General features: G+C 53.7%; 51 protein-coding genes, 7 tRNA genes and 1 riboswitch (1 of these 59 running past the window's edge). Of the genes, 20 read left to right on the top strand and 38 right to left on the bottom strand.

Translation table 11 applies throughout. The features are described from left to right. Positions 1 to 190, bottom strand: the 5' portion of a protein-coding gene (locus JUF11_RS06205) for a putative RNA methyltransferase (RefSeq protein WP_373305858.1). It extends 641 nt beyond the left edge of the window; only the first 190 of its 831 coding nucleotides appear in the window; it begins with the start codon at positions 188 to 190; the stop codon falls past the left edge of the window. Between the two features lie 71 nt (positions 191 to 261). Between JUF11_RS06205 and JUF11_RS06200 the strand changes: the two genes are divergently transcribed. The 5 genes from JUF11_RS06200 (at position 262) to JUF11_RS06180 (ending at position 5,657) form a co-directional block, all read left to right on the top strand. Continuing rightward, entirely contained in the window at positions 262 to 1,209 is a 948-nt protein-coding gene (locus JUF11_RS06200; protein WP_204118822.1) for a magnesium transporter CorA family protein, read from the top strand. A 223-nt stretch (positions 1,210 to 1,432) separates the two neighbouring features. Then, positions 1,433 to 2,410 (top strand): GMP reductase, encoded by a 978-nt coding sequence (locus JUF11_RS06195; RefSeq protein ID WP_204118821.1) that lies wholly within the window; start codon positions 1,433 to 1,435, stop codon positions 2,408 to 2,410. Positions 2,411 to 3,026: 616 nt separating this feature from the next. Beyond that, the gene (locus JUF11_RS06190) at positions 3,027 to 4,061 is read left to right on the top strand and encodes a lactonase family protein (protein ID WP_125581235.1); all 1,035 of its coding nucleotides are present in this window, start codon (positions 3,027 to 3,029) and stop codon (positions 4,059 to 4,061) included. Positions 4,062 to 4,181: 120 nt separating this feature from the next. After that, positions 4,182 to 5,003 (top strand): undecaprenyl-diphosphate phosphatase, encoded by an 822-nt coding sequence (locus tag JUF11_RS06185; protein ID WP_125581237.1) that lies wholly within the window; start codon positions 4,182 to 4,184, stop codon positions 5,001 to 5,003. Between the two features lie 12 nt (positions 5,004 to 5,015). Then, entirely contained in the window at positions 5,016 to 5,657 is a 642-nt protein-coding gene (locus tag JUF11_RS06180; protein ID WP_204118820.1) for a copper homeostasis protein CutC, read from the top strand. Positions 5,658 to 5,724: 67 nt separating this feature from the next. Here the strand turns inward: JUF11_RS06180 and JUF11_RS06175 are convergent, their stop codons facing one another. The 4 genes from JUF11_RS06175 to yjbM are packed head-to-tail and all read right to left on the bottom strand — an operon-like array spanning position 5,725 to position 8,971. Further along, positions 5,725 to 6,594 carry a DegV family protein gene (locus JUF11_RS06175; protein WP_204118819.1) on the bottom strand — a complete coding sequence of 290 codons (870 nt, stop codon included), beginning with the start codon at positions 6,592 to 6,594 and terminating at the stop codon, positions 5,725 to 5,727. Positions 6,595 to 6,607: 13 nt separating this feature from the next. Further along, entirely contained in the window at positions 6,608 to 7,504 is an 897-nt protein-coding gene (locus JUF11_RS06170; RefSeq protein ID WP_204118818.1) for an RluA family pseudouridine synthase, read from the bottom strand. Then, complete coding sequence (locus tag JUF11_RS06165; RefSeq protein WP_204118817.1) at positions 7,494 to 8,303, bottom strand: NAD kinase; 810 nt, start codon at positions 8,301 to 8,303, stop codon at positions 7,494 to 7,496. Before JUF11_RS06165 ends, JUF11_RS06170 begins: the two co-directional genes overlap by 11 nt. A 2-nt stretch (positions 8,304 to 8,305) precedes the next feature. Next, on the bottom strand, positions 8,306 to 8,971 hold the full coding sequence (yjbM, locus tag JUF11_RS06160) for a GTP diphosphokinase (RefSeq protein ID WP_125581247.1): 666 nt from the start codon (positions 8,969 to 8,971) through the stop codon (positions 8,306 to 8,308). A 104-nt stretch (positions 8,972 to 9,075) separates the two neighbouring features. Here yjbM and JUF11_RS06155 point away from each other — a divergent pair, with 104 nt between their 5' ends. The 3 genes from JUF11_RS06155 to ald all read left to right on the top strand — a co-directional run bounded on the left by JUF11_RS06155 (position 9,076) and on the right by ald (position 11,616). After that, a complete protein-coding gene (locus JUF11_RS06155) occupies positions 9,076 to 9,663 on the top strand; it encodes a CYTH domain-containing protein (RefSeq protein WP_204118816.1) in 588 nt (195 codons plus the stop codon). 103 nt (positions 9,664 to 9,766) lie between these two features. Next, on the top strand, positions 9,767 to 10,375 hold the full coding sequence (locus JUF11_RS06150; RefSeq protein ID WP_204118815.1) for a DsbA family protein: 609 nt from the start codon (positions 9,767 to 9,769) through the stop codon (positions 10,373 to 10,375). 131 nt (positions 10,376 to 10,506) lie between these two features. Continuing rightward, entirely contained in the window at positions 10,507 to 11,616 is a 1,110-nt protein-coding gene (ald, locus tag JUF11_RS06145) for an alanine dehydrogenase (protein WP_204118814.1), read from the top strand. Here ald and JUF11_RS06140 read toward each other — a convergent pair. Next, positions 11,599 to 12,636, bottom strand: coding sequence for a competence protein CoiA (locus JUF11_RS06140; RefSeq protein WP_204118813.1), 1,038 nt, complete (start codon positions 12,634 to 12,636; stop codon positions 11,599 to 11,601). The genes ald and JUF11_RS06140 overlap by 18 nt on opposite strands. A gap of 179 nt (positions 12,637 to 12,815) precedes the next feature. Continuing rightward, complete coding sequence (recA, locus tag JUF11_RS06135; protein ID WP_125581257.1) at positions 12,816 to 13,907, bottom strand: recombinase RecA; 1,092 nt, start codon at positions 13,905 to 13,907, stop codon at positions 12,816 to 12,818. A gap of 197 nt (positions 13,908 to 14,104) precedes the next feature. Between recA and JUF11_RS06130 the strand changes: the two genes are divergently transcribed. Further along, positions 14,105 to 14,419 (top strand): SemiSWEET family transporter, encoded by a 315-nt coding sequence (locus JUF11_RS06130; protein ID WP_204118812.1) that lies wholly within the window; start codon positions 14,105 to 14,107, stop codon positions 14,417 to 14,419. A 44-nt stretch (positions 14,420 to 14,463) separates the two neighbouring features. Here JUF11_RS06130 and JUF11_RS06125 read toward each other — a convergent pair whose 3' ends face one another. After that, positions 14,464 to 15,396: a diacylglycerol/lipid kinase family protein gene (locus JUF11_RS06125; RefSeq protein ID WP_204118811.1), complete on the bottom strand. Its 933-nt coding sequence runs from the start codon at positions 15,394 to 15,396 to the stop codon at positions 14,464 to 14,466. 149 nt (positions 15,397 to 15,545) lie between these two features. On the opposite strand from JUF11_RS06125, the gene JUF11_RS06120 reads away from it, so the two are divergent. The 4 genes from JUF11_RS06120 (at position 15,546) to asnA (ending at position 18,991) form a co-directional block, all read left to right on the top strand. Beyond that, on the top strand, positions 15,546 to 16,103 hold the full coding sequence (locus JUF11_RS06120) for a TetR/AcrR family transcriptional regulator C-terminal domain-containing protein (RefSeq protein ID WP_204118810.1): 558 nt from the start codon (positions 15,546 to 15,548) through the stop codon (positions 16,101 to 16,103). Positions 16,104 to 16,199: 96 nt separating this feature from the next. After that, positions 16,200 to 16,841 carry an SDR family oxidoreductase gene (locus JUF11_RS06115; RefSeq protein WP_204118809.1) on the top strand — a complete coding sequence of 214 codons (642 nt, stop codon included), beginning with the start codon at positions 16,200 to 16,202 and terminating at the stop codon, positions 16,839 to 16,841. Between the two features lie 117 nt (positions 16,842 to 16,958). Then, complete coding sequence (locus JUF11_RS06110; RefSeq protein WP_204118808.1) at positions 16,959 to 17,615, top strand: YoaK family protein; 657 nt, start codon at positions 16,959 to 16,961, stop codon at positions 17,613 to 17,615. Positions 17,616 to 17,983: 368 nt separating this feature from the next. Beyond that, on the top strand, positions 17,984 to 18,991 hold the full coding sequence (gene asnA / locus JUF11_RS06105; protein WP_204118807.1) for an aspartate--ammonia ligase: 1,008 nt from the start codon (positions 17,984 to 17,986) through the stop codon (positions 18,989 to 18,991). Positions 18,992 to 19,067: 76 nt separating this feature from the next. On the opposite strand, the gene JUF11_RS06100 is transcribed toward asnA, so the two are convergent. From JUF11_RS06100 to JUF11_RS06090, 3 genes are all read right to left on the bottom strand, one after another. Then, positions 19,068 to 19,679: a histidine phosphatase family protein gene (locus tag JUF11_RS06100; RefSeq protein WP_204118806.1), complete on the bottom strand. Its 612-nt coding sequence runs from the start codon at positions 19,677 to 19,679 to the stop codon at positions 19,068 to 19,070. Between the two features lie 62 nt (positions 19,680 to 19,741). Next, complete coding sequence (locus JUF11_RS06095) at positions 19,742 to 20,050, bottom strand: hypothetical protein (protein WP_204118805.1); 309 nt, start codon at positions 20,048 to 20,050, stop codon at positions 19,742 to 19,744. A gap of 9 nt (positions 20,051 to 20,059) precedes the next feature. Continuing rightward, entirely contained in the window at positions 20,060 to 20,842 is a 783-nt protein-coding gene (locus JUF11_RS06090; protein ID WP_204118804.1) for a tyrosine-protein phosphatase, read from the bottom strand. 267 nt (positions 20,843 to 21,109) lie between these two features. Here JUF11_RS06090 and JUF11_RS06085 point away from each other — a divergent pair, with 267 nt between their 5' ends. From JUF11_RS06085 to JUF11_RS06075, 3 genes are read left to right on the top strand one after another with little or no spacing between them, the layout of a single operon-like run. Then, positions 21,110 to 22,459, top strand: a complete 1,350-nt coding sequence (locus JUF11_RS06085) for an MFS transporter (RefSeq protein WP_204118867.1) — start codon at positions 21,110 to 21,112, stop codon at positions 22,457 to 22,459. Positions 22,460 to 22,519: 60 nt separating this feature from the next. After that, positions 22,520 to 23,140 (top strand): hypothetical protein, encoded by a 621-nt coding sequence (locus JUF11_RS06080; RefSeq protein WP_204118803.1) that lies wholly within the window; start codon positions 22,520 to 22,522, stop codon positions 23,138 to 23,140. Between the two features lie 12 nt (positions 23,141 to 23,152). After that, positions 23,153 to 23,761: a GNAT family N-acetyltransferase gene (locus JUF11_RS06075; protein WP_204118802.1), complete on the top strand. Its 609-nt coding sequence runs from the start codon at positions 23,153 to 23,155 to the stop codon at positions 23,759 to 23,761. Positions 23,762 to 23,986: 225 nt separating this feature from the next. Here JUF11_RS06075 and JUF11_RS06070 read toward each other — a convergent pair whose 3' ends face one another. The 6 genes from JUF11_RS06070 to JUF11_RS06045 form a co-directional block, all read right to left on the bottom strand. After that, positions 23,987 to 26,506 (bottom strand): M1 family metallopeptidase, encoded by a 2,520-nt coding sequence (locus tag JUF11_RS06070; protein WP_204118801.1) that lies wholly within the window; start codon positions 26,504 to 26,506, stop codon positions 23,987 to 23,989. Positions 26,507 to 26,610: 104 nt separating this feature from the next. Further along, positions 26,611 to 27,150, bottom strand: coding sequence for an RNA polymerase sigma factor (locus tag JUF11_RS06065; RefSeq protein ID WP_204118800.1), 540 nt, complete (start codon positions 27,148 to 27,150; stop codon positions 26,611 to 26,613). A gap of 209 nt (positions 27,151 to 27,359) precedes the next feature. Next, complete coding sequence (locus JUF11_RS06060; RefSeq protein WP_204118799.1) at positions 27,360 to 27,644, bottom strand: hypothetical protein; 285 nt, start codon at positions 27,642 to 27,644, stop codon at positions 27,360 to 27,362. Positions 27,645 to 27,780: 136 nt separating this feature from the next. Further along, positions 27,781 to 28,164: a hypothetical protein gene (locus JUF11_RS06055; protein ID WP_204118798.1), complete on the bottom strand. Its 384-nt coding sequence runs from the start codon at positions 28,162 to 28,164 to the stop codon at positions 27,781 to 27,783. A gap of 59 nt (positions 28,165 to 28,223) precedes the next feature. Further along, positions 28,224 to 30,008: an ABC transporter ATP-binding protein gene (locus JUF11_RS06050; RefSeq protein ID WP_204118866.1), complete on the bottom strand. Its 1,785-nt coding sequence runs from the start codon at positions 30,006 to 30,008 to the stop codon at positions 28,224 to 28,226. Further along, positions 30,001 to 31,725, bottom strand: coding sequence for an ABC transporter ATP-binding protein (locus JUF11_RS06045; protein ID WP_204118797.1), 1,725 nt, complete (start codon positions 31,723 to 31,725; stop codon positions 30,001 to 30,003). Before JUF11_RS06045 ends, JUF11_RS06050 begins: the two co-directional genes overlap by 8 nt. 192 nt (positions 31,726 to 31,917) lie before the next feature. On the opposite strand from JUF11_RS06045, the gene JUF11_RS06040 reads away from it, so the two are divergent. Continuing rightward, positions 31,918 to 32,001 (top strand) — tRNA-Leu (locus tag JUF11_RS06040). A gap of 329 nt (positions 32,002 to 32,330) precedes the next feature. Here the strand turns inward: JUF11_RS06040 and JUF11_RS06035 are convergent. From JUF11_RS06035 to JUF11_RS06005, 7 genes are all read right to left on the bottom strand, one after another. Next, the gene (locus JUF11_RS06035) at positions 32,331 to 33,281 is read right to left on the bottom strand and encodes an ATP-binding cassette domain-containing protein (protein ID WP_125581293.1); all 951 of its coding nucleotides are present in this window, start codon (positions 33,279 to 33,281) and stop codon (positions 32,331 to 32,333) included. Further along, positions 33,271 to 34,371 carry an ABC transporter ATP-binding protein gene (locus JUF11_RS06030; protein ID WP_125581295.1) on the bottom strand — a complete coding sequence of 367 codons (1,101 nt, stop codon included), beginning with the start codon at positions 34,369 to 34,371 and terminating at the stop codon, positions 33,271 to 33,273. The genes JUF11_RS06035 and JUF11_RS06030 overlap by 11 nt, the downstream gene beginning before the upstream one ends. A gap of 15 nt (positions 34,372 to 34,386) precedes the next feature. After that, entirely contained in the window at positions 34,387 to 35,334 is a 948-nt protein-coding gene (gene oppC / locus JUF11_RS06025; RefSeq protein ID WP_125581297.1) for an oligopeptide ABC transporter permease OppC, read from the bottom strand. 3 nt (positions 35,335 to 35,337) lie between these two features. Then, the gene (locus JUF11_RS06020; protein WP_204118796.1) at positions 35,338 to 36,846 is read right to left on the bottom strand and encodes an ABC transporter permease; all 1,509 of its coding nucleotides are present in this window, start codon (positions 36,844 to 36,846) and stop codon (positions 35,338 to 35,340) included. 111 nt (positions 36,847 to 36,957) lie between these two features. Next, the gene (locus JUF11_RS06015; RefSeq protein ID WP_373305857.1) at positions 36,958 to 38,928 is read right to left on the bottom strand and encodes a peptide ABC transporter substrate-binding protein; all 1,971 of its coding nucleotides are present in this window, start codon (positions 38,926 to 38,928) and stop codon (positions 36,958 to 36,960) included. Between the two features lie 527 nt (positions 38,929 to 39,455). Then, positions 39,456 to 40,979, bottom strand: a complete 1,524-nt coding sequence (locus JUF11_RS06010; RefSeq protein WP_204118795.1) for a hypothetical protein — start codon at positions 40,977 to 40,979, stop codon at positions 39,456 to 39,458. A 221-nt stretch (positions 40,980 to 41,200) separates the two neighbouring features. Continuing rightward, positions 41,201 to 41,284 (bottom strand) — tRNA-Leu (locus JUF11_RS06005). A gap of 129 nt (positions 41,285 to 41,413) precedes the next feature. Here JUF11_RS06005 and JUF11_RS06000 point away from each other — a divergent pair. Continuing rightward, positions 41,414 to 42,238 carry an NAD(P)H-hydrate dehydratase gene (locus JUF11_RS06000; protein ID WP_204118794.1) on the top strand — a complete coding sequence of 275 codons (825 nt, stop codon included), beginning with the start codon at positions 41,414 to 41,416 and terminating at the stop codon, positions 42,236 to 42,238. A gap of 28 nt (positions 42,239 to 42,266) precedes the next feature. On the opposite strand, the gene JUF11_RS05995 is transcribed toward JUF11_RS06000, so the two are convergent. The 3 genes from JUF11_RS05995 to leuS all read right to left on the bottom strand — a co-directional run bounded on the left by JUF11_RS05995 (position 42,267) and on the right by leuS (position 47,285). Further along, positions 42,267 to 42,968, bottom strand: a complete 702-nt coding sequence (locus JUF11_RS05995) for a pseudouridine synthase (RefSeq protein WP_204118793.1) — start codon at positions 42,966 to 42,968, stop codon at positions 42,267 to 42,269. 4 nt (positions 42,969 to 42,972) lie between these two features. Next, complete coding sequence (locus tag JUF11_RS05990) at positions 42,973 to 44,601, bottom strand: putative polysaccharide biosynthesis protein (protein WP_204118792.1); 1,629 nt, start codon at positions 44,599 to 44,601, stop codon at positions 42,973 to 42,975. A 275-nt stretch (positions 44,602 to 44,876) separates the two neighbouring features. Continuing rightward, the gene (leuS, locus tag JUF11_RS05985) at positions 44,877 to 47,285 is read right to left on the bottom strand and encodes a leucine--tRNA ligase (protein WP_204118791.1); all 2,409 of its coding nucleotides are present in this window, start codon (positions 47,283 to 47,285) and stop codon (positions 44,877 to 44,879) included. Between the two features lie 521 nt (positions 47,286 to 47,806). On the opposite strand from leuS, the gene JUF11_RS05980 reads away from it, so the two are divergent. After that, entirely contained in the window at positions 47,807 to 48,481 is a 675-nt protein-coding gene (locus JUF11_RS05980) for a phosphatase PAP2 family protein (protein WP_204118790.1), read from the top strand. 53 nt (positions 48,482 to 48,534) lie between these two features. Here the strand turns inward: JUF11_RS05980 and JUF11_RS05975 are convergent, their stop codons facing one another. From JUF11_RS05975 to metK, 6 genes are all read right to left on the bottom strand, one after another. Then, a complete protein-coding gene (locus tag JUF11_RS05975; RefSeq protein WP_204118789.1) occupies positions 48,535 to 49,458 on the bottom strand; it encodes an ROK family protein in 924 nt (307 codons plus the stop codon). Positions 49,459 to 49,470: 12 nt separating this feature from the next. After that, entirely contained in the window at positions 49,471 to 50,901 is a 1,431-nt protein-coding gene (locus JUF11_RS05970; protein WP_204118788.1) for a 6-phospho-beta-glucosidase, read from the bottom strand. Positions 50,902 to 50,983: 82 nt separating this feature from the next. Then, complete coding sequence (locus JUF11_RS05965; protein ID WP_204118864.1) at positions 50,984 to 52,330, bottom strand: PTS sugar transporter subunit IIC; 1,347 nt, start codon at positions 52,328 to 52,330, stop codon at positions 50,984 to 50,986. Positions 52,331 to 52,572: 242 nt separating this feature from the next. Further along, the gene (locus JUF11_RS05960) at positions 52,573 to 53,322 is read right to left on the bottom strand and encodes a MurR/RpiR family transcriptional regulator (protein WP_125581319.1); all 750 of its coding nucleotides are present in this window, start codon (positions 53,320 to 53,322) and stop codon (positions 52,573 to 52,575) included. 76 nt (positions 53,323 to 53,398) lie between these two features. Further along, positions 53,399 to 54,856 (bottom strand): MDR family MFS transporter, encoded by a 1,458-nt coding sequence (locus tag JUF11_RS05955; RefSeq protein ID WP_204118787.1) that lies wholly within the window; start codon positions 54,854 to 54,856, stop codon positions 53,399 to 53,401. Positions 54,857 to 54,928: 72 nt separating this feature from the next. Then, positions 54,929 to 56,113 (bottom strand): methionine adenosyltransferase, encoded by a 1,185-nt coding sequence (gene metK, locus JUF11_RS05950; RefSeq protein ID WP_204118786.1) that lies wholly within the window; start codon positions 56,111 to 56,113, stop codon positions 54,929 to 54,931. Beyond that, a riboswitch (SMK box riboswitch) is annotated at positions 56,111 to 56,196 on the bottom strand. Its footprint overlaps the gene before it by 3 nt. 94 nt (positions 56,197 to 56,290) lie before the next feature. Between metK and JUF11_RS05945 the strand changes: the two genes are divergently transcribed. Further along, a complete protein-coding gene (locus JUF11_RS05945; RefSeq protein WP_204118785.1) occupies positions 56,291 to 56,926 on the top strand; it encodes a hypothetical protein in 636 nt (211 codons plus the stop codon). 47 nt (positions 56,927 to 56,973) lie between these two features. Here JUF11_RS05945 and JUF11_RS05940 read toward each other — a convergent pair. The 5 genes from JUF11_RS05940 to JUF11_RS05920 all read right to left on the bottom strand — a co-directional run bounded on the left by JUF11_RS05940 (position 56,974) and on the right by JUF11_RS05920 (position 57,397). Then, a tRNA-Asp gene (locus JUF11_RS05940) sits at positions 56,974 to 57,047 on the bottom strand. An 18-nt stretch (positions 57,048 to 57,065) separates the two neighbouring features. Beyond that, positions 57,066 to 57,138, bottom strand: a tRNA-Val gene (locus JUF11_RS05935). Positions 57,139 to 57,145: 7 nt separating this feature from the next. Beyond that, a tRNA-Glu gene (locus JUF11_RS05930) sits at positions 57,146 to 57,217 on the bottom strand. 10 nt (positions 57,218 to 57,227) lie between these two features. After that, positions 57,228 to 57,316, bottom strand: a tRNA-Ser gene (locus JUF11_RS05925). A gap of 8 nt (positions 57,317 to 57,324) precedes the next feature. Continuing rightward, positions 57,325 to 57,397: transfer RNA gene (locus JUF11_RS05920), tRNA-Asn, on the bottom strand. Positions 57,398 to 57,482 lie beyond the last annotated feature (85 nt).

The raw sequence follows: 57,482 nt of genomic DNA, 5'->3' as shown, positions 1-57,482 counted from the left end.
GCGCATCGTATTCCGTCGGCACTGGCTTGTTCAGAAAGTTCACCGTGCCTTTTTTGGCCAAATCAAAGCGATGGCCATTTTCGCAAACCAGACTCGTTGCTTCCACCTGCAGCGGCTGCTGACACACTGGACAAGCAAATAACGGTTCTAACGCTGCCATCGCCTGGGCTTTGGCTAATATTTTGCGCAACTGCTTCGTCTCCTCTGTATTCTGAGCGCGTTTTCCAGTACACTTAACCTAAAGCGTTAAAGGAGGTTCACATGCTCTCGATTTATAAATACGATGATACCGTGGGAAAAATAAAGTCACAAGACAAAATCGAAGCCGGTGTGTGGATCAACGCCGTGGCGCCCACCACGGCGGAATTGACCAAGCTGATCAAAAAAGCGCGCGTGCCGGAAGACTTTTTGCTCTATGGCCTTGATCCTGACGAAGGGGCCCGCTATGAATATGATGAAGACGTTGATGCCCACCTGCTGATTTTTGACATGCCGGTGGCCTCAATCAATGATAAAAAGCGCGTCGTCTACAAAACTGTGCCGCTAGCCATCATTATCACTGCCACGGCGCTGATTACCATTGACCGCGAACCTCAGCCCTTGCTGGCGCTGTTTGCGGAAGGTAAAGTGGCCAACTTCAACCCCAAGATGAAGAACAAAGCGGCACTAATCATGATGTACCGCGCCACGGCCGCTTACCTCACCTACTTGCGCGACATTAACAAAAATCGCGAAAATTTGGAAAACAAACTGCAATCTAACCTGCGCAACGAAGATCTTTATGCGTTAATGGGCGTGCAGCGAGGGTTGGTGTACTTCATGATGAGTCTGCGGACTGACCGCAACGTGCTGGAACAACTGCAGCGCAATAACCCCCTGCGGCTCAATGAAGATGATCAGGATTTGCTTGATGATATTTTGATTGAAAATCAGCAAGGGACTGAAATGGCCCAAATTTCCAATTCCATCATCAGTGAAACTTCGGATACGTACTCGTCCATCATCTCCAACAACATGAACGGGGTCATGAAGTTCTTGACCTCTTACTCGATTATTCTCACCATCCCCACTTTGGTTTTCTCCTTCTATGGCATGAACGTGGAGCTGCCACTGGCGGGGATGCATGTCAGCTGGATCATCACGATTATCATCTCCCTGATTATCGCGGTCCTGCTGGGCTATCAGTTCTGGAAAAAGAAGTATTTCTAACCCTCACCTGCCAGGTTGGCTTTGCCACCTGGCTTTTTTTATTGGCCAACAGCCTGCCGTCTGTGCATTCGACATCCCTTTTTTCTTGAACGTTCGATACGTCACGAACATTAACCTGACGTTGCCCGAAAAAAATTTGACATTTCCGGACAATGTTTGTATATTAGCGCGTGGTGGCCTGCAACCCTAACGAAAATTCACTGCAGGCGAAAGGACGATCAACATGGAAATTTTCGATTATGAAGACATTCAACTGATTCCCAACAAATGCGTGGTGCGCTCCCGCAAGGAAGTCGACACCAGCGTTGAGTTTGGCGGCCGCACCTTCAAGCTGCCGGTTGTCCCCGCCAATATGCAAACGATTATTGATGCCCCACTGGCGAAGTGGCTGGCAGAACATGACTACTTTTACGTCATGCACCGGTTCAACCCGGAAACGCGGATGCAGTTTATTCAGGACATGCATGCCGCCAACTTATTTGCTTCGATTTCAGTCGGCGTTAAAGCCGAAGAATTCTCCTTCATCAAAGAACTCGCTGGCGCGGAACTAGTGCCAGAATACATCACTATCGACATCGCCCACGGTCATGCCGACATTGTGATGGATATGATTCGCCACATTAAAAAATACCTGCCCGATAGCTTCGTCATTGCCGGCAATGTCGGCACCCCGCAAGGTGTCCGCGACCTCGAAAACGCCGGCGCTGACGCCACGAAAGTCGGCATCGGCCCCGGCAAGGTCTGCATCACCAAAATCAAAACCGGTTTCGGCACCGGCGGCTGGCAACTCGCCGCGCTCCGCTGGTGCGCCAAAGCCGCCCGCAAGCCCATCATCACCGACGGCGGCATCCGCACCAACGGCGACATCGCCAAGTCAATTCGCTTCGGCGCCACTATGTGCATGATCGGCTCACTGTTTGCCGGCCATGAAGAAACCCCTGGCAAACACGTCATCAAAGACGGCAAAGAGTACCAAGAATACTTCGGCTCCGCCTCGGAATACCAAAAAGGCGCCAAGCACAACGTCGAAGGTAAAAAAATTCTCCTGCCAGTCAAAGGTTCCATTAAAGACACCCTCACCGAAATGCAAGAGGACCTGCAATCCGCCGTTTCTTACGCCGGCGGCCGCGACCTCAAAGCCTTAACCACCGTTGATTACGTCATCGTCAAGAACTCCATTTTTAACGGCGATCAATACTAAGCCACGAAAGGACCGGTAATTCGGTCCTTTTTGCTTGCAATGTTGTCGTAGCATCCTGGTCAAGCCAATCTATTTCCGATACCTCACCGCCACCGCAGCAGTGCCAATCAAGCCGACTAGACTAAAAATTAGCGTCAACGTGAGTGAAATTACCCTGGCCGCGCCCAAAAACAGGGCAATAGAGGTCAAGCAAACAAACAACCAGCCCCAACCAGTACGACCCCAGAATTTCTTTGACATGGACTGCCGCCTCCCAAATGATTTGGCAATACTGTAAGCCACAATTACAGTAGTTACAATCAATCAGCATCGCTGCGAGGTCACCACTACCCCAGGGCCCGCCAGTCGGAGCCGGCAGGGGCTCAGGGGTGAAATTGTTCTTGGCCAACTTGTTGGCCTAGAACAAGCCGCGACTTCGAGACTCGCAGCGCGAGGCTCAAAGCGCTGGCCACCCCGTTCCAGCCCCTGCCGGCGGAGGCTGACCGGCCCGGCAGTTAACACAAGCGTAGTTGCGCTCCGCTGGGCAACGCCCGAGCAGCTCCACAGCCTGTTCTTACGGGAGCGTTTTCTGGTATAATGCAGGAGATCGCGCTATTGCGCAAAGGAGGCAACATTGATGAAGGAAACAGTATTACTCGGTGGCTATACTCGGCATGAAGGCCAAGGCATCTACCGCGCCGACTTCGATTCAGATACTGGGGCAATGAGCACCCCGGAGCCTTATATCACGTCTTTGGGCTCACCCACTTACATGGCCGTCTCCAACGCCGGCATTGCTTATGCCGTGGATGCCGCTGACGGCAAAGGCGGCGTGGCTGCCATCGACTTGAACCAAAACCCACCTGTTTTGTTGAATACAGTGTTAGAACCTGGCACGTCGCCAGCTCACATTTCAATCGATGAAAAGCGCCAGCTGGTATTTGCTGCCAACTATCATGAAGGCCGCGTCAATGTCTACAAAATCAACGCGGACCACACCATCACCCCGACTGATGTCGCGCGGCACCACGGCCATGGTCCTAAGCCCGAGCAGGATGCTAGCCATGTCCACTTCGCTGGTCTCACCCCAGACGGCCGCTTAGCCGTGATTGATTTGGGCACCGATGAGGTTTACACCTACCCGTTGAATGATGAAGGTAAGTTGGACACGCCGGCGATTTTAAAACTGGCCCCAGGGTTTGGCCCGCGCCATCTAGTCTTCCACCACAGCAAGCCGATTGCCTACTTGCTGGCGGAACTTTCCAGCCAAATCACGGTGTTGCAATACGACCCCGCCACCGGCCGGTTCACCCAAGGCCAGACGCTGAAGACCATCCCGGCAGATTGGACCAAGCACAACGGCGCCGCCGCTATTCGCATCAGCGCTGACAGCCGCTTCATCTACGTCACCAACCGCGGTTACAACAGCGTGACTGTGTTTGAAGTGAGCGAAGATGGCCAAAGCCTCACCGAAATCCAGCAAATTCCTTCCGAAGGTGACTTTCCTCGGGACGCCGCCCTGGACTTGTCCGAGAACTTCTTGCTGGCTGTGAACCAGAACACCAGCAATGGCACGCTGTACAAGCGTGATTCCGACAGTGGCAAACTGACCTTGGTCCAAAAAGACATTGTCGCGCCAGAAAGCGTCAATGTGGTTTTCCTGAAAGCTTAGGCTTAAACTGACCCAGCAATGGGTCTTTTTTATTGGGATTAGGTAAAATTTGCTATTCCCCCTCCCCAGCACCGTCTTGCAAGGTATACTGAAAACATTGAAATGCTTTAGGAGGAAATTATGTTAGATATTATCAAAGCCGTGATCATCGGGATTGTGGAAGGGCTCACCGAGTTCCTGCCCATCAGCTCCACCGGTCATATCGATTTGGTCAGCCAACTGGTCAAAATCAACCAACCCGCCGCTTTCATGGCGATGTTTGAATACGTGATTCAGTTCGGCGCCATTTTGGCGGTGGTGCTGCTGTACTTCAATAAACTCAATCCTTGGAGTCCCCAGAAAAACCACGACCAACGCCAAGCCACTTGGGTACTGTGGGCTAAAGTGGTCGTAGCCGTCCTGCCGTCAGTGGTGATTGGCCTGCCGCTGAATGATTTCATGGATGAACACCTGCACAAGCCGCTGGTCGTGGCTTCCATGCTGATTCTCTATGGGATCTTGTTCATCGTCATTGAAAACATCTTCAAAAACCGCGCGCCAAAAATCAGCAAGCTGGCTGACTTGAGCTTCCAAACCGCCCTGTTCATCGGCCTGTTCCAGGCACTCTCGATTGTGCCCGGGACCAGCCGTTCAGGCGCTACGATTCTCGGGGCAATCATTCTCGGCACCAGCCGGTATGTGGCCACAGAGTTTTCTTTCTTCCTGGCGATTCCGACCATGGTTGGGGTCTCCATCCTCAAAATCGGCAAATTCTTGCTGCAAGGCAATGCCTTCACCGGTGCCCAGTGGGCCATTTTGGCCACTGGGATGATTGTCTCTTTCCTTGTCGCAGTCGTATCCATCAAGTGGCTGCTGAAATTCGTGCAAACTCACGACTTCAAACCTTTTGGCTGGTATCGCATTGCTTTGGGGCTGGTCGTGCTACTCGTTTTGTTCCTATAAGGAGGCACCTTTATGTTACTGAAAGAAGCTTGTGTTGAGAACTTCACCAATATCCCGGCGGCGCTGCAAGCCGGCGCTAAGCGCATTGAATTGAACGATAATTTGACCGTGGGTGGCACCACCGTTTCCCGAGGCGTAATGGCGGAAGCGACCCGCTACGTCCATGAAAATGACGCCAGCGTGGTGGCCATGATCAGACCGCGCGGCGGCAACTTTGTCTATTCGGACACCGAGCTAAAAATCATGGAAGCCGATTTGTTTGTGGCTCAGGAATTGGGTGTGGACGCCGTGACCTTTGGCGCCTTAACGCAGGACGGCTGGCTGGATGAAGAGGCCATGGAAAACCTGATTGCCGCCAGCGCCGGCATGACTGTGGTGATGCACATGGCCTTTGATGCCATTCCTGAAGCCAAGCAAGCGGCTGCCATTGATTGGCTCGCCGCTCATGACGTCAGCCGCATTCTCACCCACGGCGGCCCGCTCACCGAGTCGATTGAGGCCACCACGCCTCATCTCAAGGAATTGGTGACGTTAGCCCAAGGCAAGCTCGAAATTCTGCCTGGCGGCGGCATTACCGCGGCCAACGTCGAAGCCGTCACCGCCGCAATTGGGGTCAACCAGGCCCATGGCACCAAAATCGTGACCATCGCGTAACGCTTGAAACACAAACAGAGCCGCACTGCTTCAGCATTTGAAGCAGTGCGGCTCATTTTTTACGGTTTTACTTGCGGTCGGCAGCACCCATCACGAACGCGGCCACGCACCCAAAGCCGGTATGGCTGGCAATGGTAAGGCCGATGTCGCCGAGGGTAATGTTTGCGTCAGGCGCTTTGGCCAAAATCATCTTTTTGGTTTCTTCCGCCGCGGCGGTGTCTCCTGAGGTGCCGATCAACACGGGCTGCTTGGGGTCGCTAGGCAAAGCGGCCACCACTTTGTCGGCTAAGGCCTGCAGCGAACGCTTGCGAGCGCGGACCTTGCTGACCACGCGCAACTTACCAGCGGGATCGACGTCCATCACCGGTTTGATGTTCAGCATCGTCCCCAGCGCCGCCGAGGTCCGCGACACGCGGCCACCATGATACAGGTAGTCTAAACTATCCACGGTGAACCACTGCTGCAAGCGCAGCCGGTTGGCTTCAAACCAAGCCACCAATTCAGCCAGCGTTTTGCCTTCCTGCTGCAGGCGAATGGCTTCTAGCACCATCCGGCCTTCGCCTTCGGAAGCCGCCAGGGTATCCACGATTTCCAGCTGAGCGTCAGGGTACTGCTCGAGCACCATTGCCTTGGCTTGCTGCGCACTGGCCATTGAGCTGCTCAGCCCGCCAGAGAACCCAATATACACAGCAGGCGTGCCTGCCTTGGCGTAAGGCGTGAAAAAGTCCACATACTCGCCGATGTTGATGGCTGAAGTTGATGGCATCACCCCGGCTTTGATTTTCTCAAAGAATTCCTGAAGCTCATATGAGCCGCCCATGTCATCGGTCAAATCTTGGCCGGCCACATTGAAGTGAAACGGCACAAACGCCACCTTGTTGGCCTTTAAGGTCGCCAAGGGGAGATCACAGGCAGAATCCGTTAATAGTTGATACATCTTTTCCACATCCTTACTTGAGCTGCAACTTTTCTTGCGCTACCAACGATAACATATCAGGCGGCAGCGCCGCGGTCAACTCTAGCCGCTTTTTGGCAATGGGATGCCAAAATGTCAAAGCCGCGCAGTGCAGGGCCTGCCGTGCCATACCGGCCGGGCCGCCATAGAGGTCATCGCCGAAGAGCGGATGGCCAATAGCAGCAAAATGCACCCTAATTTGGTGGGTGCGGCCGGTGTGCAGCTGCACCTGGACCAGCGCCGCGTCAGGATTGGCCGCCAAGGTTTCATATTCAGTCACCGAGGTTTTCCCGGCCAGTGTTACCTGGCGTTTCATGTAAAAATCCTGGCTGCGGCCAATTTTCAGCACCAACCAGCCATGCTCAGCCAAGCCGGCGCCGCCTTGCACTACGGCTAAATAGGTTTTACTGAGGTCGTCGGTGTGCAGCTGCCGGTCCAGCAAGCTGTGAACAAAGCCGCTTTTGGCAAACAACATCAAGCCACTGGTATCCCGATCCAGTCGGGTCACCACATGAATGGCCGCACTTTCGGCATGAGTCTTAATCAGATAAGCCTTCACCCGATTGGCCATGCTGTCGTTGCCTTTGGCGGCATCGGGAATTGAAGCCACCCCGGCCGGCTTATTCACCACCAGCAAATACTCATCTTCATAGCAAATGGCCAGCGGCGCTTCGTATGGCACCACAGTGTCCACCGCCACTTCCGGCGCTGTTTGCAGGAAAATTTGATCCCCTGGCCGCAAGCGAAAGGCGGTATTGCGCTGTTTTCGATTCACAAACACAAAACCGCCATGAAATTTCAGCTTTTTCAGTTGCGCCAGCGAAAAGCCTTGCTGAATCAAAAAGTGCTGCAAGGTATTGCGCGGGCCTTCATACGTCCACTTAAAGCGCATCGGGTTTCTTCGCGCCGATAAACGCGTCCTCCACGCGGTCCCAGAAGTGCATGTGCCGATAGCGGGCGAAGTGGATGCGCTCGCTGGCGATTTTGAAGCGGATGGCATTGATCATCGATGGCCGAGCGGTGAATTGATCGATGGTCATCACGTAATCCTGGAACGGCTCTGGGCGCAGTGAAATCCATTCGTCCGGCGCCAAAATCATCGGGGCGGCCAAAGTCCGGAACACCCGGTTGTTGATCGAGGCGATTTCGGTGACTTGCATCGCATCCAGCCGCGGGTGAATCACGGCCCCACCGTTGGACTTGCTGTAAGCCGTGGACCCTGTTGGCGTGGCCACACACAGCCCGTCGCCGCGAAAGCTTTCAAAGAAGTTCTCGCGGATGTACACATCGCTACGCATCGTGCCGCTTTCACGCTTCAGCGTCGCCTCATTCAAGGCTAGGTAGTGCGCTGTGGTCCCATCTTCAAAGTCGGTCAGCACGTCGAGCAAGGGATACGAAATACTTTCACCGGAATCGCGATTCAGCGCCTCAATCAAAGCGTCCACTTCAAAATCGCGCCAGTCCGTGTAAAAACCCAGGTGTCCGGTGTGCACGCCAATAAACCGGACATGATCCAGCTGGTCGGCATAGCGGTGAAACGCTGATAACAGCGTGCCATCGCCACCGATAGTAATCACCACATCCGGGTGCGCTTCATCGATTTGAAATGCTGGGGCCTTCAAACCGGCCAAAAGTTTGCCCTTGGCCACTTGGGAATTCGCGTTTGAATTGGCGTGAATAGACACTCGCATGCTTAGTCATCCTTTTTTTCCGGCAGCGACTGACGGCGCGGCATATTCTGCCCTTTGCCATATGAAAACAGTTGCTGTGCTTCTTGAATTTCCTCACGAATTTCGGACATTTCATCATCCAGCAAGGCACTGGCTTCAGCGGCGCGCTTGAGCCGCTCCTTCAAGGCATCAGGAAAGTCGCCTTGATATTTGTAATTCAGGCTGTGCTCGATGGTGGCCCAGAAATTCATCGCCATGGTGCGAATCTGAATTTCAGCCAGTAGCTTCTTTTCGCCTTCGACCATTTGGACGGGGTACTCGATCACCACATGGTAACTGCGATACCCTGACGGCTTAACGTTGGTGACATAGTCGCGTTCTTCCACGACTTTCATATCCGTGCGCTGGTGAATCAGCTCCACCACCGCGTAAATGTCTTCAACGAATTGGCATTGAATGCGCAGGCCCGCGATATCTTGCATGTCCTGCTCCAACAGCTCATCGGTGATATACCGGCGCGACTGCTTTTCCACAATCGAGTCGACTGGCTTGACCCGGCCAGTGACAATTTCAATCGGGGAATAGGTGCCTGACTGCAGGAATTGACTGCGCATCCCGCGAAATTTAATTTTGAGTTCCTTAACCGCTTGTTCATACGGCATCAAAAACGTTTCCCAATCCCGCTGCATCTTACCGCCTCCAATTCTAACCTGTTTCATTTTACCATAAAGTCACGCTCACCTCGCGCTTGTCATTGGAACATAGCGTATACTTAATCCGAGGTGATTTGACCATGAGTATCCAAAGCGAACAAGAATTCAAGACCCTGATCACGCCGGCCCAAAGTGCAGCTATCTTGGCTGCCTTGCCGTTCGCCCCGGCTTTTGACCAAACCAACACGTACTATGACACCCCTGACTTTGCGCTGCGCCAGCAAAACCAAGGCCTGCGTATTCGCCAGTTTGCCACCCGCGCTGAGCAAACCCTGAAGCAGCCCCATGGCGCCGGCCGCCAGCTGCTGGAAATCACCGACCCCTTGACCGTCAGTGAAGCGCGAGCTTTGATCAGCGCCAACAACGTGGCTAATCACGGCCAAATCAAAACCATGCTGGAAACCGCTGGCATTGCCCCGAGCTCACTGCAACAGTTTGCAGCCGCAGTAACGCGCCGGCGCGTTTCCCATCAACCAGCCGGGCTGGTGACTGTGGATGAGACCCACTACCCAAACGGCCACAGCGATTTTGAGTTGGAATTGGAATACACCACTGATGCGCATGCGTACTGGCAGGCTCTGCTGCAGCAATTCGCCATCACGCCTTCACCGGTGCAAAACAAGGTGGCACGGGCAGCCGCCAATGTCAGCAATTCACAAGCACATTAATTGTCATTAATTAGTTTTCTGGTAAAGTGAGGAGTAGAAGCTCATGATGCAAAAACCCTTCTTTTCCGTGCTTCCACTTAAAAACTCTCCGGGAGGACTCACCGTGTTAGAACTTTTTCTATTCATCAATCCAATTGGCACCCGCTGCCGCGAAGCAGAACGTGCGGTTCAGCGTTTGGCAAAAGAACTGACGCAAAAAGTGAAGCTCCGCTTTGTCCCACTCGTGAATTTTACCGTGATTGACCGTTATATGGCTGAACTGGGGCTCGATGCCCATGACCTCGACTTGCGCAACCAACTCTTCGACACTGCCTACCAAATCGCGGTGGACTACAAGGCCGCTCAATTCCAAGGCAATAAAAAAGCGCGCGCCCTGCTGTTGGCAGAACAAGCGCCTTTAACCTGCCCCGCCCAGGCTTACGACCCGCAAGTGGCTGCCGAAGCCGTGGCGGCGATTGGCTTTGACGTGGTCGCCTTCAACGAAGACCGCGCCCGTGAAGCGATGCATCAGTGTTTATGCTCCGATCAAGCCATTGCCCTAGAAATGGCCATCACCACCACCCCGGCAGCAGTGATTTTCGACACCAACAAGCCGCAAGAAGGCTTACGACTTGAGCAACTGCCGTCGTTGCACATGCTCAAACGTATCTGTGAAAAATATCTGCTCCAACCAGAACTCCCCGCACCAGAAGCGATGCTGCGGGTCCTCTAACCGACAAAACCGGATTAGCCCAAGGCCAATCCGGTTTTTTTATATGGCGCCAAGCGTTGAAACGCGACAATGTGCCCTTCACTTGGGTATGATAAGTTAAAGCCGTCAACTAAATCCAGGGAGGGATTGCGATGAAAATTGGTGTGCCAAAGGAAATCAAGAACAATGAAAATCGGGTAGGTCTGACCCCCGCCGGCGCGGCTAGTTTGATCAAAGCCGGCCACACAGTGACCATTGAGCATACGGCCGGTACCAGTGCCGGCTATGCCGATGCGCAATATGAAGCAGTTGGCGCGCGCCTGGTGGATGCTGACACTGCATGGCAAGCGGACTTAGTAATCAAAGTTAAAGAGCCCCTCGCGAGCGAATACCACTATTTCCGTTCAGATATGATTCTGTACACCTACCTGCACTTAGCTGCCAACAAACCGCTAACGGAAGCCCTGATGGCCGCCGGGGTCACCGCCATTGGTTACGAAACCATGGTCGGCCCTGCCAATGACTTGCCGGCGCTGGCGCCGATGAGTCAAGTGGCTGGCCGCATGGCCGTGTTGTTCGGCGCCCAGTATCTCCAAACCCAAAACGGCGGCAAAGGCGTGCTGCTCACCGCCGTGCCTGGCGTGGCCAAAGCCAATGTCGTCATCATCGGTGGCGGCGTGGTCGGCTTAAACGCCGCCAAAACCGCTTTGGGCCTCGGCGCCAATGTCACCGTACTGGATATCAACAGCCACACCTTGGCTCGCATCGATGATCAATTCGGCGGTCAGGTTCAAACCCTGTTTTCCAATGAAGCTAATTTAGCCGCCACCATCAAAACCGCCGACCTCGTGATTGGGGCGGTGCTTATTCCAGGGGCAGTAGCGCCCAAACTGGTCTCCGAGCAAATGATTGCCAGCATGACCCCTGGCAGCGTTGTGGTGGATATTCCCATCGACCAAGGTGGTATTTTTGCTACCAGTGATCACGCTACCACCTTTGATGACCCCATTTACCTCAAACACGGCGTCATTCACTACGCCGTGGCCAATGTCCCAGGTGCGGTACCAAAAACCGCGACCGATGCCTTGACCGCAGTGACGACGCCACTCGCGGTGAAACTCGCCACGCAAGGCCTCACCCAAGCCGCCCAAACCGACCACATGCTTTACACTGGCGTCAACATTTATGCCGGGCAGCTGGTTGAACCCGCAGTCGGCAATAGCCTGAACCTAGCTTATGAGGACTTAGCGAAGCTGCTGTAGTTTCTCATTCACGGTCGCATACCAATTTGGCGGCTGACGCCACTGCCAAAACAGCGACGTTTCCTGCAGATACCCAGCCTGTTTTAACACCGCTAACCACTGCCGCCGGACGGCCTCAAGGACCGCTTGAGCTGGCACGAGCGGCGTGCGGACCTGCGAAAACTGGTGCCAAAAAGCCGCTTCGGCGGCTTTTTGAATCGGCGCGGTTTGAAACTGCAACAGCCACCAAGTGCGCAGCTGCCACTCTGGCAACACCAGCCCCGGCAAATGCCGTAGCTGCTGATGCACCACCCACGGTACGCCGGCCACATTCAACCCTTGCTTGGCCGCCTGCGCTTGCAGCGCCATCACCTTCGGCTCCCGAAAGCGCAGCCCCGCTTGAACAGCCTTGGCCTCAGCCACCAGCCGTTCGGCATAATCGAGGCGCCGCTGTTGCACCCGATTAGGCCATTGCAAGCGCTGATCGATATGATCGGCGTGAAGCGTCCACTGACTCAGCACTCCGGCCTGTGGGTCCAAGAACAGCAATTGAAACCCGCCTGCGGTATAGCGCAAAAATTTGGCCTGCTTTGATGCAGGCCAGCGGTCAAAATAGCGCGGCCCCGCAATCCAAATCACCACTAAATCAAGCTTGGCGTAACCTTCAGTGCGCCGCGCCAGCGCCTCAACGCTAAGGGGACTGCATTGATACTCCAAAACCGTGCGCTTGCCGCCTCGCAACCACACCACATCAGCACGCTGTTTGATGGCTGGATAATAAACCTCTAATTCGCTGCGGTACCCGAACTGCTCACCCAACGTCGCGAGCCACTGCTTCCCTAACAAATGCGGCAAACTCTCCGCCTCACTCGCCGCACACGGCGGCCCCAAATGATAAAAATGAGCCGGCATCAACGCCCCATTGCGAATCCCCACGGGCCGCAAACACGCGGGACACACAAACCGCTCATGGAGCGCTTTAGCCTGCTGGTGATCCCGCAACGTCACCAACCGACCATTTTCTGCTTGGGCAACAAACATCCTCCTCACCTCAACCAAACATTACGCAAACCAGGTCGGCACAGGCGCTATGAACTCATCCTGGCGCCTGTCTGAAGTGCGACAGTTAACCGAAGCACTGCCGGTTTTCGCCCTTGAGTGAGCGAGTGCCGAACCCGCGGCACACAAAAACCGCCAGCAACTTGCTGACGGCTAAAGAGTTACTTATCGATATCAAGCGTGGATGGATCGGATTCTTCCGCTTCAGCCGGCGCTTCATCAGCCTCTGGCTTCGGGAACAGCTTGTCTTGCAACTGCTTGCGCAACTTGTCGGTAACATCCTGATGGGCGATCAGGTAGTTGGCCGCATTGTCGGCCCCTTGCCCAATCCGCTCGCCATCGTATGAGTACCAAGAACCGCTCTTCTCGACGATCTCATTGTCCACACCCAAGTTGAGCATATCCGCTTCTGGCGAAATCCCGTGACCATAGCTCATGGTGGTTTCGACCGTCTTGAATGGCGGGGCTACCTTGTTCTTGGTCACTTTAATCTTGGTGATGTTACCCACGACATCCGTGCCGTTTTTAACTTGTTGGGCGCGCCGCACTTCTAGCCGAATGGTGGAATAGAACTTCAGGGCCCGGCCACCAGGTGTGGTTTCTGGGTTGCCGAACATGACGCCGATTTTTTCCCGCAACTGGTTGATGAAAATGACAATCGTTTGCGTCTTAAAAATCGTGGATGTCAGCTTCCGCAGCGCCTGGGACATCATCCGGGCTTGCAGGCCCACATGACTGTCGCCAATTTCGCCTTCGATTTCGGCTTGTGGCACCAAAGCGGCCACGGAATCGACGACGACAATGTTCACGGCGCCGGACTGGACCAAGGCATCAGCAATTTCCAGCCCTTGTTCACCAGTATCTGGCTGCGACAACAGTAAGTCGTCGATATTAACGCCTAACGCTTCAGCATACTTAGGATCCAAGGCGTTTTCGGCGTCGATATACGCCGCAGTACCGCCATTTTTTTGGACACTGGCAACGGCTTGCAGTGCAATGGTGGTTTTCCCTGAACTTTCAGGGCCATAAATCTCGATAACCCGGCCTTTTGGAAAGCCGCCGACGCCAAGCGCCAAATCCAAAGATAAGATACCGGTGGAAACCACCGCAACATTTGTGAGCGACTTGTCGCCCATCTTCATCACGGCGCCATCGCCGAATTGTTTCTTGATCTTCTTCAGCGCCGCATCCAGCGCCTGTTCGCGGGCGCCGCCATCCAGTGAGGTTTGCCCATTCGCAGATTTTTTAGCCATTGTTTTCGTCCTCTCTATCTCGTTGTCTGATTAATTATACACCAAACGAATGTTCGATGCGACCCCTACCAATGATTAAATTCGCAATTACTTGGTTTTCACCTTTCATTGCTGCCAGGCTTTTTGCATTGGTCAATGATCTGCGTTACACTGGAACCCAAATTTGGGGGGCAAGCAAACGCAGAAAGGATGATTCAATGCGTATCGACACCAGCAAGTACCCAACAGGTCAGGACGCGGTTGATCCCAAGCGGGTCAAACGGTTGAAAATTCTCAGCCGCGTCGCCACCATTACCTGTATCTCCATGTACATCTCTTACATTCCGCAAATCATCGCCAATTTCTCTGGCAATCCGGTTTCACCGCTGCAGCCACTGGTCGCGATGATTAATGCGACGCTCTGGGTCGGCTACGGCTGGTTCAAAACATACAAAGACTGGCCCGTGATTATCTCAAACCTCCCGGGGATTGTCTTTGGGTTCATCACGGTCTTAACCGTCTACATTCACTAAACTCAAACGAGCGATCAACGCCGCCGCGCTGATCGCTCGTTTTTTTACTGGATGGGAAGCAACATGGTTTGATCGACTTGGGTGAGCACCGCATGCACTGGGCTGGTGTACTCCTCGCCGTCCAACTGAATATGTTCATGCGCGTCAGTGCTGAATTCATAGCGGTGCGCCTTCACATGGCCTAGTTTGCGATGCTCCGACTTGCCGCTCAAAATCGCCATCAGCACTTGAATCAACAGTCGCCATTTCTCCTTGCGCACCAAGACAAAACTGAGCTGGTGCCAATCCTGGGCGTAGTCTGGGAACAAGCGCAGGCCACCGCCTAAAAACGGATGGTTGGTGAAGACGCACAGAAAGGTATTATCAATCGTCTTGGCCTGATCAATTTTCACTGTAGAGCGGAAGGCTTTCTGGCTCACCACGGCGCGTAAAATGTTGGCCGTATAGGAAAGCTGGCCCAAATGCACTTTGTTCAAGGCCGCCTTGCTGGTGGAATGATTGGTGTCATAAACGATACCGCCATCTACCCCGACACCGAAGTTGTTCAAGAAGTACAAGGTGCCATACTCCTCGGTTTCGGCTTTGCCGATCCGCGCCGCGTGCGGGCGGGCTGTTTTCAACGCTGCCACTGCGGCAAAGGGATCCAAGGGAATACCATGCGCCCGGGCGAAATCATTCCCGGTACCATTAGGAATGTAGCCGACTGGAATATCACCCTGCCCCAAGGCTTGCAAGCCATTCACGACATCGTGCAAAGTGCCATCCCCGCCAATCACCACCACGAGCGGCTTGACGCTGGCCGCCTCGACTTTGGCCACCACGGCAGCGACGGCATCGCGGGCATCACCGGGTTGCTTGGTATAAGTGGTGGTAGCAAAGGTATACTGCTCGGCCAAAGCCGCCATCAACGCTGGAATTTGTTTTTTCGTTCGCGCGTTGCCGGCATATTCGTTAATAATTAATTCGATTTCTTCCACTTCGCACCCCATACTCTAACGGCTGATTAAACATTAATGCTTAGATTATAGCAGAAAATTCACCGCCTATCGCAAGTTAAAGTTTTGCCATCAAGGGTAGTTTTTCACTGTCCCACCGCTTGTGGTAAGCTAACGACGGAGATGAAACCATGGCAAAAGCAAAAACCACCATCGTGCAAACCACCAAAACGCTGGTGGGAACCATACCACTAACGCAAATCAACGTCACCACTATCATGAAGCAGGCTGGCTTACGGCGGCAGACCTTTTACGACTATTACCGGGATAAATACGATGTCCTCGGCGACATCTACCGGACCGAGATCGACGCCGATGTCTGGTACTGCGGCGATTACCGGCGCTGGCCGCAAACCGTGCACGCGATGCTCGCGTATTTTGATGCCAACCGGGACTTCTACCGGCAGGCCCTGCAACTCGATGAGCAGAATGCGCCGGAAACTTACATCCACGCCCACCTCGAAGAAATGTGTCGCACGATTTTGGTGGATCTGCAGCGCGCGGAGCAACTCACCTTACCAGCTGACTACCAGCAGTTCCTAGCGGCCGCAATGGCGGATATGAGTTTAGGCGTGTTGCGCCGCTTTCTGCTGGCTACCCCGGGAGAACCGGTGGCGACAGTGGAACGTCATTTGAGCACCCTGATTGCCGATAACCTGGCCGGACTCAAAGCGCGCACCGGACACTAAGCTCATATTGTCCGATTTGCTTACTTAAAATCAGTGCTACACTCTATTTGTCGTTAAGCAAAACGCAGGTTTCTCTGCGTCAAAGGAGTGAAAAATATGAGTCATGTTTTGATTTTAGGCGCCAACGGACAAATTGCTCGCTTGGCCGAACAGCAGTTGTTAAGTACCACCTCACACCAGTTGACCTTATTTTTGCGGCACGCGAGCCGCCTGCAGGTCAAAAACCCTAGCCGCGAAACGGTGATTGAAGGCGATGCCACCGACGTTGCCGCCCTCAAAGCGGCGCTGGCCGGAATTGATATTGTGTACGCCAACTTAGGCAACGCCCAGATTGAAAAGCAGGCCCAAAACGTCGTCGCGGCGATGGATCAAGCCGGTGTCAAGCGCCTGATTTGGATTTCTACGTTGGGAATTTACGATGAAGTACCAGGCAAGTTCGGCGCTTGGAACCACGCCCAACTCGACGGCGGTTACCTTGAACCCTACACCGCCGCGGCCAAGGTCATTGAAGATTCGGATTTGGCCTACACCATCATTCGGCCGGCTTGGCTGTCCAACAAGGATATCGTCAGCTACGAAATCACGCACCGCCATGATGCCTTCAAAGGCACCGAAGTTTCGCGCAAGAGTATCGCCGATGTGGTCGTCAAGCTCATTGATGATCCCTCGCAGGCACAGCGCGATTCTTTAGGGGTCAACCAGCCTAATACAGATGGCGACAAACCATCATTCTATTAACTTTAAAGAAACCGTTGTCGCAGGGCAGCGGTTTTTTTGTGGTCAAGGCAAGTTACTTGACCCCGCTTTTGGTTGCAGTAAACTAGCAGCTACCCACTGAACAAGGAGGTCCAGTCCATGACCAAGCCTGATTACACCACGCTCCTGCCTGGTGCGCTGCTTGCCGCGACGGCTGGGAGCCTAGATAGTTACACCTTTTTGCATCAAGGCGCCGTGTTTGCCGGCTTGCAAACCGGCAACTTGATTTTGTTCGGCGTCCATGTTGGTGGCGGGCAGTGGGCTGAGGCCGCCCATTACGCCGGGGCGCTCCTGACCTTCATGCTAGGCACAGCGGTAGCGCGCGGCATTCAGCATCGCTATCCGAGCACTACCCGCTTGGATCGAGGGACCTTGATTTTGATTTATGAGCTGCTATTGATCAGTCTAGCTTTGCTGGTGACTCAGTTTGGGCCGAAGCCCGTGGTCACTTGGCTTTTAGCGGCGGCCGCAGCGGCGCAACTCCAAGAATTTCGCTCGCTACACGGCGCACCATTCACTTCGCTCATGATGACCGGAAATCTGCGCTTATTGGTTGAATCAGGCTACGACTGGCTGATCAAGCGCGACCGCCAAGCTCAGCGCCGCGCCACGGATATCCTGGTCATTTTACTCAGCTTTGCGGCCGGTGCCGCAGCCGTGCAGGGCCTGTCGTTCAGCCTCGGCCGCAGTGCCCTGGTTCTGGCTCCGGCGAGCTTAATGCTGGTCATCGCCACTGGCCACCGAAAAAAAGTTTGACCGCCCCCTTTTCAAACCGAAGCGAAGATGCTAAAGTAAGTCCAACATTAAAAAACGAAAAGAAAGTTCAGTAACCGGAGCTGCTCTGCCAGTGAATCGAGGCCAGTGGAAACTCGATCAGACCCCAACTGCGGCGAATAACCCTTTCTTATGTTGCTACCCCAAATGGCTGCGGCCAAAGTAGGCGTAGCCGTGACCGGCCCGTTATCATCCGGAAACGCATGTTAGTGCGTGTTGAGGTGGTCTATTTTAGATAGGCAACTTGGGTGGTACCGCGAAAAGTCTTTCGTCCCTTGCTTAAGGGGACGAAGGGCTTTTTTTGTTACCGTCCCTGCTGCCAGTTGTGATTTTCAAAAGGAGTGCTCAATATGACATTAATGATTCCAGACCACTATGATCCAAAACTCTCAGTTAAAGACACGGAAGCGGCCATTCGCTACATTCGGGAAACCTTCCAAGATGAATTCGGTCAGCAAATGGGCCTGCAGCGCATGTCGGCCCCGATGATGGTGGAACAAGCCACCGGCCTCAATGACAACCTGAATGGGGTGGAAAAGCCGGTCAGCTTCACCATGCAGGCCCTGCCTGGGGAGCAGCTCGAAATTGTGCACTCCTTGGCCAAATGGAAGCGCATGGCCCTTTACCGCTATGGCTTTAAGTTGCACGAAGGGCTCTACACCAACATGAACGCCATTCGCAAGGATGAAGACCTCGACAACTTCCACTCCATCTATGTCGATCAGTGGGACTGGGAAAAAATCATCACCAAAGAAGAACGTACGGAGGCGACCCTCAAAGCCACTGTCCGCCAAATTTTCAAGGTCATCAAGCACATGGAAGATGAAGTTTGGTACAAATATCCTCAGGCCGTTCATCATTTGCCGCAAAAAATTCACTTCCACACCACGCAAGAATTGGAAGACCGCTGGCCTGATAAGACCCCACAAGAGCGCGAAGCTTTGATTTGCCAAGAAGACGGTGCGGTTTTCTTAATGCAAATTGGTGGCCTGCTCAAATCCGGCCAGCGCCATGACGGCCGGGCCCCTGACTACGACGACTGGACCTTGAACGGTGATCTCTTGTTCTGGTATGAACCGCTGCACCATGTGATGGAACTGTCCAGCATGGGTATCCGGGTCGACGAGGCGGCCATGCGCCGGCAGCTCAAAGCCGCCCATGCTGAGGACCGGGCCCATCTGCCTTTCCATGAGCTGCTGCTAGCAGGCAAGCTGCCTTACACTATTGGCGGCGGCATCGGGCAATCCCGGCTGTGCATGCTGCTACTGGGCAAGGCGCATGTTGGCGAAGTGCAGGCCAGTGTTTGGCCGCAAGCCACGCTTGATGCCTGCCAAGCGGCTGGGATTCAGATTCTGTAATGGACCCCTGCTCTGGGCACACGAAAAGGCTGCTTCATGCCGAAGCAGCCTTTTTGCATGGTTGTATTTTTAAAACTTATTGTGGAATCAGCACTCGATCATACGTCAACAGCCGCGCCCGGAAGCCATCATGTTCGTCGAAATGCAAAGCGTTCACCGCTACATTTTGCGGCGCCGCTAATGCTTCCGGCGACAGATGCAAAGCTGCCGCCACCAAGGCGCGAATGGTCATGCCGTGGCTCACCGCCAGCACCGAAGCAGACGGCGCCGTGCGCTGCAGCATTGCGAGAAAATCCATGGCGCGAACGGTCAATTCGGCATAACTTTCGGCATGCGGCGCATGCTTGCTGAAGTTGGCATTGAACATGCCATGATAATCGAAGCTATCCGGGAATTGATGCCGGAACGGTTCCGGATCAAGCCCTTCCCAATCACCGAAGCCCATTTCCACCAGCCGCGGATCCTCATGCAACGGCGTCTGCTTGCCGGTCAGCAGTGCTGCCGTTTGCTTGGCCCGCGTCATCGTGCTGGTGTAAACCACATCGAACCGTTGCCAATCAAAAGCGCCTGCACATTGTTTGGCGTAGGCAATGCCCGCTTCAGACAGCGGGACATCATCGCCGTTCCCTGAGATGCGCTCCTGATGATTGGACACGCTGATGCTGTGACGCACAAGTACAAGTTCCATTAAGTCATCCCTCCATTTGTAAGCAGTTTCAGGATACCATACTTTGCTTGCACCGCGCCGGCTTAATCCTGGTCGGCCCCGGCTTTGGCGACGAGTTCTGGATGGGCGGCTTGAAAATCCTTCCAAGTCGCCATCGAAGTCGTGATGAACTTGTTAGTGTTTACGTCCAGCAGCGTGACCTTGGTTCGGCGCGTCAAAAACAGCGCAAATGCACCGGCACTAGCGACGGCAATGATCAGGAGCCACCACCAAGCGGTAAACAGCATGACAGCCAAATCAACAATGATAATGCCAGCCGTGAGTTGAAACGCCTTTTGCGTCTCGGCGCCGGCTTGCTGCGAATAATGATGTGTGGGGTCTAATGCGGTCATGTTACCCTCCTACTCTAAATACAATTCGCGAAGCGTCGTTAATTGCCGGTTTGACAAGGCCAACGCCTCACTCAAGTATTGCTGCATACTGCCGTAAGTCTCGTGAATCGCCGCTAGCGCCGCATCAAGATACTCCGGATACACCACCCAAATATCATGCATCCCCTGCAGCATGTTGGCATTACCGCCAGCCTGCTTGGCCTGAGCAATCACTTCCGCCACGGCCTGCGCCATGTACTGATTAGTCGCCAGGTAATCCTTGCGAATCGTGGCTTCATCCACACCCAGCGCTGAGAGCAAATACACCGCGCCCATCCCGGTCCGGTCTTTACCGGCAGTGCAATGGAATAAGAGCGCATCTTTGTCATTGGCCAACACCAAATCAAAAAACTGGCGGTAAGCCTTTTGAGCGGCATCACTTAACACAATATCGCGATACGTCCGCAGCATATTGTGATACCCCGCCTGGCCATCCAGCGCGAAAGCCTTTTGTTCTTCCGCCCATGACTTGGACACTTGGGTTTTATCTTCACTAAACACAGGATCGAACACGTAGCGGGCCGAACCGGGCAGGCGATCAGGTTTGGCGCTGCGCTCATCTTGCGTCCGAAAGTCGACATCCACGCGTACGCCGTATTGATGCAAAAAATCAATATCGCGTTGAGAAAGGCGATCCAAACTGCCGGAGCGAATCAGCCGGCGCGCCTGGATGCGTTTGCCATCGGTAGTCGGATAACCGCCTAAATCACGAAAATTATAGCCATGGTGAATATTCAGGAGCATCGGTTCCACTTGATCACTTCATTTCTATTGTTGTCTTAACATTGTAGCGCAGATTCGGGCAAAAGTCGTTAGCCGTCAGCCTGACTTGGTTGCGCTTACGCTTTAATTGCCAGCCGCTGGTTAGTGATGGCCATGGCTAGCAGCGCCGCTTGACCACCTCGACCAATCGCGATTGTCGCCGGCCTTGACTAGCCTCACGGCCTGGTCAAGGCTATAATGGACGTATTCCAATTTTCAGAAAGAGGCTAAGCCTTGACTGCAAAAACGCAAAATCCCATGCTGGTGGTTGCCATTGTGGCATTAATGTCGTTTCTCGGCATTTTAACCGAAACCGCCATGAATACGACTTTTCCTACCTTGATGGACGACTTCCACGTGTCACTCAGCACCGTGCAGTGGGTCACTTCCGGCTACCTACTGACGGCGGCGTTAATCATGCTCACTTCGGCTTATATGAAACGGCGTTTTACGAACCGGCAACTTTTCGTCTGGGGCGCGCTGCTTTTTTCCGTGGGGGACTTGCTGTGCGCCACGGCGGTGGTTTTTCCGCAAATGCTGCTCGGCCGTTTGATTCAAGCTGGCTGTGTCGGGTTGTGCACGCCCCTGATGGTCAATATCATCTTGGATGTCGTCCCCCGCGCCAAGCTCGGGGTGTACCTTGGCATCGCTAACTTAATCATCCTGATTGCTCCGGCCCTCGGTCCAACCTTTGGCGGTGCGCTGGCCGCAATGGGCAGCTGGCGCCTCATTTTCTGGATCACTTTGCCGCTGGCGTTGGTCCTCATGGTGCTTGGCCAAAGCCAAATCAAGCAATACACTAAGGCGCAGCCCTTGGCGTTTGACTGGAACCGCTTTGGGTTGCTCGCAACCGCTTTAATCGCCTTGGTAGTTGGGCTGACCGCTTTTGGAGATGGCCACTGGGCATTGGCGTTCGGCCTGCTAGCGCTGATGCTGGCGGCTGGCTGGGGGTTTTTACGGTTATCCCGCACCAGCACGCGCTACCTTTTCTCGCTGCGCGTGTTTCATGAACCAGCCTTTTTGTTCATTTTTTTACCTTATATCACGCTGCAATTTGCCAATGTCGGCCTGAACTTCCTGCTCCCCAATTATGTGCAAGACGTCTTTTCTGCGACCGCGCTGGTGGGTGGCCTGATTTTACTGCCCGGTAGCGTCTTTAACGGTATCGGCCAGCCAGTGTATGGCTGGATGCTGGACCGCTTCGGCGGCAAGCTACCGCTGCTGCTCGGTGCCAGCTTGTTCACGGCTTCAATTCTCGTCTTTGCCATCTTTGGCCCGGCGCTGGGTGTGGCTGGCGTCACTTGGGTGTACCTCGTCTTTGCTATTGGCCGGTCGATGGCCTTCAGTAATTCGGTTGCCTATGGCCTCAAAGGTCTGCCGAAAGATTTACAAAATGATGCCAATGCCTTGTACAACACCGGCCAGCAAGTCGCTGGCGCAGTCGGCACCACCGTCTTGTCGCTGATGATGACCATGATTAACCACCCCGGCTGGAGCAAGGCGCAGCAAGTCACCGCCGGCTCCAATGCCGCCTTTTGGCTCCTGGTCGCCCTAGGGTTGGTCGTGATTGGTTTGTTCTGGCGCTTGCTCAAACCACAAGCGGCTTAGTCATTTGCCTGCCACTGCGGTACACTGAAGAAAACGATGCCTGATCAGGGAGGATTCACCATGCATTTATTCACGATTGCTGTTGCCCCAACCATTACCGTACCTGCCGCCGCGACGTGGCCGATTAGCCAAGCGCCCACCGACTGGACGCAAATCGCAGCCACTGTTGGCTTAGCCGGTCCAGCCGGTATCCCTGCGTTCAAAACTGCTGCTGACTGGGCCGTAATTGAACAAGCCGCAACGGCTTACGAACAAACGCAACTTACCCCTTGGCTCGCGCGACTCTTAGAAGCTGCAGACGCGAATCAATTAGCCACCACCTGGGACTTTGGCGACGCTAAAGATCCCCTGCCGCGGCCGCTGGTGACGCAGTATTTCATGCAAAACGGTGTGCTCAAAGCGGCGTCTATCACCACCGCTTGGTTGCAGCAGCGGCCCCTGATTGCCCAGCTTGCCCAGGAATTCACACGGTTGTTTGAAGCCGGTGCTGATGTCACCGCTGTGTTGCCGACTTACCGCCATTATGAAGGCATGACCATGCGAGAGCTGGCCTGGCAAATGAGCATCGACATTGAAGACCTGGAACTGCCTGAAGCGCTCGCAACCAATGATCAGGCGGCGCTGAAGGCCGGCGCCGTCAAGTTTACCCAGCGCTACCCTGGCTTTGCCTTCACCATCTAAAGGAGGTGCCTTGTGATCTCAATCCGTCCCCTCGCCACCAAAGATTTTCCCCAAGTGGTCACCTTCGCCATTGAGGGCATGCACTTCGACCGTTATTTTCAAAATCCACTGGCTTTGCGCGCCTTTGGCTACTATTTCGTGGAACACGAATACGCCAATGCCACCCAGGCACTGGGCGCTTATGAGGATGGCCGGCTGGTGGGCGTGCTGTTCGCTAGTGAAACAGCGGCCCCAAAACCTCACGCCACCTGGCCGCGGCGTTTACTCGTAGCCAGCTATCAGCGCTTGATGCACGTTTTTGCCGGCCAAGGCACCCCTGCATATGATGCGGCCAATGCCGACATGCTGGCGGCTTTCACAGCCAAAAAGGCAGCCGATGGCGAAATTAGTTTGCTCGCCACCGACCCGATGCTGCAAGGCCGTGGTATTGGCAGTCAGCTGCTGGCGGCGTTCGCGCGAACCGCCAAGGGCAAACGCTACTTTCTCTATACCGACAGCGACTGCGTGTACCAGTTCTATGATCACCGCGGCTTTATCCGCGAACAAACGCGCCAGATTGAACTCACCCTGGGCGCCAAGCAATTTCCGCTGACCTGCATGCTTTATAGTCAAATCTTTTAGAGGCTGAGACAAAATGCGGTTTTAGCCCAGAATATAAGCCAAACGGTCTGTAAAACCTGAACTTAGGTTTTGCAGGCCGTTTGGCTTATACGGCTAGGGCGTCGCATTTTGGCTCGTACTGTTCCGGAATAGTCGTGTGCCTATCCTCGGCTCAAATTATGTCTCAATCACTTTCTTTTGCCCCACGCAAAAACGCCGGCCGCAGCCGACGTTTCGGTAATCTGATTATAAAGCTTTGGCAATCGCTGCATTGACTTGGTCTTTCTGGTCCTCGATCAAAGCCACCCGCGTTGCAATCACTTTGGTGTCCATCTGGATTTCGCGACCCAATCCTGGCACCTCAAGTTTCGGCTCGAAGAAGGCTTTGAATTCAGCCAAACGCTTAGCCGTATCGAAGCGACTGGCCACCACGGTGATGTAAGTGGTGAATTCCATGTCGCCACCGACCGTCTTGTTCAGCCAGTCCCATTCGTTGCGCAGCCAATCCCAGGCCAGTTGTTCACCTTGCGGGTTGGCCAACACGCCACGGAACCAGCTCCGCAGGTCTTGCGGTTTGATGGTATCGGCATCTTCAAAGTAGGTCACAATTTGCTTCAAAATTGCTTCGTCCTTGAAGGCTGGCGTTGCGTACATCAGCGCTTCTTTGACGCTTGGATCGGCCGTCTTCCGGTACTCGGCGATGAAATGGTCGAACAGCGCCTGACTAGGATGCTGCTTGGCTTCATTCTTCAAGACATAAGGCCGAGCATCAGCGGACATGGCGGCGATATCGGTACTGGTGTACAAAGCATGCGCATCAGCTTCGAAATCAGCATTATGGCCGAACGCCGCCCCATCCAGAATATATGGCCGGCCGATTTGGTCATCATTGGATTCGCCAGCCTTTGGCGTGAGGCCAAGACGTGCGTACTGGCCAGCAGACAACAGCTTGAAGAAGGCGCGCAGCTGCTTGTCTTCTTCGGAATCCGGTGTGGTGAATTTCTGCAGCCGGCCGGCGGTTTGCATCACCGCGGTAATGACGATGTTGCTGGTGTCGTCCTTGAAGGTCTTCAGCAGCGGCACAATATCGGCATAAGAAATCACACCTGCTTCAGCCTGGAGCCGCATGTCTTGCAGCAGCTGCAGCTTGGAAATGGCGTCGAAATCAGCCGCTTCGCTGAGCAGGTCAGCCATCAAGGTGTCATCGTACTTGACGATGAAGTGCGAGTTGTTGCCGACGTTCAGGCGGAAGGCTTTGCCTGCTTCAGCGCGCAAGGTCTTGTAGTCGCCCAAGGTCACCGTTTTTTCGCTCATAATCTGCGGGGCAGCGGCGTAGTTGCTTTCCAGCGGAATCTGCCACTGGCGGCCGACTTCCTTGCCTTCACCGATGAAGAACTGCTGCTGGCTGAGCTGCAACTGACCGTCAACGATTTTGGCGGTGACCAGTGGGTACCCAGGCTGCTCCAACCAAGACGTCATGATGGCGCCCACATCAATGCCAGAGGCCTCACCCAAGGCAGCCCAGAGATCGGCCCCTTTGGCGTTGCCGAACTTGTGGGCGTCAAAGTAAGCCTTCAAGCCCTTGCGCAAGTTGTCGTCGCCAATCAAGGCCCGGACCATCACCAACAGCCGTGAGCCTTTGGCGTACACAATCGCGCCGTCGAACACAGAGTCGATGTCAGCTGGATCTTCGACTGCAACATGGACCGACTGCACGCCATCCGTTGCATCCCGCTGCAAAGCAGCCGACGCTTCAGAAGTCTGGAACATTTCCCAAATGTGCCAATTGGGTTCCATGGCATCAACGCTGAGGTATTCCATCATGTTGGCAAAGGATTCATTGAGCCACAGGTCATCCCACCACTTCATGGTGACCAAATCACCGAACCACTGGTGCGCCAGTTCATGGGTGATAACCGTTGCGACGAGCTGCTTCATGCGCAAGGAAGTATTGTCAGGATCCAGCGTCAGGTACGCTTCCCGATAGGTGACTAAGCCCCAGTTTTCCATGGCGCCAGCCGAGAAGTCAGGCAAGGCCAACTGGTAGGAGTGTGGCAGCGGATAAGGGGTTTCGTAGAAGTCTTCGTAGAATTCAATCGCCCGCTTGGCAATATCCAAGGCAAAATCGAGTTCTTTTGGCTGGTGAGCTTTAGTAGCAAAGACGCCGATTTCCACACCGCTCTTGGTTTTGGTCAGTTTCTTTTGCATATCGCCAAACGCAAAGGCCACCAGGTAGGTGGACATGCGCATGGTGGTATCAAAATAGTGCACGCCAGCTTCAACTTTCACTTCTGGCATGTTGGCAATGACGGTTTCGCCGGGTTGTTCGTCGAACTTCAATGCGAGGCTGAAGGTCGCCTTTGCTTCTGGTTCATCAACGCCTGGGAAGGCTTGGCGCGCAGCAGTGGATTCGAATTGGGTCCCAATCAGGAGCTGCTTTTCGCCATTGATTTCATAATAGGAAGGATAAATGCCCATCATGGTGTCGGTCAGCGGCGCAGTGTAATCCAGCGTCAACGTCACCGCGCCGGCTTGCGGCAACGTGATGTTGACGGTTTCGGCCTGGTCATCCACCGTAAATGTCACGGTTTGGCCATCGGCTTGCACGCTACTGATCTTCAGGTACTTTTGGTTCAGCGCGATGTTGGCCGCTTTGGCCTCGCCTTGAATCGTGGTTTTCCCGGTGATGGTTTTGGTGCCTCGGTCAACATCAATGAACAAGTCATAGTGTGCTGGCTGGAAAGTTTCGTATAAGTGTTTTGCCATTATTTTCCCTCCAAAATTTTATAATGATCCCATTATATACCCTATCGCAGGCAAAAGGCCACCAAACCGGCAATCAGCCGCCGGGGTGACCTCAATCCTACCGCTTATGGTTCCGCCTGCCACGCCAGATATTTCACTGCGATCTGGCGGCGTACTGCGCTGACTCGCCGCGGGCTCATGTTCAGGCGAAGGGCGATTTCGCGATTTGATAGCTGTTCGCCATAGCGCAGGTCTAAGATGGTGCGTTCGCCGGGCGTCAAGCGCGCCGCCAGCGCGGTAAACGTCTCAGCCATCAATAAGCCGCTGAGACTAGACTCCTGCCGATCAGCGGTTATGGCGGCCGCTTGGTGCCATTGCTTGCCGGCCGTTTGCTCCAGCGCCTGGCGCCGCTGCCACTTCAGCCGGTGTTGCAACAAGCCCAGATAAACGATTTTGCCGGCCAGCCGGTTAAATTTTTGTACCGCGACTGGCTGATTCAAGGGTTCTTCATACTGCTGATAATACGCGAGGTACAGGAGCATCCCCTCCTGCCTCAAATCCTGATAGTCCGGCGTTTGCGGGCGCACGCCTAGCCTGCTCAAAGCATAGTAAACCACCCGCTGATGCTGCATGTAAAACGCAAATGCTGCTTGATTTGTCGCCACTGCGACCCCTTCTTGACGCCGCCTTGGCCCAGACAGCGAGGTGAATTTCATCACCGGTCATGATGGGGTCAGTGTAACGATGGGGTGCACAAATGAAAAAAGCGCATCAACCCCGCCGTAGCCGCGTGGTGACGCTCTTGAGCCCCGGTAAGGAATAGCTGCGGCTTGATTTCGCGCTCTTGGCGCCGCCCTCATGCGCATGAACGCGATTAAGCCGAAGGGGCGAGTCCTACCTTGATCACCACTAAGGCTAACTTGATGGCATCCTTGGTCACCGATGGCAGCACAATATCGGCACCTTGATCCCACATCCAGCCGGCAGTGGGCCCCGCCCGAAAATAAAAACTCGTCTGTGTTTCCGGTTGATACACCGTCAGCTTCCAGCTGGCCTCGGCCCCGCTCGCATCTTGAATTGCGCCGGCAATCAACTCCAACTGAGGAAACTGCGCTTGAACGGCTTCTGCGACTGCCGCGATTTGCGCTTGATACGTCATTCGTGTCACCTCATGGTCATTGTAGCAGAACATCGAACGTATGTTTGCTTTTGCAGTTTTAAATCCGTTGCTAGGATTCAAAAAGACGCCGATGACAACATCAGCGTCCCACCAATAAATTTAAATATGGCGCCGCTTAACCGCAGTGACAATCCTCAGACTGTGGGAAGTCCTTGCGGCACACCAGCAGTAAGTCCCCGGCTGAATCAGGCACCATCAAACCAGCGCTGGTGCGGCCTTGCAGTAAATAGCCGGTCGCGCCAGCTTGCGCAAGCGGCGCTAAGAATCGCTCGCTCACCTGGTCAGCAAAAGCGTCCAGTGCCTCTGCCTGCAGTGAGCAGGCCAGCTGCTCAGCTACCGGCGGCTCGCCTTGGATGCGGTAGGCCAAAATGCTGTTCATGCCGATGCGCGCCATGTCAAAGAAATCCTGCAAGCGGCTGGCATCAATCACCCGCACCACTTGTTGCGGGGCAGTAGGGACAGCCGCCACCCTAGCGGTAATCGTTGCTGTATCTGGCATCATGAAGCCTTCTTTCTGTGTCATCGGTTCCAAAGCTAATATAGCACAACCCCAGAGCGTCAGGCTTGATCAAATTGACTATTATACAGCTGAGTGTACGCCCCATTTTGAGCCAAGAGCTGTTCATGCGTGCCGCGCTCAATCACGCGGCCGCCATCAATCACCAGAATTTGGTCTGCATGCTGGATAGTGGACAGCCGGTGGGCAATGACAAAACTAGTTTTGTCCTGCATCAACGCCGTCATCGCGTGCTGGACATCGGCTTCCGTATTGGAATCAATCGACGCCGTGGCTTCATCCAGCACCAACACCGGCGCCTTGGCGATAAAGGCCCGCGCAATGCTGAGTAGCTGCCGCTGACCTTGCGAGAGGTTGTGCGCATTTTCGGTCAGCACCGTGTCATAGCCTGCTGGCAGCTGGCGAATGAAGCCATCGGCGTGGGCATTTTGCGCCGCTTCAACCACCTCAGCGTCACTGGCAGTGGCGCGGCCGAGGCGAATGTTTTCCTTGATCGACAGAGAAAACATGAACGGCTCTTGCTGGACCACCGTGATCAACCGGCGCAAATCGGCGCGGCGGATCGCCGCCACATCTTGCCCGTCTAACAGCACCCGGCCGTGCTTTAGCGGGTACAAATTGGTGAGCAAATTCATGATGGTGGTTTTACCTGCCCCGGTTTCACCTACCAGCGCCACCATTTGCCCGGCCTTGGCGGTTAGATTGATATCATGCAAAATTGGCCGCGTATCATAGGCAAAATCCACATGGTCAAACGTGACATTGCCTTGGGTGGTGGTTACCGCCACCGCATCTGCTCGATCCTGTTCCCGCGGGGCATCAATCACTTCAAAAATGCGCTCGGCGGAAGCCAACGACAGCTGCAAGGTGTTCACCAGATCCAAAATATTATTGATCGGCCCGGTGAAATTCCGCAGATAAATCAGAAACGTGAAAATCACCCCGACGGTAATGCCGCCGCGCCCGGCCAGAATGGACCAAGCGCCGACAAAGGTGATCAGAAGATAAGCCACGTTATTGGTGGCATTGTTGATGGGGCCAAGAATGCTACTGAAAGCCTGCGCGCGAAAGGCCGCGTTGGTGTAGGTTTCATTTGTGGCATCGAACTTCGCGAGAGTCGCCGCCTGGTGGTCAAACAGTTGCACCACCTGCTTACCAGACACATTTTCTTCAATCTGACTGTTGAGCTCCCCGAGCGCCTGCTGTTGAGTCACAAACGCCTGCTGGGTGACTTTGGCCACCGCGCGGGTGACCAAGTAAGTCACCCCAGAGCTCAAAAGCGCAATCAGCGTCAGCAGCGGCGAGAGAATCAGCATCGCCGCCCCCATCCCAATCACCGAGATAATCCCAGTGAACAGCTGAACAAAAGTCTGCATCATGGCGGTATTAATGTTGTCCACATCATTGGTCAGCCGGCTCATCACATCCCCATTGTCATGGGTGTCAAAATACCGCATTGGCAGCCGCTGCAGATTGGCAAAAATGTCATGGCGAATGCGGGCCGATGCCTGCTGCGCGACTTTGATAATGACGGCATTTTGAAAATACGTGAACACGCTACTCAGCGCATACATGCCGGCTAACAGTCCGCAAATAATAAACAGTAACGGCAACTTGGCCCGGGTGAGAAACTGGTCAATCACCACCCCATTGACCCGGTTACCAATAATCGTCGCCGCGGTGGTAAACACCGTCAGGCCGAACACCACCAGCAGGCGGCCCTTGGCAAACCCCAAGTAACCCAAAATCCGGCGGGTCGTTTGTCGCCAGTTCGTCAGTTGCACTTTTTCTTGATGCAGGCGCCTTGGCCCGCGGCGATTAATCATCATAGCGCCCGCCTCCTAACTGCGTCTGCACCAGCTGAGCATAAAACGGTGACTGCTTGATCAAGGCATCGTGCGAACCGGCAGCCGTAATGCGCCCTTCTTCGAGCACGAGGATTTCATCGCAGTGCATGATGTTGGTCACTCGCTGGGAAATAATCACCGTCGTGCGCTGGCGCCGCGTCTTAGTGAGCTGCGCCTGAATTGCGGCGTTGGTGGTTTGATCCACCGCGCTGGTCGCATCATCCAGCACCAAAATATCGGCATCTGGCACCGCCGCGCGGGCGATGTTTAGCCGCTGCCGCTGACCGCCAGAAAAATTCTTCCCGCTTTGCTCGACCGGCGCCTCATATTGCGCCGGCAGCGGGTCAATAAAGCTCGTGGCAGCCGCTACCGTTGCGCCAGCCGTGAGCTGTGCCTGATCAGCCTCAGGCGCCCCAAATCGCAAATTAGAGGCAATGGTGCCGGAAAAGAGCATCGCCTCTTGCGTCGCCACCGTGACTTTGTGATGGAGTGCCGCCAAGTCGAGGTGCTGAATATCTACCCCGCCGACTTCGATGACGCCTTGATAATCATCAAAGGCGCGGGTCAACAGGTTGATCACCGACGACTTACCGCTGCCGGTGGTGCCAATGATGCCTAACCACTGACCGGCTGGCACGGTGAACGTGATATCGTCCAAAATCGGCCGACTTTGTTGATAGCCAAAAGTCACATGGTCAAACGTAATTGCGCTACCTGAAGGTGCATTGCCAGCTGTGCCCACTGGTACTTCACCGGTGGCTTCGGCAAGCACCGCCTGCACCCGGGCCGCCGAGGTAATGGCGCGGGAAAAAGCGGTGATGATGTTGACGGTCATCACCATCGCGTTGGTGATTTGAATCATGTAATTCACAAACGCGATGATTTGCCCATCCAAAATCACGCCATTAACGTCGAGTTGGCCGCCGTAAGCCAGCGCCACCACCACGCCTAGGTTCAGCGCCAGTTGGATGATTGGACTGAGTGGTACCGTGGCCAGCGAGGCGCGAATACTGCTATCCAGCAAGTCCGCATTGGCTTGGTTGAACTGCGTCAGCTGGTGGTCTTCCAGCGTATACGCCTTAATGGTTTTTGCCCCTTGCAAATTCTCTCGCATCACGCGGTTCATGCCATCGACTTGCTGCTGCATGTGAGTGTACAGGGGAATACTGTGCTTCATTACGACTAGGATGAACACCGCCAAAAGCGGCATGATGATCAGCAAAATCGGCGCCAGGCGCGGCGACACAATCACAGCCATCACCATCCCGCCCAGCATCAGCATCGGCGCGCGCACCATCCCGCGCGTCACCATCATCACCAGATTTTGCATTTGGGTCACGTCATTGGTAATCCGCGTGATCAAAGTTGCCGGAGTCAGCCCGCCAGCTGCTCGGCTATTGAGCGCCACCGTCAGCATGTGACTGCGCAGCTTCTGCCCCATGTGCAGCGAAGCATAGTTGCCCAAAATACCGGCGGCACTGCCGGCAGCGACGCCAATCAAGGCAAACATCAGCATCAAAAGCGAGGTGCGGATGACAAAATTCAGGTCGCCTTTAGCCAGCCCGTGATCGATAATGTCGGACATTAAAGTCGGTTGCTGCAGATCCGAAAATACTTCGACCAGCATCACCGCCGGCGCCAGAAAGAAGCACCAGCGCGCTCGTCCATGCATATGCGCCATCAATAATTTGAACACACCAACACCTCCGCAAAAAAAGCGCCACTGATCCCGCAGCCTAGTAAGGACTAAGGAATCCGTGGCGCGTTATGAAAAACTCATTAAAATCATGTTAGCGCTAATCATTGCGATGTCAACTCATTTGACCCTCCGCAGCGACAGATTCCAGTTGGCAAACGTCAGGCAACTTGCTATAATACTAATGTTGTCGCCGCAATGGCGGAATTGGCAGACGCGCAGTGTTCAGGTCGCTGTATGGTTATCCATGTGCAGGTTCGACTCCTGTTTGCGGCAGCAGATAAGCCCCTCACTAACTTAGGTTGGTGAGGGGCTTTTTTTGTTGGCTGCGAAGATAGGCCGGTTTTAGCGCGGAACGCGTACAGGCTGACATACGTTAGAAAGGCTAACCGTCCCCTAAGTGCGGCGATCTTCGCAGCCTGCTCTAGTTGCGCTCCGACCGCCAACGCCGGACTGATTAGCTACGCACCAGACCTCACCGCCAAAGAACGGCGGCAATGCCTGGTGCTAGGCTAATCATCCGGCTAAGTACGGCGGTCTTCGCAGCCTGCTAAAAAGCCCGCGCAATTGCGCGGGCCTGAGCATCCAGAGGGGACCAGATGCGATTAGATTTGGCCTTGTTCGTGCAGCTCCTTCTTGTAGCGAGCTTCTTCTTCTTCGTTGCAGTAAACGAAGTGGCCGGGTTTGATTTCGACAAACTTTGGCTTGTCGGTTTCATAGTGGTGCATGTTCGGATCATAAACATATGACTTGCGCGTCTTCGCCAGCTGCGGATCAGGTACCGGCACCGCAGATAGTAGCGCTTCGGTGTATGGGTGGATGGGGTTGGTGAAGAGCTCTTCCGTTTCTGCCAATTCCAAAATCCGGCCAGCGCGGATAACCGCGATCCGATCAGAAATGAAGCGCACAACCGACAAGTCATGGGCAATGAACAAGTAAGTAACGCCTTGTTCACGCTGGAACTTCTTCAACAGGTTCAGCACCTGAGCGCGAATCGATACGTCCAAAGCCGAAATCGGTTCGTCCGCTACCACCAGATCAGGTTCCATGATCAGCGCCCGGGCAATCCCGATTCGCTGCCGCTGGCCACCAGAGAATTCATGGGGATAACGGTAGAGCTGTTCTGGTAGCAGGCCGACTTCTTCCAGCATGGTGCGGACTTTTTTGATGCGGTCCTCTTCGGAGTCGAACAAGCCGTAGTTGTACAAGCCTTCAGAAATGATGTAGTCAACGGTGGCCCGATCGTTCAAGGAAGCAGACGGGTCCTGGAAAATCATCTGAATTTTGCGTTCGATTTCGTGCTTGCGCTTTTCAGAGATTTTACCGTTAATTTGTTGGCCTTCAAAGGTAATCGTCCCATTGGAGGTGGAGTTAATACCTAAAATGGCCCGGCCAATGGTGGTTTTACCGGAACCGGATTCACCAACCAACGAGAACGTTTCGCCTTTAAAAATGTCGAAGTTGACATCTTGCACGGCGACAAACTTATCTTTGCCGGCGCCAAAAGAAATTTCAAGATCCTTCAGAGAGAGTAGGACGTCTTTCTTATTCTCCATCGCTGTCTTTCCCTCCCAAATCTAGATTTTCCAAGTGTGACGCACTCATGACCTCAGACATCCGCTCATGCAGATTCTGAATTAGCTCCGGCTTTTCAGTCTTCGGGGCGCGCGGGTCAAGCAGCCACGTCTTGGCATAGTGGGTATCTGTGACTTTGAAAAATGGCGGTTCAGCCTTGAAATCGACCTTCATTGCCCACGGATCCCGTGGGGCGAAGGCATCCCCCACAATATCTTTATACAAAGATGGCGGGGTGCCAGGAATGGAGTAGAGTTGGCCGCCGCGCTGCGCCAGTTGTGGCAGCGAAGACAGTAAGCTCCATGTATACGGGTGCTTTGGATCGTAGAAGATCTCATCGCAAGTCCCGTATTCGATAATACGCCCAGAGTACATCACAGCAATGCGGTCAGCAATCGAAGCCACCACCCCTAAGTCATGGGTGATGAAAATAACCGTAAAGCCGTATTCTTTTTGCAGATCCTTGATCAGATCCAAGATTTGCGCCTGAATGGTCACATCCAGCGCCGTGGTTGGTTCGTCGCAAATCAGGATGTTCGGCCGGCAAGCCAGCGCCACCGCGATGACGATCCGCTGCCGCATACCGCCTGAATATTCGAAAGGATATTCGTTGTAACGGTCTGCTGCATTCGGAATGCCGGTGCGGTTCATCAAGTCGATGGCCAATTTCTTAGCTTCCGCCTTGCTCTTGTGCTGGTGCTTAACGATAACTTCGGCAATCTGCGAACCAATCGTCCGAATCGGATCCAGAGAAGTCATTGGGTCCTGGAAAATCGTGGCGATTTCGTTCCCCCGAATACCTTCCCACTGCTTGTCTTTCTTCAGTTCTTCGAGGTGTTTGCCGTTGTAGACAATGGTCCCACCGGCAATTTCCCCGTTTTCTTCCAGCATCCCGGTAAACGTCTTGGTCAAAACCGACTTGCCCGAGCCGGATTCACCAACGATTGCCAAGACTTCGCCTTCATAAAGATCCATTGAAACATGATGAATCGCCTTCAGCACCTGCCCACGAACGTGGAAGTGCACAGAGAGGTCATCAACTTCTAGAATTTTTTTACGTTCTTCACTCATCGTTGTTCCCCCTCTTTACATATGAGTTCTTGGATCTGACGCATCAGCAAGGCGCTGGCCAACCAGGTACAAGGAAACCGCGATCAAAGCCAGCACTAACACTGGCAGCCAGAACAGGTATGGATAGCTGACAATGTATGGTGCGTAAGTTTGAATCAACCGACCCAAGGATGGCACCGAGGCATTCAGCCCGACACCCAAGAAGGACAGGAACACTTCATACGAAATGAAGGAAGGCAAGGACAGCGAAATCTGCGTCACAATGACGGAGGTCAGATAAGGCATGATGTTGCGAATGACCATGCGGCCCAGCCCTGTCCCCAGGGTCTTAGAGGCAATGTTGTATTCGCGGTCACGCATAATCATGACCTGAACGCGGATGAAGTAGGCAGTGCCTAGCCAGCCGGTAACCGTCATGGCGAAAATCAAGTTCCAGAACCCATTCCCGAAGGAGTAGGACAGAACAATGATAATCAGCAGTTGTGGCACGTTGGAAATCACGTTGTAGACTTCCAGCATGAACCGGTCAATGCCCTTGGAAGTGCCCCAAATGGCACCAACGGCCACCCCAATCACCGTGGTGATCAAGGTCGCAATCACGGAAATTGAAATCGAGGTTTTGGCCCCGGCCCAGATGGCATCGAACAGTGATTTCCCATCACCGTCAGTCCCGAACCAATACTTGGCATTAGGCCAGTTGTACCTGGCGCCAAAGTCGTTGATGTTCGCCACATCGTTCAAGTTATATCCGGAAAACAGTGGCTGAATGAAGGACATCAGCAGGATCGCTAACATCAAGAACAACAGGAAAATAGTCATTTTGCTGGAGAAAAACGCGCGGCCAACAGAACCCCAGTAGGAGTACTTTTCGGTATCGAGTTTTTCCGAGGCCATTTCATCGATCTTCACCGCAGTAAAGTCGGAATCTAAAATTTCTGGTTGGTTTTGTGTGCTTTCAGCCATTCTTTATTCCTCCCCCTTCGATGAATCGGATGACGACAACTTGATCCGTGGATCCACAATGACCATCAACAAGTCCCCAAGCAGGACAGATAGCACCGCCACGGTGGTAAAGATGAAGACCAGCGCAATCACAATCGAGTTGTTATGAGCAATGATGGAATCAGGCAACATCTTCCCCATCCCTGGCATGGCGAAGACTTCTTCAGTCATCGTCGCGCCACCGATCAGGCCGATGATGCTCCCAGGAATCCCTTGCACAATCGGAATTGAAGCATTCTTAAAGATATGCTTGGAGTAAATTTCACCTTCGTTGAGCCCTTTGGCCTTGGCAAATTTCACGTAATCAGACTTTTGCTGATCAATCATGAACCGCCGGAACCAAATGATCAACCCAGACACCTGCAGCAACCCTAAGATCACCGCTGGCAAAACCCAAGAAGACGCAACACTAGCGCCCAGGGTTGGGAAGGAGTCTGGCAGGCCAAACAAGGCTGAGCCAAGATAACGGAAGGTGTAGATGAACGCCAAACTTGGAACGGCAATCAACAGCGTCACCACGAAGGTCCCACCACGGTCGAACCACTTGCCCTTTTTCCGGGCCATCAAAATTGCGACTGGAATTGAAACGACGTAGGAAATGACCAACGCAATCAAACCGGCGCGGAAAGAGGTCCCAATCATGGAAGGATCGCGCAAGTTTTGCTCGGTATCCGAGTAGTCATCACCGAACTGCTCACTGGCGGTGTCGCTCTTGCTGGTGCGGTACTGATATTGCCGGGTGTAAACATCAGAGGCGGTGTTCAGCGTCTGGCCGTTCTTAAACTTCTTTTGCACCGTCACGGTCGGGCCTTGACGCCCGCCAATGACGTCCATGACAGATTCACCCGCATAAGTTGGGTACGAGGTCCCTAAGTTCAAGTGAATAAAGTTCTGATGAATGAATGGGAAGCTACCATTGAAGTAAATCTGATAACGGTACTTGGTGCCTGAACCAACCAAGGCCCAGCCCACGGTCGGATCGTTTTCGATCTTCAGGTAGCGTGCTAAGTGCGGATTATTCTTGTCATGAATTGCCCATGGCGTGTCAATCTGGAACATGTTGCCATAGAAGCGGCCTAACCGTTCCCACAAGGGCAATTCCCGAATGGCATAGTAATCTTTGCTTTGCTTGTAGCGTTTTAGTTCAAAATTGTTTTTCTTGGCCCATTTTTCGAACTGGGCTTTATTAGAGGCAGTATGGGCGGCTGTCACCGTCACTTTGGGATTATCTTTTTCGACGTCCTTGATCAGCGCTTTGGTGTCAAGATAGTCAAGATAGTTCATTTTTTCGAACGCATTATTCTTGTAGTCGGTCAACTTGTCTGGTGTCGCAGCCAGTTTCTGAATCATCAGGTCGCTTTTGAAGACGTCTCGTCGTGGAATCATCGAGTAGATCACGATGTAAGTCAACGTGGTAACCAAGAAGATACTCAGAATCGACCGAAGTACGCGAAAGAACAGGTACTTCTTCATGTTGCGGTTCCCCCTCTATGCTCAATTAAAGCAAAAGAGCTAGTCACATAGTGTGCTAGCCCTTTCACACGTCTAAGTTCAAAGAGCTTGTTTGAGCTCAAAGCTTAGTGCTTAGTCGTTCTTTTTAGCAAGTTCAAGGCGCTTAGCGTTCCAGTCCTTAACAGCCTTGTCGTATGCCTTTGTCGTGATTGTCTTCTTGGAAATCTTCATCCCTTCGAAACGAGGAGAAGGTGTACCGGACCAAGTTGCTGGCCGGGTGAATGGAATCACTTTGGTTACAGAAGGAGTGCCGCCCAGAGAGTTAACAGGAATTTGAACACCGAGGCTCAAAAGGTAAGCTTCAGCCTTAGCAAATGCCTTGTAACGTGCGTTCGTGTCAGTGGTGATGGCTTCAGCAGCATCAACCAGCTTTTCGTACTGATCCAAGCCAGTTTCCTTGGCAACAGCGTCGTATTCGGTCTTTTGAGCACCGGTTGCGCCGATCACGAAGCCAAGGGTTTGTGCCATCGCACCAGAGGTTGGCTTGAAGATGTCAAGGTATGAGGAAGGATCTTGATAGTCAGGGCTCCAACCAGAAGCATTGCTGATATCGAAGTCAGACTGGGCACCAGTTTGTGCTTGGTAAGTGGCAGCCAAGTACTTGTCTTCAGACAACTGCTGGATGTCGATTTCAACGTTATCCTTGCCCAGAGTCTTTTCAACTGAGGCCTTGAAGGACTTCGCCTGGTTCAACAGCAGCGCTGCTTTAGACTCTTGTGGCAGATCCAGCTTGATTGGGAAAGCCACGCCTTCCTTTTGCAGTTCAGCCTTCGCCTTAGCAAAGAGTTCCTTCGCCTTAGCAGCGTTGTAGGTACCATCTTGCGCATCAGCAACGTTGTACTTGCTGAAGGTGCTTGAGTCGAGATCCTTCAAATCGGATTCAACATAGGTCCCGTAATCCTTACCATCAGCTTGCACGAAACTTGGTGGGGTGATTTCGTTACGCAGGGACTTGGTAGCACCGGCAGAACCATTCGCCTGAGCGTTGTAGTTGGACTTATCAAAGGCGAACTGAATGGCCAAACGGAAGTCCTTGTTCAAGATTGCCTTCTTGGTGTCAGCCTTTTGCTTGTCCGTAGTCTTGGAAGTGTCATTGTAAGACTTACGGTTCAAGTTAAAGGTGAAGTTATAAACGGAAGCATCTTGCTGTGACCAAACGATGTTGTTTTTGTTCTTCTTTTCAACATCCTTGTAGCCTGGCAGGTTAGGGTAAACGCGAGCCGTGGTGTAGTCACCCTTGGCGAATGTCTTATAGAGTTCGTCTGGGTTGGACCCATCATTGTAGGTTTCCTTAACGTCAGTCACATGAACGTTCTTCTTGTCCCAATACTGGTCGTTAGCCTTGTATTCGATAACGGACTTAGAAGTGAAGTTCGACAGGATATAAGGACCGGTGTACAAGATGGCGTCGGCCTTAGGTTGGCCATACTTCTTGCCTTCTTGCTTCAGGAACTTAGCGTTAACTGGTTCCAAAACGCCATATTGAAGTTTGGAGTTCCAGTAAGGTTCAGCTTGATTCAAAGTGTATTGAATCTTGTTGTCGCCGATGGCCTTAATCCCAACGGTTGAGAAGTCCTTGGTCTTACCATTAACGTAATCATCCAAGCCCTTGATGGAGTCTTGAACAATGTACAAAGCTTCGGACTTACCATCAACGGCGTGCTTCAAGCCGGTGATAAAGTCTTGGGCCTTAACGGTTGCGTAAGTGTTACCTTCGCTGTCAACCCACTTCACACCCTTGCGCAGCGTGTAAGTGTAAGTCTTGCCGTCGTTAGAAACCTTCCAAGACTTAGCCAAGCCAGGAACGATTTGGCCGTACTTGTCAGTCTTGAGCAACGGATCTTCAAAGTTGGCCAAGTGATCATTGTTCGTGGCACGACCAGTGATCGAGTAGTCAAAGTTATCTGGATCGGTTGCATAAACATAATTATAAGTGCTGGTAGCAGTGTCGCTAGAGCCGGTTGACTTGCTGCCGCAAGCTGCAAGCAGAGTAGCCAGCGTCAGTGCAACAACCACTGCACCGCGTTTCTTGTTCATCTTCATACACATAAGCCTCCAACCTATGATAGTTTCCCAATTCCGCCTCTAACGGTATTAGAATAATGAAGATTATAAATTGATTAGAGAGGCATGTCAAGCATGTGTTGCGTTTTTTGTGAACAAATGCGAAATTTTCTTGAACACTTTCCCGAAAGTGCAAGCTGCATTATTCCAAAAACGCCTGTTCGCCTGCTTGAAAACGCGGTTTCATCAGTATTCTGATGAGAAAATGCTGAGCCGGTTTTCACAATGAGAAAATTCTAAGTCCGCCTGTGGCTTCTTAGAATCAGCAAAAGGGGCTGCGACAAAAGGCGGTTTTGGAGCCGACAGGTAGCCTTTCTAACGCATGTCAGCCTGTACGCGCTTCGCGCTACAGGGTGATCAAGCCATCCACCAAGTCCGAACTTTGGACTCGGTGGATGGCGTAGCTAGCTGCTCGGCTCCGGCCTTTTGGCGCGTATCTCTGCTGGAACACTCGGCATCAAAAGGGGGTGTGACAAAAGTCACACCCCCTTTCCGATCATGTCTCATTAACCACGCTTGGCGAGTTCCGCCTTCGCCGCGGCATCCCCTTTCGCGGCTAAGACCTGCAGCTGGTTATAGCCGAGTCGGCTGTAGTCCGTTTTTGCTGGCGTTGGCACTTGAGCAGCCATCTGCTGGGCCTGTGCATCGCGCTTAGCAATTTCCGCTTGCGCCGCCGGATCATCTGGCAGCGCCTTAAGCTGGTTGTAGCTCATCGTTACATAAGCCTTAGTCCCAACCGGGCGCCACTGGTCAATTTTGGCGGCATTGGCATCACGCTCAGCCAGTTCGACCTTAGCGCCTTCATCACTAGCCGCAGCCAAGGCCCGCAACTGGCTGTAGCTCATGGTGACATATTCTTTGGTGGCGTGTGGCAACCGTTCCTCGATCTTGGCGCTTTGCGCATCGCGCTTGGCGAGCTCCTTGGCAGCCAACGGGTCGCCGGCGGCCGCCAGGGCTTGAAGCTTGGCATACCCCAAAAGCTGATAGTCGGCAGCCGCATAGGTCTTAGCGGCCGGCGCTGGCGTATTCGTGCGGCGGGTCAATTCGCGCTCGGCATATTGATTACCTGCCCCAGCTAAAGCGATCAAATGGGCCGTGCTCATCGCCGAATAACTGGTCGCCACGGTATCCCCGTATGCTTCCGCAGCAGCGCCGTTAGCGTTGCGCTTCGCCAGTTCGGCGCGAGCAGCCGGATCGGTGGCTGCCAAAGCGGTCAGTTGGCCGTAGCCCATCGCCGCATAGGCTGGCGTCTTGGCTGGTAGCAAAGACGCTAATTCGGCCGCATTGGCATCCCGCGCGGCCTTTTCAGTGCTGGCTGCTTCAACGCCCTGGGCTGCCGCCGCGCTCAGCTGGGTGTAACCCATGTTCTTGTAGTCTGGTGCTTGCGGCGCAAAGTAGACGTCAAATTGTGCCGCATTCGCATCCCGCTTGCCTTTTTCGGTGATGGCGGCCTCAATCCCCTGCGCCGCGGCGGCGCTGAGCTGGCTGTAACCCATGTTCTTGTAATCTGGGGCTTGCGGCGCAAAGTAAACGTCGAATTGCGCCGCATTCGCGTCCCGTTGACCTTTTTCGGTGATGGCGGCTTCAATGCCTTGGGCTGCCGCCGCACTCAACTGCGTATAGCCCATGTTCTTGTAATCCGGTGCTTGCGGGGCAAAATACGCCGCAAACGGATCGGCATTGCCGTCCCGCTTTGCCTCCTCCGTGATTGCAGCAGCAATGCCTTTTGCCGCAGCGGCCTTGAGCTGACTGTAACCCATGTTGCGATAATCAGCCGCCGGTGTTGCGCTGACTGTCGCCACGGTCGTTTTGACTGCGGTGTGCTTGGCCGCCTTTGCGGCTTTCGTTGCGGCTTTAGCTGCGGCTTTGACTGGTGACTGCACACTAACTTTAACTTGCGGGCTTTGGTTGCTTTGCTGCTTACCTGCGGCTTGGCCAACCAGAGCCTGAGTACTAAATAAGGCTGCGGCGGCAATCCCGACCGCAAGCCATGCTTTACGCTTACCACGAGAACTAGTTGTGCTTGTCATATCCTTTCCTCCCCCGGAAAATGGACCCCCAACGACACATATTCGGACTTTATAATTTTTCACTATCCGAATATTCGCCTAATTATATGATAGAAATAAATCACTTGTCACGAAATAAATTAGCCAATTTTGATATATTTGCCATTTTTATAGAAGAAACCAGCGCACCAAAAAACCTCATCAACCGAAGTCGATGAGGTTCACTTGGATGTTGCATCTAATGCCGCAAACAGGAGTCGAACCTGCACATGGATAACCATACAGCGACCTGAACACTGCGCGTCTGCCAATTCCGCCATTGCGGCAACAACAGGTAATAGTATAGCAAGAAGCACCGCCAATGCCAAGCCTTTTTTACATTCAGTCGACTCGCTAATTGGATTGAGCAGGGTTCGGCACAATCAGTGCGGTATAATGCGATTGAGGTGATAACTGTGAAAACAATCGATCAGGCGCTGCCAGCCCAAGTAATCAGACTGCGGCCAGCAAACAGTCACAAAGGCACCTTCGGCCGCGTGCTCATCATCGGCGGTAATCCCCAGTATGGTGGCGCCGCCATCATGGCCGCCAGCGCCGCAGTGTACGCCGGCGCCGGTTTAGTCAGCGTGGCCACCGCGACGGTTAATCGCTCCGCCTTGCATGCTCGGCTGCCAGAAGCCATGATGCTCCCTTACGATGATCCGAGCTTGCCTGCTCTGATCCAAAGTGTCGATGTCATCGTGCTCGGCCCAGGCTTGGGCACCGATGCCACCGCCCAGCAAGTCCTGACCACTACCCTCGCCGCGGTGACCCCTGAGCAGTCCGTGATCATCGATGGCTCGGCCATTACCCTCATTGCCCAGCAACACTTGACGGTCGCCTTGCCCAAGGCAGTGTGGACCCCGCATCAAATGGAATGGCAGCGCCTCTCCGGCCTAGCCGTTGCGCAGCAAACCCCGACCAGTAACGCGGCTGCCGCCAGTCAACTTGCTGGGACGGTCATCGTCAAATCACACCGGACTGAGATTTTCACCGCAGCAGACAGTTTTTTGAACCCGCTTGGCACCCCGGCGATGGCCACCGGCGGCATGGGCGACACCTTAACCGGCATTTTGGCCGCCTTCATCGCCCAGTTTGGGCATCACGCCGGCTCGATTTGCGCCGCGGTCTACACCCACAGCGCCATTGCTGAACAGCTCGCGCAGGATCATTACGTCGTGGTGCCTTCACAGCTGATCGCGGCGTTGCCCGCATACATGGCCCAACAAGCAAAAAAATAATCGGTTGCCACCCCGGCAACCGATTTTTCTATGCTTGTTTAAGGGCAACCAGCTCTGCGGCCGTCAGCGGCCGATAATGGCTGGATGGCAAATCTGAAGGTAGCCTGAGCGGACCCATTTGCACCCGCTTAAGCGCCACCACCTCATTACCCACCGCATGCAACATCCGCTTCACCTGGTGAAATTTACCTTCATGAATGGTGAGCAAAATCTGCAGCGGCTGATTGGCAACCGCGGTGACCGTCGCCGGTGCACTGGTGAACTCGGCAAAAGTCAGGCCATTTTCCAACTGCGTCTTCATCGCTGGCGTCAAAGGCGCCGCCATGGTGACGAGGTACTGTTTGGGCACATGGCGGCTCGGCGCCAGCAAGGCATGCCCCAGGACGCCATCATTGGTCAACAAGAGTAGTCCGGTCGTGTCCTTATCCAGCCGGCCCACCGGAAACAAGCCCGGCCGCAAATCCGCCGAGGCCAGCAAATCCAGTACGGTGCGCGCCGTGTCATCCTGGGTTGCCGTGATTACGCCAGCGGGCTTGTTGAGTAGGTAATACACCTCCAGGGCACCACTGACGGCTTGACCATCGACAGCCACCTGGGCAGCGGCGGCCACATCTAAGCCAGGATCCCGCACCACGACCTGGTCGACGGTCACCCGCTTGGCTTTGATCATTTTTTTCACTTCAGCCCGACTGCCAAATTGCAAATGCGCTAAGAACCGATCTAACCGCATCGGCCTACCTCATCCGCAGCATGGCGCGCAGGCGTGCCACCCGCTGGCCCAAAATCATGTCCGCCAGCCGCGTTTTGAGCACGGCATAGCCGTACACCAGCACCCCAATCGGTACCGCCACCAACAAAGCCACCACGGCTCCCAAGGCGCGGTCTGGGGAAATCACCAAGCCGACCAGCTGCACGCAGCCGAAGACGACTACCGCCATCAGCACGGAAAACGCGGCAATGCCCAGCAGGCGCCGGCCGGTTTGACGAATGCGGAAGCGGTAGCGGGCATGCAGCGAATACAGCATCAGCACACTGGAAACCAGCATCCCCGCCGCTGTCGCTAACAGTGGGCCCCAAATGTTGAAGAAGAAAATCAGTGGCCATTGCAAAATCACCTTGACCACCATGCCGGCCAACATTTCATAAATAGCAATGCGGTTGAAGAACAGACCTTGCAACGCTGCCGCCAAAATCGTGAACAGTCCCATGGCCACCGCGACGAAGGCGGACAGCACCAAAATCGCGATGCCGAGATGATCGTAACCATAAAAAACCACGTACAGCGGCTTAGCCACCGCCGCCATCCCGAAGGCACAAGGCACCATGACAATGAAGAAAAGCTGCAAAATGTTCGTCAGCTGTTCAGCAATCGCCTTGTCATCACCGCGGGTTTTAGCGCCAGACAGCAGCGGCAACACCGTCGAAGACATCGCCACTGCCAGCGAAATGACAATCATGATCAGTTTGTTGGCATTGCCGGCAAACAAGGTAAAGAAGCTGTTGAGTTGCGTCATCGACGCTATCCAATGGCTTTGCATCATCGGGTAGAAACTGTACTGGTCGAACAGATAGTAGAGGTTGACGCCTGAGCCGATAATGATAAACGGCACCGCCTGCTCCACAATTTCGCGCAAAATATGCGGCGTTGAAATCTGCACCTGGTCGAGACTTTGATCAGCCAAATCACGGAACTTGTGGCGCCGGGAGATAAACACCAACACCAAAAGCCCCAAGCCAAACACCGCCCCTACGAAGGCGGCAAAGGTCGACTGCGAGGCAGCATCCACATAATTGTGATTGCCTGCGACCATGATGGCATAGGTCATCATCAGCATATAGATAATGCGGGCCAGCTGTTCCACCAGCTGACTCAAGGCGCTCGGCGCCATGTCGTTATAGCCCTGGAAAAAGCCGCGCATGATACTCATCACGGGAATGATCAGCAGTGGCCACGCCAGCGACCGGTACACCTGGGTCAGCGCCGCATCGTTTAAGGCCAGCCACGGCGCCAGCAGCCACATCAAGGCAAAGGAGACCAGCCCCATGACACCCATCATGATGGCCCCCTGCCGAAACAGCCGGAACCCGGTGCGGTACTCGTTCATCGCATTGTAATGCGCCACCTGCTTGGAAATCGCGCCTGGCACCCCAGCCGTGGCAATCGTGAGAAAAATACTGTAGATATTGTAACCTTTGGTAAACAGATTATTGGCCGCCAAAAAAGCCGCACCCAGCCAGATGCGCCAAGGAATAATGTAAATCGCGCCTAACACCCGTGATAAAATACTGCCCGCCGTCATCCAGGCGGAGCCACGCAGCATTTGTTCGCGTGCGGTCGGTTGCGCTTTCGGCTCTTTTGCCATCTTCAATACCCCGATTTCAGTCCATGTTAATCACCATTTTAGTTGAAGCGCGCCTCGCTTTCAATCAGGCGCGGCAGTCTTTGCCATTCCCTAACATTCAAAACGCTCTAGAGTTGCGCTCAGGACGCCAACGCCCACCTGACCAGCTACACCCAAGCCCTCACCGCCCAAAACCGGCGGTAATGCCTTGGGTTAGGCTGCTCAGCGGGCTAAGAGCGGCGTCCTTCGCAGCCTGACCAAAAAAACGCCGGCAAGCTGCCGACGTTGAGGTGCACTTATTTAACCACGATGTTCACAATCTTGCGCGGAATGATGATTTGCTTAACGATTGTCTTGCCAGCCACAAACTTCTGGACGTTATCAATGGCCATGGCGTCTGCCTTGATCTTCGCTTCATCGGCGTCCACCGACTCCATCACATGGCCCCGAAGCTTGCCGTTGACCTGCACCATCAGTTGATATTCTTCAGTGACCAAGGCCTTCGGATCATAAGTTGGCCATGGTGCGTAAGTCAGGCTGTGGTCGTGGCCCAGAATTTGCCAGATTTCTTCCATCAAATGCGGCGCGATTGGCGCCAGCAGCTTCACGAAGCCTTCGACATATTCATAAGGCAGGTCGTCCACTTTATTGGCTTCATTGATGAAGACCATCATCTGGGAAATGGCGGTGTTAAAGTGCAAGTCGTCGAAGTCTTCGGTGACCTTCTTGACCGTTTCGTTGTACACCTTGTCCAGCTTGCCGTCGTTAATGGTGGTGATGTGATCACGCATCTTACCATTGTCATCGACAAAGGTGCGGTACACCCGATCCAAGAACTTCCGGGCGCCAGCCAAGCCAGTAGTGCTCCAAGCGATACCAGCATCCAACGGCCCCATGAACATTTCATACAAACGCAAGGTATCAGCGCCGTACTCTTCAACCACATCATCAGGGTTGACCACGTTACCTTTGGACTTGCTCATTTTTTCGTGGTTATCGCCCAAAATCATGCCTTGGTTGAACAACCGCTGGAAGGGTTCCTTGTTAGGAATGGCGCCAATATCATACAGGAAAAGATTCCAGAACCGGGCATACAGCAGATGCAACACCGCATGTTCAGCACCGCCGATGTACAAGTCAACTGGCAGCCATTCCTTCAGCTTGTCATAATCGGCCAGGGCTTCCTTGTTGTGCGGATCGACAAAGCGCAGGTAGTACCAAGACGAGCCGGCCCATTGCGGCATGGTGTTGGTTTCGCGCTTGCCTTTGCGGCCGTTTTCGTCCACCACATTCACCCAATCATCCAGGTTGGCCAGCGGTGATTCACCAGTGCCACTTGGCTTGATGTCGGCTTCTTCAGGCAGCACCAAAGGCAGTTCGGATTCTGGCACCAAGGTCGTTTCGCCATCTTCCCAGTGAATGACAGGAATGGGTTCGCCCCAGTAACGCTGGCGAGAGAAGACCCAATCGCGCAACTTGAAGTTGACCTTCTTGGTGCCGATTTGCTTATCTTCCAGCCACGCAATCATGGCATCAATGGCGTCTTGCTTGTTTTTACCATCCAGGAAGCCGGAGTTGATGTGGACACCGTCGCCGGTGTAAGCTTCCTCGGCGACATCCCCGCCTTCAATCACCGGCCGAATTGGCAGGTTGAATTGCTTGGCAAAGGCATAGTCGCGGTCATCATGGGCTGGCACCGCCATAATGACGCCGGTGCCATAAGTAGCCAGCACATAGTCAGAAATCCAAATCGGCAAAGCTTCGCCGTTCACTGGGTTGACGGCATACGCACCGGTCCAGACCCCGGTTTTGTCCTTGCTCAAGTCGGTGCGTTCCAGATCAGACTTGTGCGCCACTTCGGCCCGATAGGCGGCCACGGCGGCCTTTTGCTCCGGAGTGGTAATCTGGTCCACCAAATCATGCTCTGGGGCCATCACCACGTAAGTTGCGCCAAACAAGGTGTCAGGACGCGTGGTGAAGACATCAAAGTGGGCTGCGGTGTCTTTCACATCAAACGTGATTTGAGCGCCCACCGAGCGGCCAATCCAGTTGCGCTGCATCTGCTTGATGTTTTCTGGCCAATCCAGATCATCCAAGTCTTCCAGCAAGCGGTCAGCATAGGCGGTAATCTTCAGCATCCACTGGCGCATCGGCTTGCGTATAACAGGGAAGCCGCCACGTTCGGTTTTACCGTCGATGACTTCTTCGTTCGCAACCACGGTGCCCAAATCCGGACTCCAGTTCACCGGCACTTCGGCTTCGTAAGCGAGGCCATGCTTGTACAATTGTTCGAAAATCCATTGCGTCCATTTGTAGTAATTCGGATCCGTGGTGGCAATTTCGCGATTCCAGTCATACGAAAAGCCCAAACTGTTGATTTGCCGCTTGAAGGTTTCAATATTCTTGTGGGTAAAGGCCTTCGGGTTGTGGCCAGTGTTCAGCGCGTACTGCTCCGCCGGCAAGCCAAACGCGTCCCACCCCATCGGATGCAGCACATTGTAGCCCTGTGCCCGCTTCATCCGCGCCACAATATCTGTGGCGGTGTAACCTTCAGGATGCCCCACATGCAAGCCTTGGCCTGATGGGTAAGGAAACATGTCCAGCGCATAGTAGTTCTTCTTGTTCGGGTCTGTGGTGGTATTGAACTCGTTATGCTCAGCCCAATGCTTTTGCCACTTTTTTTCGATCTGCTTGTGATCGTACATGAAATTGCCTCCTTGAGATTTCGAACCAATACTCTGAAAAAACAAAAAGCCGCCCTAAACATTGTTAGGACGGCTGGATGCCGCGGTACCACCTAAGTTCTGCTAAACGCAGCGCTTGAACTGGATAACGGTCAGGGCCGGCCAATCTGGCACGCAAAAGGTCAGTTCAGTCGCGCCCGCGTCAGGCTCACAGCACCCGCCTGCTTTCTGGACTCTGGTTGCGACTTACTCGTCCTTCGTTCGTTCGATATTGGCCTAATCATAGCAAACAAAAGCCGGTGAAACAAGAGCAGGCTGCGAAGCTGGGCGCTTTTAGCGGGATGATTAGCCTAGCTTAGGGCATTGAAGCCGTTCTTTGGCTTCGAGGTCCTAGGCGTAGCTAATCACTCCCGCGTTGCCCAGTTGAGCGCAACTACAAGCTGCAGTTCAGCTCCGCCCAACCCCTTACCATTTATTAACCATCTCCGGTCCTGTCCTTATGCTAAAATAAAGCCACTATGCAAAACAAAGAAGGTGAGCCTGTGAAGCGTCCGCATTATCCCTTAATCATCGCCGCCTGCGCTTTGGTCGGCTTAATCCCCATCATGATCGGGGTCGCTACTCATGCTGCTTGGATTCACACCATCGACCAAAGCGTCATCAGCGTGATCACCGCGCACCGGCCAGACTGGCTGACCACCATTGTCTTGTTCATCACCAGCCTGGGCAATCCGCCAGTGGTCGTCTTTTTCGGCCTAGTTCTCGTTGGCATTTTGTTTTACTTCCGGCGCCGGCGCTACGCGTGGTTTGCGGCGGTCAGTGTGGTGCTGCTGAGTTTCGTCAATACCTCAGTGAAGCATCTGTTCTTGCGGCAGCGCCCGTTCATTCAAAACCCCAACATTCATCCCCTAACCCTCGCTGGCGGTTACAGCTTTCCTAGCGGCCATGCCAGCGGCGCGATGTTGCTGTACGGCACGGTGATTCTGCTCACCTTGACCTTGATCACCCTGCCTTGGCTGCGCCGCCTCTTGGTGAGCTACAGCGCCGTCATGATTAGCCTCATCGGCTTGTCGCGGATTTACGTGCAGGTCCATTTTCCCACTGACGTCCTAGCCGGCTGGCTAGAGGCGTTGGTCGGTTTGATGCTGGTGTGGTGGCTGATGTATCCGTGGCTAACTGAAGTGGGCCCAACCGGTTGGGTCAATGATCCACAATAACCAAAAATCCCGCCTGCGAAACCTTCGCAAGCGGGATTTTTTGACACTTAAAGTTAGCGGGTCAGGGGATATACCGCCCCAATCAAACCGGCGTTGTTCTGCAGTCCAGCTGCTTCAATCCGGTACGGGAAGCTCTTCTGCGCGCCATTGAGGCCTTTGTGGCGCGCGACATATTCCTTGAAGCGCGCCGCCAGGTCGGCCATGAAGGTCGCATTGGCACTAATGCCGCCGCCAATCAGAATCCGTTCAGGATCAAGCGTCCCAATCAAATTCATCAGCATCACCGTCACATCGGCGAGAAAACGGTCATACACCGGCGCGGCGACTTCATCATGTTCGTGGGCCAAGGCAATGATTTGCGCCGCATCTTTTTCTTCCGGTGCATCATGATCAAGGGCTTGCAGTGATAAGTTATACCGCCGCACCAGCCCGGTGACCACCGATGCCGCGTAATTCAACGAAACCGACTCCAAATCGTCGGTCAGGTCTAGGTCATGGGTGATGCTCCAGCCAATTTCACCTGCCATACCATGAGCGCCACGGTAAACATCCCCGTTCAGCACCAGGCCGCCGCCAATGCCGGTGCCTAACACCAGACAAATGTAGTCGTCAATCCCCTGCGCATTGCCCAGCCAGCGCTCAGCAATGGCCGCGGCGTTAGCATCGTTTTCGACTTTCACCGGCAAGTGCAAGGCATCCTTGAGTTCCTGGGCTAGGGGAAACTGGTAAAAGCCAGGAATCGCGCCGCCAGTGATCATATAGCCGTCTTTGGTGACAATGCCTGGGGCATCGATGCCCACGCCAGCAATCATGGTTTGCTTTTGGTAATCTTTAACCACTGCCACCATCTTGGTCACATTGGTCGCCGCATCTTTTGCTGTGGCAAAATGCCCATGCGCCAAAATCTGGCCACTTTCATCGAGCAGCCCATATTTGATGCTGGTGCCACCAATGTCAAAGCCCACAAACTGTTTCATTTTCTGCCTCCGTTACAGCTGATCGCCGTTTGATTGGATGACCTGCCGATACCAAGCAAAGGAATCCTTCTTGTAGCGCTTCAAGGTTCCTTCGCCGGCATCGTTTTTATCCACGTAAATCATGCCATAACGTTTGTCCATTTGGCCAGTGCCGGCGGAAACCAAATCAATAAAGCCCCATGGCGTGTAGCCAATCAGATCCACCCCATCGTATTCAACCGCCAGCTTCATCTGCTCGATGTGGGCCTTGAGGTAGGCGATGCGATAGTCATCATGCACCTGGTGATCCGCGGTCAGTTGATCAACCGCGCCGAAGCCATTTTCGACAATGAACAGTGCCAGGTCATACCGATCGTTGAACCAGTTCATGGCATAGCGCAGGCCAACCGGGTCGATTTGCCAGCCCCATTCCGAACGCTGAACGGTAAGGTTTTCCACCTGGTCAGCGGCTTCTTCATAGGCAAAATCGGCTGGTTCGTTGGCTTTGGCTTTGACGGCAAAGGACATGTAATAGGAAAAACCAATGTAATCCACAGTGCCAGCCTTCAGCACATCCAAGTCGGCCAGCGTGATATCCAGGTCAAACTTGCGGGCCTGATACGACCGCAACCAACGCGGATAACGGCCATTGGCTTGCACATCGGCGAACCAATAACGGCTTTGCATGGCGCGTTCGGCTTTAAAGACATCGCGCGGATCAGGACTGGCCGGATAAATCGGCACCATCGCAATCATCGCCCCGATTTGGAAGGCGGGATTGATTTCATGGCCAATTTGCACCGCCAGTGCCGAAGCGACACACTCATAATGCGCGGCTTGGTACATCACAGCCTCGGCATCCTCGCCGGGCTTGATTTGCAACCCAGAGTTGGTGAACAGGGCAAAGGTGCCGCGGTAGTCGGCTTGGTTATTGATTTCGTTGAAGGTCATCCAATACTTGACCTTGTCTTTGTAACGTTTGAACACGGTCGTGGCAAACTTGACGAAGAAGTCAATGACCTTGCGATTGCGCCAGCCCCCGTACTCGGTCACCAGGTGGTAAGGCATTTCGAAGTGGGACAAGGTGATCACCGGCTGAATGCCGTTTTTCAGCAGTTCGTCGAATAAGTCATCATAGAACTGCAGTCCGGCTTCATTCGGCTGGTCCTCATCGCCATTGGGATAAATCCGAGTCCAGGCAATCGAGGTGCGGAAGCACTTCAGCCCCAATTCCTTGAACAGCTGAATGTCTTCTTTGTAGTGGTGGTAAAAATCAATCGCATCATGATTGGGGTAGTTTTCCCCTGGCTGCACGCCATCTGTGATCCGGCGCTGAACGCCATTAGCCCCCACTGTCATTACATCGGCGACGGAAACGCCTTTACCGCCTGCTTGCCAACCGCCTTCCAGTTGGTGCGCCGCCACTGCGCCGCCCCATAGAAAGTCTTTGCGTAATTTTGCCATGATTGTTGTTCCTTTCTACCAAAAGCGCCCAGGTTCAGCGTACTGAACCCAGGCGTCATCAAAATCATTTTCGTTGCAACGCTTAGGCGTTAGCCTTTTCAGCTTGTTCCTTAGCAAGTGTTTCTTGTTCCTGCTTGAACAAGGTGTTGTCGTAGCTGCGGATGAATGGGAAGTAAACCGCGAACGACATCGCAAGCATCAAAGCCTGCCACAAAGCGGTCTTCCAGCCGCCGACCAGGAAGCCGGAGAAGATGGCTGGCGTGGTCCATGGGACGTAAACCCCATTGAACAGCGGAATGAGCCCGAATTTAATCGCCAAGTAAGTCAGCGACATGGACAAAGCTGGGACCAACATGAATGGAATCAAGGTCAATGGGTTCATAACCAACGGAATCCCGAACAGGAATGGTTCGTTGATGTTGAAAATCGCTGGTGCAACTTCAACCGCACCCAAAGCCTTCAACTGAGCAGACCTAGCAAAGAACAGAATGTAGAAGACCAAGCCAATGGTAATCCCGGCCCCGGTCACAGTACCGAACTGATCCAGCAAAGCCTGGGTGAAAATGTGGCCGCCATTAGCAACGGTCAAAGCTTTACCAGCCTTGAACAAAGCGGCATTGTCAGTGGAGTTGGACATCAAAACCCCGGTCATGATCCCGGAAACAATCGCGGAACCGTGAACCCCGAAGAACCAGAGGAAGGAAATCGCCATACTCATCAGGATAACGCCACCCAGTGAGTCGGTCAAACCTTGCAGTGGCACTTGCAGGACGGAGTAGATCCAGCCCAGCATACCTTCGTGCAGGAAGTGATCAAAGAACATGTAAACCAAGGTCCAGCCGGTGATCAAAGCAGCGGCAGGGATCAAAGCAACGAAAGAGTTGGCAACGTTGGCAGGCACTTGGTCTGGCAGCTTGATGGTGATGTTGTTCTTAACGAACCAGCTGTAAATCCAGCCCGTGATCAAGCCAATGATGATCGCGGCGATCATCCCTTTACCACCTAAGAAACCAGTGTCGATCCAGCCGGTAATGCCGCGGCTGTTAGCGACCAGCGTCTTGCCAGTAGCAGAAACGATTGGGTTAGAAGGCTGCAGAACGACTAAGAAGGAAAGCAAGCCAGTGATCCCTGAAGCCAGTGGATCCACTTTTTCGGCCCGAGCCCATTCATAGGCAATCCCAGTCACCGCGATGATTGACATGACGTTAAATGAGAAGTTATAAGCTTGGTTGAAGTATGGCACCAAGCCGGTACTGTTCATCCAAGCCGCCCATGATGGCACAGGCAAGGACGCTAAAATCAGAAAGACTGAACCAACGATGATGAAGGGAATGGTGTAAATCATCCCATTTTTCAGCGCGGTGATTGGCCGGCTGCTAGTGAACTTCATCACTTTTGGCAAGACTTTATTGTTCACGTAGTCCATAATGTTTCCCCCAGTTGCGCCAAATTGGCGTCAAATTTTATCATTGCTAAAACATGATCCGACGAATGGTCGGGTGAAGCATGAATAATAGTTTGATTTCGGCCGAAATCAGATGATCAGTGGTACCTGACCACAACAACTAGTGTAACCGGTTTCGTATGAAACCGGTACCTTATTGTCCGATTCAGAAACCGGTTTCACACAAAAACACCCGTTACAGAAATGTAACGGGTGACAAGTCGGCGCTAAGCCTTGGTATGATTGATTTCGTCCAGTCGGTGCCCAATTAATTCAATCAGGTAGACCACTGGCACCTGAGTCGTTAAATTCAAATCAGCGTGCTTAATTTCTGGCATAAAATAGCTGATACTTAAATCTGCCATTTTCGCCAAGGTGGAATTGCCCGAATTAGTGACCGCAATCACCTTGACGGCTTCTGGCTTCACTTTGTTGACCAGATCCAGCACCTCATGGGTTTCGCCGGATACCGACAGCACCACCAGCACCGTGTCTTTCGGCAAGGGACTGCTGTTAGGGAACGGCTGGAACGGATCAAACACCGGCAGTGACATCTTGCCGGCATTCGACCAGAACCGCGCCCCATACTGCGCCAGCGAATTGCCACCGCCCAGACCAAAGAACATCACCAGTGGCGCTTTGACAATGAGGTCCATGGCGGAATCAATCAACTTGTTGAAGTCGGTGGAATTCACCTTGGAAAAGAAATCGGCCAGTGGCACCGAGGCATCATAACTGGTGGCCTGCGCCTCTTGCTCTTTGTTCTTGCGGTCCTGCTTCAGCGCAAACCGCAATTCCGAATAACCATCAAAGCCCATTTTCTCCGCAAAGCGCAGCACGGAAGCCGTGCTAACGTGGGCATGGGTGGCTAATTCGCGAATCGGCATGGTTTCCACCGCTTCGGCGTGTTTGATCACATAGTTGTAAATCGAGGTTTCAATATCATTCAGGGTTTGAAGCTTGTCATAAGAAAACACAGTTGTGCCCCCTATCCAGCGTAATCTTCTCTTCTATCATGAAGACTTTGACTGGAAAAAACAAGCGCTTGCGCGGTTATTTTGACTGGCGGTCCAGCGCATTGATGATGAGCCCTGCCACCACAATCAACACCGAGAAGAAATAAATGTTATGCAGGCCGGAATAGAGGATTTCATGCAGCACCGGCAGCAATTTTTTCGGCAAATTAACCGCTGTTTGCGGATTGATCAGTTGGTTGAGCATGGACGCCTTAATGTTGGCATGAGCGGCCACGCCTTGCGCCATCCGCAAATTCAGCACCACCCCATACAAGGACACCATCAGCGTTTGGCCCAGCGTCCGGGACAAGGTGTTAAAGCTGCTGGCCACCCCAATTTCGCTTGGGTCGACCACGGCCTGCGCGCGCACCGTGGTGGTGGTAATCACAATCCCGAAGCCAAAGCCCAGCACCGCCGCAATGCCTAGGAAGGCCAGGTAAGGCGTACTCTCAGGGACCAGCGCTAACGCCAAGGTGCCGACCAAAATCGTGGTCATGGCAATGGTCAAAATCCGCCGCACCGACAAGCTCGTCAGCATGCGCCCAGCCACAAAAGAGCCAATCACCCACATTAAGGAACTCGGCGTGATGGCAAAGCCCCCGTAGGAAGCACCCATCCCTAAGATGCCTTGTACCCACATCGGCATGTAGGTTTCATAGCCAATCACCACGCCGGAAATCAGCGCCGCAATGGCGTTGGCCACAACAAAGGGCCGATTGGCGAATAACTTGAGGTCGATGATGGGATCGGCTGCTTTGCGTTCCTGGCGCGTGAACAACCACAGCGCCACTGCCGCCAGCACCAGTAGCCCAGCAAAGCCCAACAGGCCATGACTGCCGGCCAGCGCCTGAAAGCCCAGCATCAAGAACAGCAAGGTCAACACCAACCACACCGTGCCCAGGTAATCGACTGGCGCACTGACGGCTTCGTGTTGATCGTGATAGAACACCATGATCAGGGCCATTGTGATGAGGCCGATCGGCACATTGATGAAAAAAATCCAGTGCCACGATAGCTGATCGACAATGAAGCCGCCCAATAGCGGGGCCACCACCGAGGCAATGCCCCAGGCCGAGCCGTTGAAGCCCAGGACCTTGGCGCGCTTTTCATAAGGATAGATATCCGCAATGATGGTGAACGTTACTGGCATGATGGCCCCAGCGCCGATGCCTTGAAAAGCCCGCGCCACGATCAAAATCGGCATGCTTTGGGACAAGCCTGAAGCCGTCGAACCTAAAATAAAAATCAGCAGGCCCAGCATGAGCACCGGCTTGCGGCCAATTTTATCTGCGAATTTCCCATAAATCGGTGTCGCCATCGCGTTGGTGAGCAGGTAAATTGAGACAATCCAGTTCATCAGCGCGACGCCGTGCAAATCGCCGACAATGGTAGGCATGGCGGTAGCCACAATTGTCCCTTCAATCGCCGTCATGAAGGTGGCGATAAAAATCGCAATCGTGGTAATCATCACGTTGGTTGGTTTAGCTTTCGTCATGTAACAGTTTTCGCTCCTTTGCGTGAAAAAGCGACCGTCCAGCAAAGCTGGAACGGCCGCCTCTTTTCTCGTTTAATCTAAGTACTTGGCTAATTCAGCAACTTTGTCCAAGTGCTCCCAAGGAAGATCAACATCTGTACGTCCAAAATGACCATACGCCGCGGTTTGTTCGTAAATCGGCCGCTGTAGGTCAAGCATTTTAATGATGCCTGCCGGGCGCAAGTCAAACAACTTGCGAATGGCAGTCGTAATCGTTTGTTCAGAAACTTTATTGGTGCCAAAGCAGTTCACCGAGACGGATACTGGCTGGGCGACGCCAATCGCGTATGCCAGCTGCACTTCCATCTTATCCGCTAAGCCAGCGGCCACCACGTTTTTAGCGATGTAACGCGCCGCATAAGAAGCGGAGCGGTCAACCTTGGTGGCATCCTTACCGGAAAAGGCCCCACCACCATGCCGGGCAAAGCCGCCATAGGTATCGACAATGATTTTACGCCCGGTCAAACCAGAATCGGCTTGCGGGCCGCCTAACACGAAGCGGCCAGTCGGGTTCACGTAGATCTTGGTGTTCGCATCCAGCAAGTGAGCCGGAATCACCGCGCGAATGACCTGCTGCTCGACATCGGCGCGGATTTGCGCCAACGTCGCATCCGAATCATGCTGGGTTGAAATCACGACGGTATCGACCCGCACCGGCTTTTCTTGATCATCGTATTCAACGGTCACTTGCGCCTTTGCATCCGGCCGCAGGTAACTGATGGTGCCGTCCTTGCGCAATTTGGCAATCCGCTGCATCAGCTGATGCGCCAGCGCAATCGGTAGCGGCATGTACTGCGGCGTTTCGTTGATGGCATAACCGAACATCATGCCTTGATCGCCAGCGCCGATTTTGTCCAGCGGATCGGTTTCGCCTTCCCGCGCTTCATAAGAGTCATCGACCCCTTGCGCAATATCAGGCGACTGTTCGTCCAGCGCCGTCATCACGCCCACGCTATCGGGGTCAAAGCCTGACGCTTTGTCGTAGCCGATGCGGCGAATGGTATCGCGAACGACCTTTTGAATATCAACATAAGCGGTGGTTGAGATTTCCCCCACCACCAGCACCAAACCGGTGGTGACAGTCGTTTCACACGCGACCCGGGCATTTTTGTCCTGAGCCAACATTGCATCCAAGATGGCATCGCTGATTTGATCGGCGATTTTATCTGGATGGCCTTCAGAGACGGACTCCGAAGTAAATAAATGACGTTCTTGCATTATTTTTCCCCCTAAATTTGTTTCGGTTACAAGGCACCTCTGACTATCCGGTCAGATCCCATCGGGAATTCGTTGCAACTGATTCATTCTATCACATCCACCGGTCAAAATCGAAATTACTTTGCCAGCCGGCAGTGACTCCGCTATGATAGAAAGCGTACTGAAAGGAATTATGTGATGACAATCAAATCGTTATTGGCCGCGGTGACAGCGGTCATTCAAATCGCCTTGCTGCCCCTGCTTCTGAACCCTGGCGTCGCTTTTTCCGGCCCACTGATCGCCTTGTTCGCCTTAATCCTCGTGATGGCCGGTCTCGCTAACTTTGCCAAACCTTTATGGTGGACCATCGCCGCCTTGATTTTGGCCGTCATTAGTAGTAGTGGAAATTGGACGCTGTTGCCCTTAGCCCTGGCTCAAATTGGCCTCGGCCTCCTGCTGGCCACGCAAAAAATGTCCCCTTTGCTCAAAGCGAGCGGTTGGCAGCTGGAAGTGCTGTTCTTGCAGCTGCTGCTCAGTGCCAGCATCACTCATGGTTTAACCACCACGGCCCTCATCATCAACTGCCTGTTTGCTGCTTTGATGCTATTGCTCATTTGGGCTGAACGCCTGCCTTTTGCCGCCACCATCATCCTCTTGGTGGCGATTCTCGGCATCGGCTTTTGGCATCAGCAGTTCACCTTGCTCTTTGCGCTGATTGCTCTGGCCTGCAGCGGGATCTTGACGGTCCGGCACTGGGCCAAACTGCCTGGCGTGATTGCCTGGACGCAAATCGTTTTAAGCGCGCTCCTTTACCTCGTTCGGCTTCACGGCTAAACGAAAAAGGCACGCCTCGCAATTTTGCGAGGCGTGCCTTTTTCGGCCGGTTCCAACGAGACTCGAACTCGTGATCTCCTGCGTGACAGGCAGGCGTCCTAACCAACTAGACCATGGAACCAAAAGAAAGGTAAAAAAATGGAGGATACAGGGCTCGAACCTGTGACCCTCTGCTTGTAAGGCAGACGCTCTCCCAACTGAGCTAATCCTCCATATAAGTGACCCGTACGGGATTTGAACCCATGTTACCGCCGTGAAAGGGCGGTGTCTTAACCACTTGACCAACGGGCCATACAATCAACGGAGAGTAAGGGATTCGAACCCTTGATACGGGCAAACCCGTATACATGGTTTCCAACCATGCTCCTTCGGCCTCTCGGACAACTCTCCATAAAAAACTCCGGATGTCAGGCTCGAACTGACGACAACCTGATTAACAGTCAGGTGCTCTACCAACTGAGCTAATCCGGAATAAAACAAAGCGCGGCAGCTTCCTACCCTCGCAGGCAGTCACCCACCAACTACTCTCGGCGTAGAGAAGCTTAACTTCTGTGTT

Origin of the sequence: Lacticaseibacillus suilingensis, from assembly GCF_016861845.1 — a bacterium.
In the GTDB taxonomy this organism is placed as follows: Bacteria; Bacillota; Bacilli; order Lactobacillales; family Lactobacillaceae; genus Lacticaseibacillus; species Lacticaseibacillus suilingensis.
The sequence above is the reverse complement of the archived record's forward strand: the minus strand, read 5'-3'. Positions and strand labels throughout refer to the sequence as shown.

What these genes read in the sequence shown, in the direction of transcription:
- JUF11_RS06200 (WP_204118822.1), top strand. Translation starts at nt 262, where the DNA reads ATGCTCTCGATTTATAAATACGATGATACCGTGGGAAAAATAAAGTCA.
- JUF11_RS06195 (WP_204118821.1), top strand. Translation starts at nt 1,433, where the DNA reads ATGGAAATTTTCGATTATGAAGACATTCAACTGATTCCCAACAAATGC.
- JUF11_RS06190 (WP_125581235.1), top strand. Translation starts at nt 3,027, where the DNA reads ATGAAGGAAACAGTATTACTCGGTGGCTATACTCGGCATGAAGGCCAA.
- JUF11_RS06185 (WP_125581237.1), top strand. Translation starts at nt 4,182, where the DNA reads ATGTTAGATATTATCAAAGCCGTGATCATCGGGATTGTGGAAGGGCTC.
- JUF11_RS06180 (WP_204118820.1), top strand. Translation starts at nt 5,016, where the DNA reads ATGTTACTGAAAGAAGCTTGTGTTGAGAACTTCACCAATATCCCGGCG.
- JUF11_RS06175 (WP_204118819.1), bottom strand. Translation starts at nt 6,594, where the DNA reads ATGTATCAACTATTAACGGATTCTGCCTGTGATCTCCCCTTGGCGACC.
- JUF11_RS06170 (WP_204118818.1), bottom strand. Translation starts at nt 7,504, where the DNA reads ATGCGCTTTAAGTGGACGTATGAAGGCCCGCGCAATACCTTGCAGCAC.
- JUF11_RS06165 (WP_204118817.1), bottom strand. Translation starts at nt 8,303, where the DNA reads ATGCGAGTGTCTATTCACGCCAATTCAAACGCGAATTCCCAAGTGGCC.
- yjbM (WP_125581247.1), bottom strand. Translation starts at nt 8,971, where the DNA reads ATGCAGCGGGATTGGGAAACGTTTTTGATGCCGTATGAACAAGCGGTT.
- JUF11_RS06155 (WP_204118816.1), top strand. Translation starts at nt 9,076, where the DNA reads ATGAGTATCCAAAGCGAACAAGAATTCAAGACCCTGATCACGCCGGCC.
- ald (WP_204118814.1), top strand. Translation starts at nt 10,507, where the DNA reads ATGAAAATTGGTGTGCCAAAGGAAATCAAGAACAATGAAAATCGGGTA.
- JUF11_RS06140 (WP_204118813.1), bottom strand. Translation starts at nt 12,636, where the DNA reads ATGTTTGTTGCCCAAGCAGAAAATGGTCGGTTGGTGACGTTGCGGGAT.
- recA (WP_125581257.1), bottom strand. Translation starts at nt 13,907, where the DNA reads ATGGCTAAAAAATCTGCGAATGGGCAAACCTCACTGGATGGCGGCGCC.
- JUF11_RS06130 (WP_204118812.1), top strand. Translation starts at nt 14,105, where the DNA reads ATGCGTATCGACACCAGCAAGTACCCAACAGGTCAGGACGCGGTTGAT.
- JUF11_RS06120 (WP_204118810.1), top strand. Translation starts at nt 15,546, where the DNA reads ATGGCAAAAGCAAAAACCACCATCGTGCAAACCACCAAAACGCTGGTG.
- JUF11_RS06115 (WP_204118809.1), top strand. Translation starts at nt 16,200, where the DNA reads ATGAGTCATGTTTTGATTTTAGGCGCCAACGGACAAATTGCTCGCTTG.
- JUF11_RS06110 (WP_204118808.1), top strand. Translation starts at nt 16,959, where the DNA reads ATGACCAAGCCTGATTACACCACGCTCCTGCCTGGTGCGCTGCTTGCC.
- asnA (WP_204118807.1), top strand. Translation starts at nt 17,984, where the DNA reads ATGACATTAATGATTCCAGACCACTATGATCCAAAACTCTCAGTTAAA.
- JUF11_RS06100 (WP_204118806.1), bottom strand. Translation starts at nt 19,679, where the DNA reads ATGGAACTTGTACTTGTGCGTCACAGCATCAGCGTGTCCAATCATCAG.
- JUF11_RS06095 (WP_204118805.1), bottom strand. Translation starts at nt 20,050, where the DNA reads ATGACCGCATTAGACCCCACACATCATTATTCGCAGCAAGCCGGCGCC.
- JUF11_RS06085 (WP_204118867.1), top strand. Translation starts at nt 21,110, where the DNA reads ATGCTGGTGGTTGCCATTGTGGCATTAATGTCGTTTCTCGGCATTTTA.
- JUF11_RS06080 (WP_204118803.1), top strand. Translation starts at nt 22,520, where the DNA reads ATGCATTTATTCACGATTGCTGTTGCCCCAACCATTACCGTACCTGCC.
- JUF11_RS06070 (WP_204118801.1), bottom strand. Translation starts at nt 26,506, where the DNA reads ATGGCAAAACACTTATACGAAACTTTCCAGCCAGCACACTATGACTTG.
- JUF11_RS06060 (WP_204118799.1), bottom strand. Translation starts at nt 27,644, where the DNA reads ATGACGTATCAAGCGCAAATCGCGGCAGTCGCAGAAGCCGTTCAAGCG.
- JUF11_RS06055 (WP_204118798.1), bottom strand. Translation starts at nt 28,164, where the DNA reads ATGCCAGATACAGCAACGATTACCGCTAGGGTGGCGGCTGTCCCTACT.
- JUF11_RS06050 (WP_204118866.1), bottom strand. Translation starts at nt 30,008, where the DNA reads ATGATTAATCGCCGCGGGCCAAGGCGCCTGCATCAAGAAAAAGTGCAA.
- JUF11_RS06035 (WP_125581293.1), bottom strand. Translation starts at nt 33,281, where the DNA reads ATGGAGAATAAGAAAGACGTCCTACTCTCTCTGAAGGATCTTGAAATT.
- JUF11_RS06030 (WP_125581295.1), bottom strand. Translation starts at nt 34,371, where the DNA reads ATGAGTGAAGAACGTAAAAAAATTCTAGAAGTTGATGACCTCTCTGTG.
- oppC (WP_125581297.1), bottom strand. Translation starts at nt 35,334, where the DNA reads ATGGCTGAAAGCACACAAAACCAACCAGAAATTTTAGATTCCGACTTT.
- JUF11_RS06020 (WP_204118796.1), bottom strand. Translation starts at nt 36,846, where the DNA reads ATGAAGAAGTACCTGTTCTTTCGCGTACTTCGGTCGATTCTGAGTATC.
- JUF11_RS06015 (WP_373305857.1), bottom strand. Translation starts at nt 38,928, where the DNA reads ATGAAGATGAACAAGAAACGCGGTGCAGTGGTTGTTGCACTGACGCTG.
- JUF11_RS06010 (WP_204118795.1), bottom strand. Translation starts at nt 40,979, where the DNA reads ATGACAAGCACAACTAGTTCTCGTGGTAAGCGTAAAGCATGGCTTGCG.
- JUF11_RS05995 (WP_204118793.1), bottom strand. Translation starts at nt 42,968, where the DNA reads ATGCGGTTAGATCGGTTCTTAGCGCATTTGCAATTTGGCAGTCGGGCT.
- JUF11_RS05990 (WP_204118792.1), bottom strand. Translation starts at nt 44,601, where the DNA reads ATGGCAAAAGAGCCGAAAGCGCAACCGACCGCACGCGAACAAATGCTG.
- leuS (WP_204118791.1), bottom strand. Translation starts at nt 47,285, where the DNA reads ATGTACGATCACAAGCAGATCGAAAAAAAGTGGCAAAAGCATTGGGCT.
- JUF11_RS05975 (WP_204118789.1), bottom strand. Translation starts at nt 49,458, where the DNA reads ATGAAACAGTTTGTGGGCTTTGACATTGGTGGCACCAGCATCAAATAT.
- JUF11_RS05970 (WP_204118788.1), bottom strand. Translation starts at nt 50,901, where the DNA reads ATGGCAAAATTACGCAAAGACTTTCTATGGGGCGGCGCAGTGGCGGCG.
- JUF11_RS05955 (WP_204118787.1), bottom strand. Translation starts at nt 54,856, where the DNA reads ATGACGAAAGCTAAACCAACCAACGTGATGATTACCACGATTGCGATT.
- metK (WP_204118786.1), bottom strand. Translation starts at nt 56,113, where the DNA reads ATGCAAGAACGTCATTTATTTACTTCGGAGTCCGTCTCTGAAGGCCAT.
- JUF11_RS05945 (WP_204118785.1), top strand. Translation starts at nt 56,291, where the DNA reads ATGACAATCAAATCGTTATTGGCCGCGGTGACAGCGGTCATTCAAATC.